A 56,058-nucleotide genomic window follows, 5' to 3' on the forward strand; every position below is an offset into this window, starting at 1 on the left:
ACCGACACCGACACCGACACCGACGCCAAGGAGGTCTCCACCGACAGCGCCCTCGAACTCACCGCCTGAACCATCAACAGTTCGAAGGAACCCGAGCTACACCACTACCTGGGGCTTGACCGCCGCGGAACGTGCGGCAATCAAAGAATCCCGAGCCGTGGATTCGGCCCGGGGTTCGCGAGAACAACTTATGGTGCCCCTGGAGGGAGTCGAACCCCCAACCCTTTCCTTAGGACGGAACTGCTCTTCCATTGAGCTACAGAGGCCGGCGCCACAAGTCTAGCGACGAGCACCCCGGCCGAGGCTCCGACGGACGCCGCCCGCGCACCGACGTCAGTACTTCGTGGGCCGGGGAAGCTTGAGTGCGAGCTGGTGGATCCCGTGCGTCGAGGTGGCCGTGAGCCACTTGCTCTTCTTGACCCAGGGGAACCCGGCGGTGCACGCATCCTGCTCGTACGTGTGCGCGTGCTGGCTGAAGAAGCACAGTGCCCACTTCCGGCTGCTGCTGACCGCGCCGTAATCGACCACGGTGTTCATCAGCAGCGGCCAGGCGAAGGTCTTCGTCTTCGTGCTCAGCGTCAGCTGTGTCAGTGGCCGCCAGGGGGTGGTGATGCTTTTCGCGCTCTTGCGCACGCTGTACACCTTGAGCGTTCCCGGGCCGATGCGCTTCGCCCCCGCCAACCTGCCCGAGATCGAGGTGAAGTGCTGGGCCGGCACGGCATAGTGCCCGGTCGCCGGCGAGACCTCGAAACGGAATCCGAAGTCTTCAGAGCTGCGAGAACGCTTGTGCGTGATCACGGCGGTGGTCTGGGAGGCAGCATCATCCTCGTCATCGCTGATCTGGGAGCCGGCGTGCGCGGGGGGCGTCGCTCCCTTGCTGGCCGCGAAGACCACCGCGAACGACTCCGCGTCGGACAGCGTCGGCGTGAAGGCATACCTCCCGGATCGGTCGACCTTCACCGGGTCTCCGACCGGATCGAGCAGCTCCCCGCCTTCGAGAAACGCCCAGTAGCTGTATCCGGGCAGTTGCGGGCCGACCAGACGCCCCGTGATGACGACCATGCCGCCCGCGTCGGCCGGATCGCCGTCCGCATCCGCCGGATCGTCGGCGTGTGCGGCGTCGACCGCCACGAGGCAGGTCAGCGCCAGCACGAGGGCCATCAGCCGGGCCGCACGTCTCATGGGGCGCACTCTAACAGCGAAGCCGACGCTCGAGAACACCGCCGTGCGACGGCCTCAGTAGTATCTCTTCGCCTTCGGCACCTTCAGCGCGAAATTCCTGATCCCGTGCGTCGACGTCGCCGTGAGCCACCTGCTCGTCTTCACCCACGGGACCCCCGCGGTGCACGTCTGCTGGTATTTGTGCAGGTGACGACTGTAGCTGTCGAAGCACAGCGCCCATTTTCGGCCTTTGCCGACCACGCCGGGGTGGCCGGAGTCGTCGTAGTACATCAGCAGGGGCCAGGCGAAGACGCTCGCCTTCTTGTTCAGCGTCAACCGGCGGAACCACCACTCGCCGATCCCTTTCGCCTTCGTGCTCACGTTGTACAACCTGATCTCCCCCGAGGCGAATCGCTTCGCACCGGTGAGTCGACCGGAGATCGAGCTGAACCGCTGAACGGGAACGACAAACTGCCCGCTCCGGGGCGAGACATCGATCGAGGTCTCGTAGTACGTGTATCCGCGCGAACGATGGTGACCGATCACGGCCGTCGTGCCCGGCCCCTCCTCGAGGTCGTTGTACTGGGCGCGGGCCCGCGGGTCGTCGCGCACGGGCGGCGTCGTGCCCGCACTCGCCGCGAACTCCACGGAGAAGGAGTCCCTGCTGTGCACCGTCACCGTGAACGCATACGCCCCGGACGCACTGACCTCGACCGGCTCGCCGATCTGGCCCCGGAGACCTTCGTCGTTGACCTGGGCGTCACCGTCGAGGAACGCCCAATAGGTGTACCCCGGCAGCTGCGGACCGACCAGACGCCCCCTGATGACGACCGGGCTGCCCACATCCGAGGAATCAGCGGCCACATCGGCGGAATCGCCTTCGACGTCGCCGGAACTGCCGTCGGCGTCGGCCGGATCGTCGGCGTGGGCGGCCCCGACGGCCGTCAGCGGCGCGAGCAGGAGAACGACAGCAACCAGCCAGGCCGCACGCTTCATGCGGAGCACCGTAGCACGCGCGAAAAGACCGGAAACGGCCACCGGGCGCAGGGGCGTCCGGCAGAGTGGCGTACGGCTCGGAAGCACAGAGGCTGGCGCGGCGACACTAGCGACGACCGGCCCCCGACCTGTGTCGCGCGAGCGTCAGTACCGCTTCGCCGCGGGAACCGCGAGCGAGAAGCCGTGGATCCCGTGCGTCGAGACGCCCGTGATCCACGTGCTCTTCTTCACCCACGGGAAGCCTGCGGTGCAGGTCTGCTGGTACTTGTGCGCGTGCTGACTGTAGAAGCACAGCGCCCACTTCCGATCGGTGCTGACCGCACCGTAGTCGACCGTGCTGTTCATCAGCAGGGGCCAGACGAAGGCGTTCGTCTTCTTGCTCAGCGTCAGCTGTGTCAACGGCGGCCGGTACCCGGCGATGGCTTTCGCACTCTTGCGCACGCTGTACACCGTGAGCGTCCCGGAGCCGATGCGCTTCGCCCTGGTCAACCTGCCGGAGATCGACGTGAAGTGCTGGGTCGGGACGACATACTGACCCGTCGTGGGCGAGACGGCGAAGCTGAACCCGAACTCCTCGGATTTGCCGGACCGCTTGTGACTGATCACGGCGACAGTATGGGAGGCCGCATCGTTCTCGTCGTGCTGAGCGGTGACCTTCGGGTCGTCGAGCACGGGCGGCGTGTCGCCCTTGCTCGCGGCGAACACCACCGAGAACGTCTCCTTGCCCCAGAGCGTCGGCGTAAACGAATAGGTGCCCGACCGACCGACCACGACCGGGTCCCGCACGTCGCCGCCCTCGAGAAACGCCCAGTAGGTATATCCGGCCAGCTGCGGGCCAGCCAGGCGCCCCGTGATCACGACCGTGCTGCCCGCAACGGCAGAGTCGCCGGTCGCGTCGGCCGGATCGCCGCCGGCGTCAGGGGGATCGTCGGCGTGGGCGGCGCCGACGGCCGCCAGCGGCGAGAGCAGGAGGACGACAGCAACCAGCCAGGCCGCACGCTTCATGCGGAGCACCGTAGCACGCGCGAAAAGACCGGAAACGGCCGCCGAGCGCGGGACAAGCTACTCGCCGGGCCGCGGCGGCGCGTACAGGTAGGCCGCCACATCCGTCGCGGGTATCGTGCGCGTGCCGTACAGGTGGTCGTTCTGGTAGTTGTATTCCTCGATGAGCACCGTGCCGTCGTCGTTCACCGCGGCGACGTAGCCGACGTGGCCGCCGAACCACGCGACCGAGCCCTTCTTCGGCGTCGTGGAGACCGTCCAGCCGTGCGCCTCCCAGTTGTACTTCCACTGGTAGGCGTTGCCGCCGAGCGGCGTGAGGTAGTGCCAGTCCATGAGGAACGGCGCCGTCGTCGAACCGGCGTCCTCGTTGAGCTTCCAGGCGACGAAGTCGACGCACTCCCGGTAGAAGTAGTTGAGCGGCGAGAGGCCGCCGCCCTGGTTCAGGGAGAGCTCGGAGAAGTAGGGGTAGTCGTCGCCGGCCTCGCGCGCGCCGGACTTCTGGTAGGCCTGCCAGTTCGCATCCCGCAGCCGGTTCGAGCGCTGGGCGGCGAGATCGGCGCGGGTGGTCGCGGTGAACGGGTCGCGGGTCGCGTCGATCGACGTCGCGTCCGCCGGCACCGAGAGCGCGGAGCCGACGGATGCCGACGCGGCCGCGCTGGAGGCCGGCGGCTGGGTGAACGCGTACGCCGGCAGCCCCGCCGAGACGACGAGGCCAGCGACGGCCGTCATGGTGAGGAGGGCGGTCACGGGCCTGCGGGTGGTGTGCGCGTGCGCGCGCGACGGCACCGACGCGCGCGCGTCCGCGTAGGCGGGTGCGGCCGGGGGCACGAAGGCGGACGGCGACGCGGCGGCCGTCGACGCGGCCGCGGCGCGCCGTACGCGCGGGGACTGCGGCACGGGCACGGCGCGGGGCGCACGCGCGGCCTGCGGCACGGGCGCGGCGCGCGGCTCGACGACGGGGCGCGGCGCCTGCGCGGCGCGACGCGACGGCTTCGACGAGCGGCGGCGCTCGGCCTCGCGCAGCTCGCGGCGCGTCGGGAACGGTGACGCCCCGTCCGAACCGGCGGGCACGGCCGGAGCTGCCGACGTGGCCGGAGCAGAGGGTGCAGGCTCGCCCGAGAGGATCGCAGCGAACACGCCGTCAGCGGTCGCGCGCGGATCGGTCACGGACGATCGACCCCCGGAGTTCCTACGAGCTGATGGTGAACGAGCGACGGGGCGCCCGCGCACCCGAGGCTACGTGAGCCCTCGAATTATCACAAATCGATTACGACTCAGGCGGCTCGTGCCAGGTACTCTTCCCAGTCCGGCACGCCGCGCTCGACGCCGCGCACGAGCCACGACGTCCCGTGCGGCGCCTTCGGCGTCACGAGCAGCGTCCAGTTCATCTCCTGCGGGGTGCGGTCGCTCTTGAGGTTGTTGCACCTGAGGCAGCACGCCACGAGGTTCTCCCACGAGTCCTTGCCGCCGCGGGAACGGGGCAGGATGTGGTCGATGGTCGACGCGGAGCCGCCGCAGTAGCCGCAGCGGTTGTCGTCGCGCCGCAGCACGCCGCGCCGCGACACGGGAACGCTGCGCCCGTTCGGGATGCGCACGTAGCGCCGCAGGATGATGACCGACGGCCGGTCCCACGACCCGCTCGCCGCCCACACCGGATGCGCCGGATCCGACGCGACGACGGTCGCCTTCTGATTCATGACGAGCACGATGGCTCGCTTGAAGGAGACGACGCCGAGCGGTTCGTAGCCGGCGTTGAGGACGAGTGTGCGCATCCGGGTTCCTTTCGAATCGGCCCGCACGGCTTGCGGGCTTTCGATGGCTCTCGGTGGCGTCGAACGAGGGGGGTAAAACAAAAGGCACCGTCTGGCGAACCAGACAGTGCCCTACCGACGACGCGCGGGTATGAGGTGCCCGCACGCAGTGCTGAGCCGTATGAGCACGACCGCGCGCCGACCCGTGGGTTGGGTGGTGTGCGGCGTGATCATTCGGCGTCCCTCGATCTCGATGTCTCCGAGGGCATCAGAGTAACCCATGCGCGTTTCGATTCCGTGTCGCCACGGAATCGACGCGAAACGGATGCGGTGGGCGCGCGCCGTCCCAGGCCATCCGGCCCACGCCCACCGAGTCCGTTACGCGGCCGCTGCGGCCGCCGCCTTCTGCTTGCGCGCCGCCTGGAGCGCGGCGGCCTTCGCCTTCGCGATCACGGCATCCGTCCGCTTCTCCGCGCGCGTCGCGGAGAACAGCCGCACGAAATAGTGATTGCGCGTGTAGATCGTGCGCACGTGCACCCGCTCGCCCGGCTTGGGGGCGTCGATGAAGCGGTTGCCGCCGACGTAGATGCCGACGTGCGCGCCGCCGCTCGTGATGACGAGGTCGCCCACGTCCGCGTGCTTGCGGCTCACGTGCTTGCCGAGCCGGCCCTGCGCGGCCGCCGAGTGCGGCAGCGCGATGCCGAACTGGGCGAACACGTAGCGCGTGAAGCCCGAGCAGTCGAAGCCCGCCGGGCTCGATCCGCCGTAGCGGTAGCGCGTTCCGGTGTAGCGCTTGGCGACCTTGATCACCTTCGCGTCGGTGTAGAGGTAGTGCGCGCGCGGGGTCGCCGCGTCGGCGGTGGACGTCGTGCCGATGGCCTGCGCGCCGAGGATCCCCGCGACGAGGGCGGGGACGACGAGGGCTCCGACGGCGAAGGCGCGTGGCCCCCGGCCGGTCGTGCCGGTCTTGCCGGTCTTGCCGGTCTTGCTGGTCGTGACCCGGCCGGTTCGGCCGGGGGTCGTGGGTCGGGTGGTTCGGGTTCCTACTGTTGCCAAGAGGGATGCTCCTGCGCCCCCACGGCCCTAGGTTGCCGTCCCATCCGTTTCGTATGACTCTGCGGTACTCGAGCAAGAGACGGGTGAAGGGGGCGTCTGACGTCGAGGTCTTCCGGCCGTCGGTTCGGCCGAGTGGACCCGGCGACTATACGCAGTCGTTACCGTTCCGTGATAATCCCTGACCCGAACTGGGGGTACGTCAGCGCTGAACGTAGATGTGGACGGCGACCTCGTTCGGCAGCTCGAGCCCGTCGCCGGAGCCCTCCGCGGTGACGAACACGTAGGAGTCCGCCGCGGACGCCGTGACCGTCGCTCCGGGCACGACCCCGGCCGCGCGCAGCTGCGCGAGCAGCTCCGGCTCGAACTGCACGGGCTCCCCGAGCCGACGGATGATGCCGGTCACCTCGCCCTGCGACCGCACCCGCTCGACGAGGTTCTCGACGCCGTCGAGGAACGGCGGCGCGGGCTCGGCGCCGAGCTCGGCGAGACCCGGGATCGGGTTGCCATAGGGCGACTCGCGGGGCGAATCGAGCAGTTCGAGCACACGACGCTCCACCTGCTCGCTCATCACGTGCTCCCACCGGCAGGCCTCGTCGTGCACGTAGGCCCAGTCGAGGCCGATGACGTCGGCGAGCAGGCGCTCCGCGAGGCGGTGCTTGCGCAGCACGTGCACGGCGCGACTGCGCCCCGACACGGTCAGCTCGAGGTGGCGATCGCCCTCGACGACGACGAGCCCGTCGCGCTCCATGCGGGCGATGGTCTGCGACACCGTCGGGCCCGAGTGCCCGAGACGCTCCGAGATGCGCGCGCGGAGAGGCACGATGTTCTCCTCCTCGAGGTCGAGGATCGTGCGCAGGTACATCTCGGTCGTATCGACGAGATCGGTCATCCCAGTCCTCCCGGAAGGTGTGCGCGATCAGCCTACCGAGCCGCGCCGACGGCCCGGGGCGCGGCGCACGGCCCGGCGCAAGGGCCCTTCGTCCCGCGTCCGCCTCCGGACGCCCGGGCTAGACTCGTGCGGTGCCTCTCGAGATCCCGATCGAGCTTCTGCCCGCCGACGGCCGCTTCGGATGCGGTCCCTCCAAGATCCGGCCGGAGCAGCTCGCGCACCTGACGGCCAACGCCGCGGTGCTCGGCACGTCGCACCGCCAGGCGCCCGTCAAGGAGCTCGTCGGCCGCGTGCGGGCCGGCATCGCTCGACTGTTCGACATCCCCGAGGGCTACGAGGTCGTGCTCGGCAACGGCGGGTCGACCGCGTTCTGGGATGCCGCGGCGTTCGGGCTCATCGAGAAGCGCAGCGAGCACCTGAGCTTCGGCGAGTTCGGGGCGAAGTTCGCGGCGGCCGCCGGAGCCCCGTGGCTCGAGACGCCCCGCGTGCTCACCGCGCCCGGCGGATCGCGCAGCAGCATCGAGCTCGTCGACGGCGTCGACCTCTACGCGTGGCCGCACAACGAGACGTCGACCGGCGTGATGGCTCCCGTCGAGCGCGTGGCCGCCGACGCGCTCACGGTCGTCGACGCGACGAGCGCGGCCGGTGGCATCCTCATCGATGCCGCGCAGGCCGACGTCTACTACTTCGCGCCGCAGAAGAACTTCGCATCCGACGGCGGCGTCTGGTTCGCGCTGTTCTCGCCCGCGGCGATCGAGCGCGTCGAGCGGATCGCGGCGTCGGGCCGGTACATCCCCGAGTTCCTCAGCCTGAAGAACGCGATCGACAACTCGCGCCTCGAGCAGACCCTCAACACACCGGCGATCGCGACGCTGCTGCTCATGGAGAGCCAGATCGACTGGATGCTCGCGAGCGGCGGACTGTCGTGGGCGGACGCCCGCACGCGCGAGTCGTCGTCGGTGCTGTACGACTGGGCGGCGTCGGTCGACTACGCCACGCCGTTCGTCGCGGACCCGGCGCACCGCTCGCAGGTCGTCGCGACGATCGACTTCGTCGACGCCGTCGACGCGGCGCGCGTCGCCAAGGAGCTGCGCGCGAACGGCGTCGTCGACACGGAGCCGTACCGCAAGCTCGGCCGCAATCAGCTGCGCGTCGCGACGTTCACGGCCATCGAGCCGGATGACGTGCGCCAGCTGGTGCGCAGCATCGAGTTCGTCGTCGACCAGCTCTGAGCCCGACCGACACTGACCCCGGCCGTCGGGGACGGAGCTACTCGCCCTCGCCCGGGTCGTCGTCGATGACCTCGTCGATGTCGACCCCGTCGAGGTCCCCGCCGTGCGTGCGCCGCGGCGACTCGTCGTCGGCGTCGTCCTCGTCGAAGTCGTCCGCGTCCAGCTCGTCGTCCCCGTCGGCATCCGCGTCGCCCTCGTCGAGCTCCTCGACGGGCTCGTCCTCCGCCGCGGCGAGCGCCGCCTCCTCCTGCGCGGCCTTCCACTCGGCGAGGCGTTCGCTCCACGGCACCCAGTCGGGAGCGAGCAGCGCGCCCTCGGCCGGCAGCAGCTCGGCCTCGAGCACGCTCGGCTCGAGACCCTCGAGCCGTGCGACGCTCACCGTCCAGCGCCACCCGGGGTAGCCCGGCAGGAGGCAGTCGAACTGCAGCGACAGCACGTTCTCGCCCTCGTCGATCGTGTCGACGAGGTCTCCGACGGATGCCGCGGGCGCGATCTCGAGCGCCGCCGAGCGGGCCAGCTCGGCGAGCGCCGCATCCGCTCCGGTCGAGTCAGGCATCCAGGTCGTCCGCGACCTTGCGCAGCACCTGGGCGATCTTCGAGCCGTGCGCGCGGTCGGGGTAGCGCCCGCGGCGCAGTCCCGCGCCGATGCCGTCGAGCAGCTTCACGAGGTCCTCGATGACGATCGCCATGTCGTCGGCCGAGCGGCGGTTGAGCTTGGAGAGGGTCACGGGCGCGTCGAGCACGCGCACCGAGAGCGCCTGCGCTCCGCGCTTGCCGTCGGCGATGCCGAACTCGAGCCGCGTGCCGGCCTTGATGCCCGTGGTGCCCGCCGGCAGCGCGGAGGCGTGCAGGAAGACCTCCTGGCCATCGTCCGTCGCGATGAAACCGAAGCCCTTGACGTCGTCATAGAACTTGACCTTGCCGGTAGGCATGATGAATCGACTCCCTCGTGAACGGCCCACCCAAGCATAGGCGACGGGTCGGGGCCGTATGGTTGAGCGCGTGGCAGTGAACACCCCGTCGGGCATGGACCGCGGCGAGCGCGTTCTCGCCTTCATGATCGCCGCGGTCGTCGGCCTCTCGATCATCGCGATCATCGTCTCGATGATCGTGCGCGCCGCCGGCGGCGAGGTGTGGCCGGTCGTCGTCGCCCTGCCCCTCGTCGGCCTCCCGATCGCCTTCGTGCTCATCATCGTTCGGCTGGTCGTGACGGCCGTTCGTCGCGCTCGCGAGTCGAGGGATGCCTAGCGGCGGCTCCGCGCTCGCCCTGGCGTCCAGCCTGCGAGCGCTCGACGACGAGCGACTGGCGACCCTCATCCGCACCCGCGAGGTGCGCGAGCACGGGGTCGGCGACTGGTTCGATCTCGCCGAGCGGCTGCTCGAGCGCTCGAGCGTGCAGCACGCGGTCGCCCGGCTCGACCGACGCGCGCTCCTCGCCCTCGTCGGGCTGTGCACGCTCGTGACGCCGGGCACCGCCCTTCCGCTCGCGGAGGTCGAGCGCTACGTAGACGAGCGCACCGCCGAGACCGACGACGGCTTCCCTCTCACCGTCGAGGCGCGCGTCGACCGGCTCGTCGGCCTCGGCTTCGCCGCGCGCACGGATGCCGGCGACGTGCTGACGTTCGACGCGGTCTGCGAGGTCGTCACCGATCCGAAGGGCCTCGGCCTCCGTGACGCGGACACCCTCGGCGCTCCCCCGCCGCCCCAGCTCGACGCGGGCGGGCGCCCGTCGCAGCAGCGGGTGGATGCCGCGGCGGCCGAGCAGGCGTTCGCGATCGCGACGACGGTCGTCGAGCTGTTCGACGAGCTCGCGGGCGATCCCCCGCGCGAGCTCGCGCGGGGCGGCGTGGGCGCGCCCGACCTGAGGAGGATCGCCGTCGCCACGGGCACGCCGGTCGACCAGGTCCCGACCCTCCTCGGCATCGTGCGACGAGCCGGCTTCATCGAGCTGTCCGGCGGGCGCTGGCGGCCGACGGATGCCGCATCCGCCTGGGTGCTCCGCCCGGTGGCCGAGCGCTGGGTCGCGCTCGCGACCGCGTGGGCGGCGCAGATCTCGGAGGACGCCCGGTTCTTCCTGGGCGATCGCATCCCGGAGAGCTGGGGTCCTCATCTCATCGAGTACCTGCGCTGGTTCTATCCGGCGGCCGACGAACGATTCCGCGACGAGATCGACGGCTACGTGCGGTCGGCCGAGCTGCTCGCCCTGCTCGCGCTGCACACCCCGACGACACCGGGGATCGCCGCGATCGCCCGGCGCCCCGACGACGCGCTCGCGTCGATCAGCGCGCTGCTGCCGGCGGAGGTCGACCGGGTCTACCTGCAGAACGACCTCACGGTGATCGCCGCGGGTCCGCTCGAGACCGCCGTGCACGAGCGCCTGCGCGGGATCGCGCGCCTCGAGACGCGCGGCATCGCGTCGACGTACCGCATCAGCGACGACTCGCTCACCGCGGCGCTCGACCACGGCGAGACGGCCGAGTCGATCCTCGCGTTCCTCGAGACGATCTCGCTCACCGGTGTGCCGCAGCCCGCTCGGTTCCTGCTCGCGGAGGCCGCCGGCCGCTACGGGCTCGTGCGCACCGGCGCCGTGGTCACCGCGCCGTCCGCCACGCGGGTCGGCTACGTGCGCTCGACGGAGCCGGTGACGCTCGAGACGATCCTCGTCGACCGCCGGCTCACGGCCCTCGGGCTGCGCCGCGACGGCGACGGCGCGGTGAGCCGTTTCGATCGCGACGTGCTGTACACGGCGCTGCGCGACGCGCGCTACCCCGTCGCGGTCGAGAACGCGGACGGCGAGGTGCAGCCGCCGCCGCGTCGTCCGACCGCGCGCGTGCTCGCCCCCCAGACGATCCCCGCCGACGTCGACCACGCGAGCACCCTCGTCGCGCGGCTGCGCGCCGCAGGAACGCCGGCCGACGACGCGACCGCGTGGCTCGAGCGGCAGCTCGAGCTCGCGGTCAAGAGCCGGCTGCGCGTGGCGGTCACCCTGCGCACGCCGGAGGGCGGCATCGAGGAGCACGTGCTCGAGCCGACCGCCGTCGCGCGGGGCCGCCTGCGCGCGCTCGATCGGCGCGCGGGCATCGAGCGCACGCTCCCGGTGTCGCGCATCGTCGGCCTCCGCGAGGTCGACGGCCGCTGAGGCGGCCCGGCGCGCCCGTCGCGGCTCGGCGGGCTAGCCTGGACGGATGTCCGCGCAGCCCGGCCCGCTCATCGTGCAGAGCGATCGCACCGTCCTCCTCGAGATCGGGCACCCGGTGGCCGCCGAGGCGCGCCGCCGGCTGCAGGCGTTCGCGGAGCTCGAGCGCGCGCCGGAGTTCGTGCACACCTACCGCATCACCCGGCTCGGGCTGTGGAACGCCCGCGCCGCCGGCCACACGGCCGCGGAGGTGCTCGCGACCCTCGACCGGTTCGGCAAGTTCCCCACCCCGCAGAGCGTGCGCGTCGACATCGAGGAGACGATGGCGCGCTACGGCCGCCTCACGATCCGGCGCGATCCCGAGGGCACGCTGCTGCTCACGGCGACGGATGCCGCGGTGCTCGCCGAGATCCGGCGCGCCAAGAAGGTCGCCGCCCTGCTGTTCGAGAACCGCGACCCGCTGACGATCGTCGTGCAGGCCTGGGCGCGCGGCGAGCTCAAGCAGGAGCTGCTGAAGCTCGGCTGGCCGGCGGAGGACCGCGCCGGGTACACGCCCGGCACGCCGCATCCGATCGCTCTCGTCGAGCGGGACTGGCACCTGCGTCCGTACCAGCGCGAGGCCGTCGACGCCTTCGTCGAGGCCGGCTCGGGCGTCGTCGTGCTGCCGCCCGGGGCGGGCAAGACCATGGTGGGGGCCGGCGCGATGGCCGAGATCGGCGCGACCACGCTCATCCTGGTCACCAATGCCGTGAGCGCGCGGCAGTGGCGCAGCGAGCTGCTGCGCCGCACGGGCCTCACCGAGGAGGAGATCGGCGAGTACTCCGGCCAGGTCAAGGAGATCCGGCCGGTCACGATCGCGACCTACCAGATCCTCACCGCGCGTCGCGGCGGCGCGTACACGCACCTCTCGCTGCTCGACGCGCTCGACTGGGGCCTCGTCGTCTACGACGAGGTGCACCTGCTGCCCGCCCCGGTGTTCAAGCTCACCGCCGAGCTGCAGGCCCGCCGCCGGCTCGGCCTGACCGCGACCCTGATCCGCGAGGACGGCCGCGAGGGCGACGTGTTCAGCCTCATCGGCCCGAAGCGCTACGACGCCCCGTGGAAGGAGATCGAGGCGCAGGGCTACATCGCGCCGGCGACGTGCGTCGAGGTGCGCATCGACCTCACCCCCGCCGACCGGCTCGCCTACGCGGCCGCCGGGGACGACGAGCGCTACCGGCTCGCGGCGAGCGCCCCCGCCAAGATCGACGTCGTGCGCCGCCTGCTCGAGCGGCACGCGGGCGAGTCGACACTCGTCATCGGGCAGTACCTCGACCAGCTGCACGAGGTGGCGGATGCCATCGGCGCGCCCACCCTCACCGGCGAGACGCCCGTCGACGAGCGCGAGCGCCTGTTCCAGGCGTTCCGCGAGGGCGACATCCGCGTGCTCGTCGTGTCGAAGGTCGCGAACTTCTCGGTCGACCTGCCGGAGGCGACCGTCGCCATCCAGATCTCGGGCTCCTACGGCTCCCGGCAGGAGGAGGCCCAGCGGCTGGGCCGGCTGCTGCGCCCGAAGGCGAGCGGCATCCCGGCGACGTTCTACGCCCTCGTCGTACGCGACACGGTCGACGCCGACTTCGCGCTCAACCGCCAGCGCTTCCTCGCCGAGCAGGGCTACGCGTACACGATCGTCGACGCCTCCGAGCTCGTGGCGTCCGCGGCCTGAGGCTCGCCCGCCCTCAGTCCTCGGAGTGGGTGAGCAGCGCCACCTGGAGGCGCTTCTCGGCGAGCCAGTCCATGAACGCGAAGCCGACGCCCGACAGCAGGAACACGATGTGCAGCACGATCCGCCAGGTCAGCCGGCTCTCGTCGAAGTCCGCGTCCGCGAGCCCGATGAAGTCGGCGAGCAGGCCGATCGCGGAGATCGCGACGATCGACCCGATGAGCTTCATCTTCAGGCCGGAGAAGTCGACGTGGCCCATCCAGGTCGGGCGGTCCTCGGAGTTGTGCGCGCTCGCGATCTTCGAGACGAAGTTCTCGTAGCCCGCGAAGATGACGATGAGCACGAGGTTGGCGAGCAGGCCGAGGTCGATGAGCGCGAGCACGTCCAGGATGCCCGCCTGGGCGGCCACACGGCTCGCGATCACCGCGCCCATCGCCTGTGCTGTGGACACGTTCAGAGAGCGTCCAGTCAACGCGCAGAGAATGAAGCCCATGAGTGACGGACCGAAGATTCTCATCGTCGACGACGAGCCCAACATCCGCGACCTGCTCATGACGAGCCTGCGCTTCGCCGGTTTCGCCGTGCGCAGTGTCGGCAACGGCGCCGCAGCCATCAGCGCGGTGCTCGAGGAGGAGCCCGACCTCATCATCCTCGACGTCATGCTGCCCGACATCAACGGCTTCGGCGTCACCAAGCGCCTGCGCGCCTCCGGCTACACCGCCCCCATCCTGTTCCTCACCGCGAAGGACGACACGGAGGACAAGATCACCGGTCTCACGGTCGGCGGCGACGACTACGTGACGAAGCCGTTCTCGCTCGACGAGATCGTGGCGCGCATCAAGGCCATCCTGCGCCGCACGATGTCCGACGAGAGCGACGCCATCATCCGGGTCGGCGAGCTCACGATGGACCAGGACACCCACGAGGTGAGCGTCGGCGACGAGCCCATCGAGCTCTCCCCGACCGAGTTCAAGCTGCTGCGCTACCTCATGCTCAACCCGAACCGGGTGCTGTCGAAGGCGCAGATCCTCGACCACGTCTGGGAGTACGACTTCAACGGCGACGCCGGCATCGTCGAGAGCTACATCTCGTACCTGCGCCGCAAGCTCGACCCGTTCAGCGCCGAGCCCGCGATCCAGACCAAGCGCGGTTTCGGCTACATGCTCAAGACCGCACGCGCCTGATCCGACGCGGCCTCCCAGCCGCCCGGCGCTAGCCTGACCCGGACATGCACACGAAGCTCCTCGAGCGCTGGAACGCGATCTCGCTGCGCACCAAGGTGACGGGCGTGAGCGTGCTGCTGCTGACGGTCGGGCTGCTCGTCGCCGGGCTCGGCTCGACCGCCGTGCTGCGGGGATACCTGCTCAACAACGTCGACCAGCGCGTCGCGACGGCGCTGCAGAGCCTCAACCCCGACGGCTTCCACTTCGAGCCGACCCTCGACGGATACATCTGCTCGTACGACTCCGACACGCAGGTGCCGAGCGACTACGCCGTGAGCTTCTACGACGCCGACGGCGACTACATGTGCTCGAACAAGCCGACGAGCGCGCGGCCCGCCATCGCGTCCATGCCGCTCGCCTACGCCGCGTCGCACTCGGCCCCGTTCACGCTGTCGACGCAGGCCGGCCTCGAGCAGTGGCGCATCGCCGCGCACCGCTTCACGCTCAGCGTCGACGGCGACCAGTACCCGGTCTCGGCGATCGTCGCGCTGAGCCTCGACGACACGAACAAGGTCGTCGCGAGCTTCGCCGCCATCTTCCTGTTCTTCGGCCTGACCGTCGTCATCGTCGGCGCCGCGCTGACCCGACTGCTCGTGACCACGACGTTCTGGCCGCTGCGCGACGTCGAGGCGACCGCGGCACGCTTCGCGGCTGGCGACTTCACCCAGCGCCTCGGCGGCGCCACCCCGAACACCGAGGTCGGCCGGCTCAACCGCAGCCTCAACGCGATGCTCAACCGCATCGACCAGGCCTTCGCCGATCGCGCCCGCACGATCGATCAGATGCGCCGATTCGTCGGCGACGCGAGCCACGAGCTGCGCACGCCGCTCGTCTCCGTGCGCGGCTACGCGGAGCTCTACCGGATGGGCGCGCTGCCGACGGATGAGGCGGTCGCCCAGGCGATGGAGCGCATCGAGAAGGAGGCCGTGCGCATGGGCGGCCTCGTCGAGGACCTCCTGGAGCTCGCCCGGCTCGACGAGGCGAAGCCGCTCGAGCTCGCCGACGTCGACCTCGTGGCCATCGCGCGCGACGCCGCCCTCGACGCCATGGCCGGCTCCCCCGGCCGCCTCGTCTCCGTGGTCGTCGCCGACCCGCCGACCGCGGAGACCGACGACGCCGAGGCGACGGACGAGGCGGATGCGGCCGCGGCATCCGTCGATCCGCCGTCCGACGCCGACTCGCCGCTGACGACCGGCCGTGTCGTGCTCGGCGCCGCACTGGCCCGCTGGCGGGCGCGGCGCGGACGCGGCTCGACGACGGGCGAGAACCCGGTCATCCGCCAGCTGCCGCCCCAGCCGACGAGCCGGGTCGTGGTGCCGGCCGAGGAGCGCAAGCTGCGCCAGGTGGTCACGAACCTGATGGGCAACGCGCTGCGCTACACCCCCGACGGCTCGCCGATCGAGATCGCGGTCGCGAGCGACCCGCTCGCCCGCACCGCCTCGATCGCCGTCGTCGACCACGGCGAGGGCATCGCGCCCCAGATCCGCGAGAAGATCTTCCAGCGTTTCTGGCGGGCCGACACGTCGCGCAACCGCGACACGGGCGGCAGCGGCCTCGGGCTCGCGATCGTCGCCTCGATCGTGCAGTCCCATCGCGGCCGCATCGATGTGCTCGAGACCGAGGGCGGCGGGGCCACGTTCCGCGTCACGCTTCCTCTCCTCCCGAGCCCGATCGCGGCGCCGTCGTCCACCGAGGGGTGACGGGCGACCCGCGCGGATGCGCGTGGCCGCCTACTGTGCCGCGGCATGAGCACATTCCAGGTAGACAGTGAAGCGGTCGCGACCGCGGTGGGAGCCGTGCAGGGCTCCATCGCGCGGCTCGAGGCCGAGGTGATCGCGTTGCACGGTCAGCTCACGGGCCTTCAGGGCTCGTGGACCGGCAGCGCCTCGGTGGCGTTCCAATCGGCGGTGACCGACTGGAAGACCGTCGAGCAACGGGTGCACGAGAGCCTCAGCGGGCTCACCACGGCACTCGGGCAGGCCGGTCGGCAGTACTCCGACGTCGAGACGGCCAACGCCCGCCTGTTCGCGCACTGAACCGGCTTCGCAGGTGACGGTGCAGCCGCGGGGCGCGCGGCGAAGCCGATCAAGGTGAACCACCGGCAATCCGCGCGTGCCCGTCGCCTTTCGGCTATTCGACGGCTCCGTCACACACAGTCGTACCGCCGTGACCACCGCGGGCACTCCGGACGGAGAGCGCGTCGTGCGCGAGTTGGTCACCGAACTCGGCCGGCTGCAAGCCGCGCAGCAAGTCCTTGCCGGCGAGCTTCGCGTACTCCGTTCATGGTGCCTTTCGTGGGTGGGGATTACGGGGCGGGCTCTCGGCGCTTCGGCAGGTGCAGCACTGCGCGGAGACACCGGTCGTACTCGTCGAAGTCGACGGGCGTGAACAGGCGAGCGATCGCGATCATGACTGTCACGAGTGCGACGAGCACGAAGTAGAGGGTCATCACGGTGGTCACCCCGCCGGCGAGTGAGTTCGCTGTCGCGTCATGAGTCAGACGGATGCGGTTCAGGTAGTCGGGGTCGGTGGCCCGTGCGCTGAACACGCATGCCGTCGAAGATTCCGAGTCCGGCCCGCGGAATCCACGGCGGGATGAACAGGCCGACGCGCACGTGGGCGAACGCGCGAACGCCGAAGGGCGGCCCCTCCGAGAGGAGGGACCGCCCTTCGCGCTTTCGTGGTCGGGTCTCGAGACGCGAGCGACGCTTCGCGCCGCGCGGTCCTCGACCTTGACCTTCCGGGTGAACCCGCTTCGCGGCTTCACCCCTCAGGTCAAAAGTCCATGCCGCCGGTCGGGTCGCCGACCGGCGCCGGGTTCTTCTCCGGCTTGTCGGCCACGACGGCCTCGGTGGTGAGGAACAGGCCGGCGATCGAGGCCGCGTTGAGCAGCGCCGAGCGGGTGACCTTCACCGGGTCGTTGATGCCCGCGGCGAGCATGTCGACGTACTCACCCGTCGCCGCGTTGAGGCCCTGGCCGGCGGGGAGGTTGCGCACGCGGTCGACCACGACGCCGGGCTCGAGGCCCGCGTTGAGGGCGATCTGCTTGAGCGGGGCGTCGATCGCGACCTTGACGATGTTCGCGCCGGTCGCCTCGTCTCCGACGAGCGACTCGAGAGCCGAGCCCTCGAACGCGACCTTGCCGGCCTGGATGAGGGCGACGCCACCACCGGCGACGATGCCCTCCTCGACGGCGGCCTTCGCGTTGCGGACGGCGTCCTCGATGCGGTGCTTGCGCTCCTTGAGCTCGACCTCGGTCGCAGCACCGGCCTTGATGACCGCCACCCCGCCGGCGAGCTTCGCGAGGCGCTCCTGGAGCTTCTCGCGGTCGTAGTCGCTGTCGGTGTTCTCGATCTCCTGGCGGATCTGCTTCACGCGGCCCGCGATGGCGTCGGCGTCGCCGACACCCTCGACGATCGTGGTCTCGTCCTTCGTGACGACGACCTTGCGCGCGCGGCCGAGCAGGTCGAGGGTGGCGTTCTCGAGCTTGAGACCGACCTCCTCGCTGATGACCTGACCGCCGGTGAGGATCGCGATGTCCTGCAGCTGCGCCTTGCGACGGTCGCCGAAGCCGGGGGCCTTGACGGCGACCGACTTGAAGATGCCGCGGATCTTGTTCACGACCAGGGTCGCGAGCGCCTCGCCGTCGACGTCCTCGGCGATGATGAGCAGCTGCTTGCCCGCCTGGATCACCTTGTCGACGACCGGGAGCAGGTCCTTGATGTTCGAGATCTTCGAGTTGACGATGAGGATGTACGGGTCCTCGAAGACCGCCTCCTGGCGCTCCGGGTCGGTGACGAAGTACGCCGACAGGTAGCCCTTGTCGAAGCGCATGCCCTCGGTCAGCTCGAGCTCGGTGCCGAAGGTGTTCGACTCCTCGACGGTGACGACGCCCTCCTTGCCCACCTTGTCGATGGCCTCGGCGATGAGCGCGCCGATCTCGGGGTCGGCCGCGGAGATGCTCGCGGTCGCGGCGATCTCCTCCTTGGTCTCGATCGGCTTGGCCTGCTCGACGAGCGCGTCGGTCACGGCCGCGACGGCCTTCTCGATGCCGCGCTTGAGGCTGATCGGGTCGGCGCCGGCCGCGACGTTGCGCAGGCCCTCGCGCACGAGCGCCTGGGCGAGCACGACGGAGGTCGTGGTGCCGTCGCCGGCGACGTCATCCGTCTTCTTGGCGACCTCCTTGACGAGCTCCGCGCCGATCTTCTCGTACGGGTCATCGAGCTCGATCTCCTTGGCGATGGAGACGCCGTCGTTCGTGATCGTAGGCGCGCCCCACTTCTTCTCGAGAACGACGTTGCGGCCGCGCGGGCCGAGGGTCACCTTGACGGCGTCGGCGAGCGTGTTCAGTCCACGCTCGAGGCCGCGGCGCGCCTCTTCGTTGAAGGAAATGATCTTTGCCATGTCAGTCTCTCGTCCCTCCCGGACGTACAACGGAGTTCCCTAGCACTCGCATGAGCGGAGTGCCAGGGAAGAAACTAGCACTCGCCCTAGGTGAGTGCAAGAAAGACGGCGGCCGCCGGCACGCTCCCCGCGAACGGATGGAGCACTGCCGACGGCCGCCGGATGACGCGGTCGCGCCCTACTTGTAGCTCACGTCGCCGCCCGTGGCGACGAGCTCGATCCAGGTGTTGCCCGGGGCGAGCAGGATCGGGCTGCCCGCCGCATCCGTGAGCGTGATCGGGTCGGTGAGCGAGTCCTTCGTGTAGGTCGCGTCGATCGTGTGGCCGTTCGTCGAGACGGTCGCCTTGTTCGAGCCGATGAGCTGGCTCACGGGCGTGTGGCTGATCGTCTTGAGCTTGACCTTGAGCGTGACGACGTTGACGGCGCGCAACTGCTTGCCCGCGTCGTCCACGTCCTTGGCGCCGTTCGACTGGAAGCGCACCCAGAGGCCGAGGTCGGTGTTCCACTCCCACGTCGGGTGCGAGACGGGGCTGAAGGTCGGGGAGATGCTGGTCGTCGGCGTGCCCGCGGTCGAGGCCGTCGACGTCGCCGGATCGGCCGCGTACTGGAACTGGGGGCTCGGCGCCGCGACACCGTCGCCGAATCGCTTCACGATGTTCTGGCCGCTCGCGAGCAGGTTGTGCGGCGCCCGCTTCGCGCTCGTGCGGTGGAACAGGCTCTTGTCGCCGCCGTACTGGTCGTCGGAGACGTTGACGACCTTGGTGTCCTTGATGCCCTTGACGAAGATCGGCTGGCCGCCCGAATACGTGATCAGGCCGCCGAGGGGCGAGACGATCGCGGGGTCCATTCCGCGGATCGAGCGCACCGGGCCGTAGGTCTCCGGGATGTGCGACTGCCAGACGGCTATGTACCGGGTGAGGCCGCCCTCGACGAGCTCCTCGAAGACCAGATCGGTGTCCTGCAGGCCGATCTGCGGGCGCGCATCCTGAAGGTTGTCGATCTTCGACGCGATCGACGGGTTCGTGATCGGAGCGTCGACCGGCAGGCCCGTGAGCGGCGCCGTGTAGGTCTGCACGGGCTCGGGCGTCGACGGCTCGCTCGGAGCGGCACTCGTCGGTGCGGGGCTCGTGGCGGCCGGCGAGGGCGAGGAGCACGCGCCGAGAACGAGGGCGGATGCGGCGAGCAGGGCGAACGTGCCGACGGCGGGTCCGAGGCGGCGCGGCGTCGAGGTCGGTGAAGTCACGACGCTCACCCTAACGCCGAGCCGGGCGTCGGACGGCGCGGGGCCGGGCGTGCCCCCGATCTGCTCCCGTCGGTCGCGCCGGCTCGGTCGCGACGGTTCAGGCCAGGCGCACCGACTCGGCCTGCGGGCCCTTGTTGCCGGTGCCGACCTCGAACGTGACCTGCTGGCCCTCCTCGAGCACCTTGTAGCCGCTCATGTCGATGGCCGAGTAGTGCACGAAGACGTCCTGGCCGCCCCCGTCGACGGTGATGAAGCCGTAGCCCTTCTCCGCGTTGAACCACTTGACGGTTCCGTTCGCCATTGGTGTAACTCCCTGCTGTGTTCTGACGACCCCCGCCGATCGAACGGGAACCGGGTCAGCGGGTCATACGGGCGTCGGGACGCGGTGAGCGAATCCACTCAGGGAACCGGATGGAGCGACCGATCCCGATCGTACTGCTCGGGGAATGCTCGATAAGGGCCGGATGCCTGAAAAGACGCGGGTATTACGGGATGGGTACATGGATTAAACATGGGCGTAACACCCGTGCCGCCCGGCGGTCAGCCGGCGTCGTGCTCCGCCGCGTAGTCGGCCCCGAGCACGACGGTGATCGGCGCCCCCAGCTGCTCGGTCGTGGACCGCACGGAGTCGATGCCGAGGGCCTGTCCGACGCCCAGCGCGACGGCCTCGTCGTCGGCATCCGTGTAGTAGACCGTGCTCGTCGGGGTGTCGCGGTCCTCGGCATCGGTCGACGCCCCGACCGGCCAGCCGGCCTCCTTCAGCTGGTCGTAGGCGACCTGGTCGAGGTCGGTCGTCGAGGTGCCGTTGAGCACCGTGATGCTGATGTGCGCACCGGGGTCGATCTGGCCGGGCTCCGTGATCGGCTCGACGGTCGCCGCGGTCGACGGCGTCGTCGCGGTCGTCGGGCCGTCGGTCGCGGCGAACCCGCCGTTGAGCGCGAGGATCGCGATCGTGCCGGCGCCGACGAGCACGCCCGTGGCGAGCGCCGCCCAGCCGAACGCGAACCACCCGGAGCGGCGCACGACCGGGGCGCGGTGCGCGCCGACGCGGTGGAGCTCCTCGGGGACGTCGTCGAACAGATCGTGGGGGTGGCTGGCCATGGCGCTCGTTCAGAGGGTCGGGCCGTCGACGGACGACGGCGGGGCGAGGCGGCGGGAGGCGCGGCGCGCGAGACGGGCGTCGCGCGCGCGCAGCAGCCGGCCGACGAGGATCGGGTCGTAGCGCAGCGCGGCGGGGGTGTCGATGGTCGCGTCGAGCAACTGGTGGTAGCGGGTCGACGAGACGCCGAACGTGTCGGCGATCGCGCCCTCCTTCGCCCCGGCGTGCCGCCAGGTGCGGCGCTCGAACTCGAGGATGCGGCGCTCGCGCTCCGGAAGCTCGGCGGCCGACGGGATCCTCGGCGACGTCGCACGCGGCTCGGGGCTCGCCGGCATGCATCCTCCCTGGATCCTGGGCTGCGGGGGGGAGGCGGGCTCCCTCGGGTCGCGGGTCAGTCTAGGTGCGCGCGGCCGAGCAACCGCCGAGCGCCCGCGGCACGTCGCGAGCGGTCGCCCGATCGGCCGGGCGGGAGAGGTTAGGGTTGCCTAACGTGACCCGCCCCATCCGCTCCCGTCCGGCCCCGCGGGCCGCGCTCGCCGCTCTCGTCGCGATCGCGCTGCTGGCCGGATGCTCGACGGCCGCCCCGCACTCGACGACGACGGGGTCGGCCGCGGTCTCGCTCACCGACGCGACGCCCGTCGCCGATCCGCGCGCGGTCGAGGGCCCGTCGACCGCGGTGCTCGCCGACGACACGATCGAGCCGGTCGTGACGGATGCCGCGCAATCGCTTCCCGCGACCGTCACCTCGCACGATCCGGCGGGCGACACGCCGGTCACCGTGACCTCGACCCGACGGGTCATCGGTCTCGACCTCGCGGGATCGATCGCCGCGACGATCGCGGGCCTCGGCTTCGCCGACCGGCTCGTCGGGCGCGACGTCTCGACGACGTTCCCGGGCGCCGAGAGCCTGCCGCTCGTGACGACGGACGGCCACGCCGTCAACAGCGAGTCGATCATCGGACTGCGTCCCGACCTCGTCATCACCGACGGCACCATCGGGCCGCTCGACGTCGTGCTGCAGCTGCGCGACGCCGGCATCCCGGTCGTGTTCGTGTCGACCGAGCCGACCCTGCGCGGCGCGCAGGAGCTCGCGCACCAGGTGGCCGCGGCGCTCGGAGCGGATGCCGCGGGCGACACCCTCGCCGCGGACCTCGCGAGCCGCACGAGGTCCGTCGTCGACCGGATCGCCGCGATCGCTCCGACGACGCAGGACGCGAGGGTGCGCATCGCGTTCCTCTACCTGCGCGGCGGCTCCGGCGTCTACTACCTGTTCGGCGAAGGATCGGGCGCCGACGAGCTCATTCGCGACCTCGGCGGCGTCGACGTCGCGAAGGAGATCGGCTGGGCGGGCATGAGGCCGATGACCGACGAGGCGCTCATCGCCGCCGACCCCGACCTCATCCTCCTGATGACGGGCGGGCTCGCGAGCGTCGGCGGCATCGACGGGCTGCTCGCCGCGAAGCCCGCCGTCGGTCTCACCGCGGCCGGGAAGCATCGCCGCTTCGTGGACATGGCCGACGGCGACATCCTGAGCTTCGGCCCGCGCCTGCCCGAGGTGCTCGAGGCGCTCGCGGTCGCGGTCTACGCCCCGGAGGACGCCCCAGCGCACGGCTGACACGTTCGCCCCGGGCGGCGGACCACCCGGTCAGGGTCGCGCGCCCCAGTCGAGCGACTGGCCGTGCGCGCCCGCGGCGCCGACGAGCTCGCCGTCCACCACGACCGCGAACCGGGTGGAGGCGCGTGCGGCGTCCGGGAACAGCCAGGTGAACGCCGGCGGGCCCTCGGCGGCGACCCAGTGCGCTCCCCGCTCGGCCATGAGCGCGCGCACCCGGGCGAAGAAGCGCTCGCGCTCCGCCCGGACGACATAGGGCATGACCGCCGTGTGCAGGATGACGAGCGTTGCGTCGCCCGGCGCCGACGCCGCGACCTCGTCGAGGCGTTCGTTGAGGTCGCCCGCGACGAGCAGCGGCGGGTCGGCGCGCGCGATCTCGATCGCCGCGCGGATGCGATCGCGGCGTTCGTGCTGCTCCGGCCAGACGAGCGTCTCCAGCCAGCGAACGGCGTCGTCGTCGCCCACGTCGAGCGGGTTGACGTCGATCCCGGCGCGCCAGACGACCTCGGGCAGCCGGGCGGGGATGGGCGGCGCTCCCGTCGTCGCGCACTCGAGCACGACGGGCGAGTCGCCGAGCACGGCGCCGCCGTCGTACCGGTACGCGTAACGGTCGGGGTACAGGCACAGCCCGGCGGATGCGCCCACCTCGAGCAGGGCGAGCGGCCCCGGGATCGCGGCGAGCGCCGGCAGCGCCGTCGCGAGCCGCCGCGGCTCGTTCGTCTGGGTGCGCCGCACGAGCGCCTGCGCGGCGATCTCGTCCCAGTGCGCGAGCGTCCACGCGCGCCACTCGGCGTACGCCGCCTCGGGAGCGCCGAGCAGCCGGGAGCACGCGAACACCAGGTTGGGCTGGCGCTTCTGCTCCGGCAGCTCGCGGATGCGGCGCAGCATCCGCTCGTCGGCGGCGACGCCGCGCGCCCAGTCCGCGTAGATCGCCGACTCCCCCGGCGCCTCGACGTCGGCGAACAGCCGGTACCAGGCCGCGGTGCGGTCGTCGTCGCTCACGGCATCCGCTCCCCGCCCGGGCGGAACATCAGGATGTGCGGCAGGCCCGCCTCGACGTAGGGCTCGCCGTGGGCCACGAAGCCGTAGCGCGCGTAGAGCGGCTGCACGTATTCCTGCGCGTGCAGCACCATCGGCTCGTCGCCGAACCGCGCCAGCACCTCGTCGATGAGGCGCTGCGCGAGGCCCTCGCCGCGCCGGTCGGCGCGTACGGCGACGCGCCCGAACGAGCGCCGCGCCCGCGGCGGGCCCGGGACCCGGGGCTCGGCCGCGGCCTCGGCTCCGGTCGCGGCCGCGAGGGTCGTGCGCAGGTACGCGGCGACGCCCGCGGCATCCGCGATCCAGAGGTGCAGCGTCGACGGCGCGCGATCGGCGGCGTCGAACTCCTGCTCGTCGATGCGCTGCTCGACGTAGAACACCTCGGCCCGCAGCACCGCGATCGCGAAGAACTCGTCGGTCGTGAGCTCGCCCCACGCCTTCACCTGCGGAGACCGGTCGGGCACGATCGCGAGTTTAATCGCACCGTGACCGACGACATCGACAAGAGCCGCGAGCCCGCCCTCCACCTCGACCCGGCCGCCTCGTGACGGCGCTCGAGGCGGCGTTGCGCCGCCGGTCGCAGTCGAAGGTGACGGATGCCGCCCCCGACCACGCCGAGCTCGCGCGCTATGTGGCGGCAGCGGCATCCGTCGCCGACCACAGCGGACTGCGTCCGTGGCGCCTCATCGAGCTGCGCGGGGACGCGCGGCGCCGACTGGGCGACGCGTTCGTCGCGGCGAGCGGGCTCGAGGGTCCGCACGCGGAGAAGCTGGCCGCGAAGCCGCTGCGCGCGTCGCTGCTCGTCGCCGTGGTCGCGACGATCCAGCCGAGCTTCAAGGTGCCGGACTGGGAGCAGGAGGCGGTGGCATCCGGCGTCGCGCACCTGCTCAGCCTCGTGCTCGACGAGGCCGGCTGGGGCGTGATGTGGCGCACGGGCGGCCACACCCGCGCGCCCGAGGTCGCCGTGATGCACGGGCTGCGCGAGAACGAGCGGCTGCTCGGCTGGCTCTACGTCGGCGGCGTGCCCGAGCGGGAGCGCTCGGACCGGGTGCGCCGGTTCGACGCGGATGCCGTGCTCACGGTGCTCGAGTAGCCCGCGGCCGCGCGCGCCCGAGTCGTCCCCGTTGGGACGTCTCGCGGGCCGAGCCGGAGCCCCCTGTCGGATTCGAACCGACGACCCTCGCTTTACAAGAGCGATGCTCTGGCCGACTGAGCTAAGGGGGCGTGACGGCGACGATCCTAGCGGCGCGTCGGGCTCAGCCGGCCGGGGTGTCGGTCGCGGTCGGCGTCGGCGATTCCGAGGGCGTATCGGCCGGGGCCGGCGCGCTGCCGGTGTCGGTGGGCGCCGGCGTCTCCGTGGAGGACTCCGTGAAGGTCGCGCCCGCGGCCTGCACGACGAACTGCTGGAACGCGTTCGGGTCGTCGTAGGGCCCCGTGAACGGGAGGCCGTTGACGAGGATCAGCGGCGGCTCTGTCAGGGTCGCGACATCCGTTCCGGGCAGCGGGCCGGCGAGCGCGCGGTCGGTGGCGTCGCCGACCCACGCGGTGAACCGGGAGTCGTCGATGCACGACTTGATGGCGGAGGCGGAGGTGACACCGGCGTTCTCGGCGGTGATCGCGAGCTCGTCGGCGCCCGGTCCGCCGGTGCCGGCGTCGGGCTGGTCGGCGAACAGCGCCTCGTTGAACGCGAAGAAGCGGTCCGGGTCGTAGTTGGCGACGCATGCCGCTGCGGCCGCGGCGCGCGTCGAATAGCCCTGCGACTTGCTGTCGAGCGTCGCGACCGGATGCACCTCGAGCGTCGCGGCGCCACTCGTCACCCACGTGGTCAGCAGATCGGAGTTCGCGCGGAAGAACTCGCCGCAGTGCGCGCACGAGTAGTCGACGTAGACCCGGAGCGCGACGACGTCCGGGCTCGTCGCGGGCGCTGCGGCGAGCGGCACCTGATCCGGCTGGAGCGCGGTCGTCGGCACGGCCGCGAGCCCCGACCCGATCTGGATGCCGTCGCTGAGCATGTTGAGCGGCCCCGGCCGGTCCGGGCGGATGGCGCCGGCGATCGACACCGTCACGATCGCGACGATCGCGACGAGCACCACGCCGATGCCGATGCCGACGAACCAGCGCCGCCGGCGCTCGGCGCGCCGGTGCTGCTGCCGGATCTGCGCCGCCTTCTCGCGGGCGAGCTCCCGCGGCACGGAGGTGCTCTGCGGCTCCAGATTGTCGGTCACGGATCCCTCGGGTTAAGCGGCGGTGCCCGGGAAGGCACCCTGCATCATAGGAGTGCCCCCGGGTGGGGGGCGAACCGGGGTAAATCTCAGCGCGACTCCGGTGGCATACTGAGCAGCGGGCGGTGGCACAACTGTCCATTCCATTCACTACGGATCGTCCGGCACGTACCTGCCGGTGAAGGAGAAGAAGTCATGGCATCCGTGACGTTCGACAAGGCAACCCGCCTCTACCCGGGCTCGACCAAGCCCGCGGTCGATGGCATCGACATCGAGGTCGCCGACGGCGAGTTCCTCGTGCTCGTCGGTCCCTCCGGCTGCGGCAAGTCGACCACCCTGCGCATGCTCGCCGGCCTCGAAGAGGTCAACGAGGGCCGCATCCTCATCGGTGACCGCGACGTCACCGACGTGCCGCCGAAGGACCGCGACATCGCGATGGTCTTCCAGAACTACGCGCTCTACCCGCACATGACCGTCGCCGAGAACATGGGCTTCGCGCTCAAGATCGCGGGCGTCGGCAAGGACGAGCGCGCGACCCGCGTGCTCGAGGCCGCCAAGCTGCTCGACCTGGAGCCGTACCTCGGCCGCAAGCCGAAGGCCCTCTCCGGCGGCCAGCGTCAGCGCGTCGCCATGGGCCGCGCGATCGTGCGCCAGCCGCAGGTGTTCCTCATGGACGAGCCGCTCTCGAACCTCGACGCGAAGCTCCGCGTGCAGACCCGCACGCAGATCGCGTCGCTGCAGCGCCGCCTCGGCGTCACCACGGTCTACGTCACGCACGACCAGACCGAGGCGCTCACCATGGGCGACCGCATCGCCGTGCTCAAGGACGGCGTGCTGCAGCAGGTCGGCACCCCGCGCGACCTCTACGGCGCCCCGAAGAACGTCTTCGTCGCGGGCTTCATCGGCTCGCCCGCGATGAACCTGTTCGAGGTCGACCTCGTCGAGGGCGGGCTCAAGTTCGGCACGGCCACCGCGGCCGTCGACCGCGACACCCTCGCCTCGACGAGCGCCGCTCGGGCCACCATCGGCGTGCGCCCCGAGGACCTCGTCGTGTCGACCACCGGCAACGGCCTCCCGGTCGACGTCGACGTCGTCGAGGAGCTCGGCGCGGACGGCTACCTCTACGGTCACGCCGAGATCAACGGATCGCGCGTCGACATCGTCGCCCGCGTCGACGGTCGCAGCCATCCGAGCGCCGGCGACAAGATCGTCGTCACGCCCCAGCCCGACCACATCCACGTGTTCGACTCCGAGTCGGGCGAGCGCCTGACGAAGAAGGAGATCGTCGCGGCCTGAGGCCCGGCGGGCCGCTTCGCGCGGCTAGCCTGAACGGGCGACGGATGCCGGCATCCGTCGCCCGTTCTGCAGTTCTGCTCGACCGGCACCGCGGAGAGGACCCCGATGGCGAAGGCCTCGCTCAACATCACGGCGGCGACCGTCGACCCCGGGCTGCTCGACCTGCCCTGGGAGCTGCCGCTCGACCTGTGGCCCGACGAGACCATCGCCGCGCTGCCCAAGGGCATCTCGCGGCACCTCGTGCGCTTCGTGCACCTGTCGGGGTACATCGTCGCGATCAAGGAGACGAGCGCGGAGCTCGCGAAGAGCGAGTACGACATGCTGCGCACGCTGCAGCGGCTCGACATCCCGTGCGTCGACCCCGTCGCGGTCATCACGAACCGAACGGATGCCGCGGGCGAGCCGCTGCTGCCCGTGCTCGTCACGCGGCACCTCAAGTTCTCGCTGCCGTACCGCGCGCTGTACTCCCAGTCGCTGCGTCCGGACACCGCGAAGCGGCTCGTCGACGCGCTCGCCGTGCTGCTCGTGCGCCTGCACATCATCGGCTTCTTCTGGGGCGACGTGTCGCTCTCGAACACGCTGTTCCGCCGCGACGCGGGCGCGTTCGCCGCCTACCTCGTCGACGCCGAGACCGGTCAGCTGTTCGACGGCGGGCTCTCGAACGGGCAGCGGGAGAACGACCTCGAGATCGCCCGCGTGAACATCGCGGGCGAGCTGCTCGACCTCGAGGCGGGCGGCCGGCTGCAGGAGGACACCGACCCGGTCGACCTCTCCAGCGGCATCGTGGCGAAGTACCGCGAGCTGTGGAGCGAGCTGACCGGCACGGAGGAGTTCGACGCGAGCGAGCGCTGGCGCATCAACGAGCGCGTGGAACGCCTCAACGAGCTCGGCTTCGACATCGAGGAGCTCGCCATCCGCTCGGATGCGACCGGCGCGCACCTGCGCATCCAGCCGAAGGTCGTCGACGCGGGCCACCACCAGCGCCGCCTGCTGCGGCTCACCGGCCTCGACGCGCAGGAGAACCAGGCCCGGCGGCTGCTCAACGACCTCGACGCGTACGTCGCCACCAACCGGGTCGAGGGCGACGGCGACGAGGAGGAGCTCGCGCATGAGTGGACGGTGCGCGTGTTCGAGCCGGTCATCCGCTCGATCCCGCGCGACCTGCGCGGCAAGCTCGAGCCGGCCGAGGTGTTCCACCAGCTGCTCGATCACCGCTGGTACCTCTCCGAGCAGGAGAAGCGCGACGTGCCGCTCGCGGAGGCGCTCACGAGCTACATCGACACGATCCTGCGGCACCGCCGCGACGAGGCCGCGATGTTCAACCCGCCGACGGGAACGATCACGATGCCGCTCGACGTGATCGACGACGAGGAGGACTGGCGCAAGCTCGTCTGAGCGGCGCCCGCTTGCTCAGCACTTCTCGCCGTCCGGCCGCGCCAGTTCCATTTGCCGTTATCGAAACGATGACTCGCCTTTAGGGACCACCGGCGTCGGAAGACTCTAGAACCCCGACATGGAGCTTCCCTTCGGTCCTCCGCCGGGACACTGCGGAGGGCGGTGACGGCGTCGAGGCCGTCTACGCGCATCTCGTGCACGACACTCTGACGCCAGCCAACATTTCGGTCACTAAGGGCGACAAGGTGGGCGACACCAGCAATACCGGCACGTGCGGTGATGCTGTTGGCAACGCCGTCTATTGGCATCTCAGCATGGTGCGGAACTGGGACAAACTGGAATGGCGCCGCCACCTCCTACTTCAATCCCTGCCCTTTCCGGGAGCAGAGGAGACGAGCCTGCCCAGCTCGGCGGAGTCCAGTCCCGCCCCGACTCCGAGTCCATCGTCCAGCCGCGACGCCGAGGCCACCGCCTACTGGAATTCCTGCGCCGAGCTGCTCGACGCGGACACGGTGGCCGAGTTCCGGGAGCAGGGTCTGGTGCCCGCGAGCGCGGACTATCCGGCCAAAGTCGCTGAGGAGTCGTACCCGATCGGCTATTTCGTGAAATATGGCGGGCTGGCTTGCGGGTTCAAGCCGGAGGGCGGCGACCTGGCCGTTGCCCATGCTTATGGCCCGATCAGCGACGCCGACGCCGACGACTGGCGGAATAAGCTGCTCAGGCGCGGGTCGGAACTCGTCGAAGACTCGCCCTACGAGCGGTACACCGACTACGACGGATACGGCGGCGGGTTCGCCTTCGGCGACGGATACTGGGCTTACACGCTCGACAACGGCGGCGGCGACGTGCTCGACGAGGTCGTGGCGAACGCGCCGGAGTTCTGAACCGGATCAGAACTACTGGGTCGCACGGGCCGTCGCGATCTGGTACAGGGCGACGGATGCCGCGATGCCCGCGTTGAGCGACTCGGCATTTCCCGTGATCGGGATCGAGACGACCGCGTCGCACTGCTCGGTGACGAGCCGCGACAGGCCCTTGCCCTCGCTGCCGACGACGACGAGGAGCGGCTCGTTCGCGAGCTCGAGTCCCGGCAGCGAGACGTCGCCGTCGCCGTCGAGACCGACGACGAACACGCCGCGGCCCTTGAGCTCCTTGATCGTCGAGGTCAGGTTCGACGCCATCGCGACCGGGATGCGCGCCGCCGCCCCCGCGCTCGTCTTCCACGCCGCGCTCGTCACGCCGACGCTGCGCCGCTGGGGCACGATGACGCCCTGGCCGCCGAACGCCGCGACCGAGCGGATGATCGCCCCGAGGTTGCGCGGGTCGGTGATGCCGTCGAGGGCGACCAGGAGCGGCTTCTGCCCGCGGGAGATCGCGCGGTCGAGCAGGTCGACCGGGTGCGCGTACTGGTACGGGGGCACGGCGAGGCCGACGCCCTGGTGCACGGAGTCGGGGCCGGCGAGGCGGTCGAGCTCCGGCCGCATCACCTCGAGCACGGCGACGCCGCGCCCGGTGGCGATCGACAGGATCTCCTTGACCCGGTCGTCGAACTCGATCCGGCTCGCGATGTAGAGCGTCGTCGCGGGCACGCGCGTGCGGAGCGCCTCGAGCACCGAGTTGCGCCCCGTGACGAACTCCGAGTCGCGGTCCTTGCGCTGCGGCGACTTCGTCGGCCGGCCGCCGCCGGTCGCGCCGGGCCTGCCGCCCGAGCGCTTCACGGCCGCGTCGAAACGCTCCTGCGCGGCCTTGCGCTTGCCCGCCGGGTGATACGGCCGGTCCTCCGCCTTCGGCGTCGGCTTGCGGCCCTCGAGGGCCTGCCGCCCCTGGCCGCCCGAGCCGACCTGCGCACCCTTGCTCTTCTTGCGCACCGCGCCCGCACGGGGCTTTCCGGCACCCTTCATGATCCGATCCTCCAGGTCGTTCCGTCGGCCCCGTCCTCGAGGGCGATGCCCGCGAGCACGAGCTCGTCGCGGATGCGGTCCGCTGTGCCGTAGTCCTTCGCGGCGCGCGCCGCGGTGCGATCGTCGAGCAGACGCGCGACGAGCGAGGCGAGCGCGATCGACGCGGCCCCGGCATCCGCTCGCGGCGCCAGGTCGAGCCCGAGCACGCCGGTCATCGCGAGCACCTGGCCGAGGGCGACGGATGCCGCGCGCGCGTCGTCCGCGTCGATCGCAGCGTTGCCGGCGCGCACGGTCTCGTGCAGCACGCCGAGCGCCGCCGGCACGCCGAGGTCGTCGTCCATCGCGGCGCCGAACGCGTCCGGCACCACCTCGACGATCGCGCCGCGCTCGGCGATCCGTTCGGCGCGCTCGAGGAACGAGCGGATGCGGCCGACCGCGGCCGCCGCCTCCTCGAGCGCGCCGTCGTGGTAGTCGATCGTCGAGCGGTAGTGCGCGCTCGCGAGGTAGTAGCGCACGACGACCGGCTCGGCGAGCGCGAGGAAGTCGGCGGCGAAGATCGAGTTGCCGAGCGACTTCGACATCTTCTGGCCGTCGACCGTGACGAGGCCGTTGTGCACCCAGTGCGTCGCGAAGGCCAGGCCGGCCGCGGCGGACTGGGCGAGCTCGTTCTCGTGGTGCGGGAAGCGCAGGTCGAGGCCGCCGCCGTGGATGTCGAACGCGTCGCCGAGGTAGCGCCGGCTCATCGCCGAGCACTCGATGTGCCAGCCCGGCCGGCCCTCGCCCCACGGCGAGGCCCACGCGGCATCCGCGTTCTCCTCGGGCTTGCGGCCCTTCCACAGCGCGAAGTCGCGGGAATCGCGCTTGCCGCGCGGGTCGGCATCCGCGGCCGCCTCCATCGCGTCGACGCTCTGGTGGGTGAGCGAGCCGTAGTCGGGCCAGGACAGCACGTCGAAGTACACGTCGCCCGAGCCGTCGGGGGCCGGGTAGGCATGACCGCCGGCGATGAGCCGCCCGATGAGCTCGATCATCTGCGGGATGGATGCGGTGGCGCGCGGCTCGTAGCTCGGCGGAAGCACGCCGATCGCCGAGTACGCGGCGGTGAACTCGAGCTCGACGCGGTAGGCGAGCGCCCAGTACGGCTCACTCGTGGCGTTCAGGAGGATCTTGTCGTCGATGTCGGTGACGTTGCGCACGAGCGTGACGTCGAGGCCGCGGTAGCCGAACCAGCGGCGCCACAGGTCGTAGACGAGGGCGGAGCGCACGTGCCCGACGTGCGGCGACGACTGCACCGTGGGTCCGCACACGTACATGCCGACCCGTCCCGGAACGCGCGGGGAGAAGTCGACCACCCGCTGCTCGCGGCTGTCGTACAGGCGGATCGTCACCGGCTCATGGTAGCGGCGCACTCACGCCCGCTACTCAGGACGCACGAACGGATGCGGTGGCGATCGCCGTGAGCCCCTCGCCGCGTCCCGCGAAGCCGAGCCCGTCGCTCGTCGTCGCCGACACGCTCACGGGCGCGCCGACGAGCTCGGTCAGCCGGGCCTCCAGCTCGAGCCGGCGCGCAGCGACCTTCGGCCGGTTGGCGATGACCTGCACGGCGACGTTGACGATCTCGAACCCGGCCCCGTCGACGAGCGCGACGGTCTCGGCGATGAAGACGTCGGCGTGCGCGCCCGCGAACCGCGGGTCGCTCGTGCCGAACCGGCTGCCGAGGTCGCCGAGCCCCGCGGCGGACAGCAGCGCGTCGCACACCGCGTGCGAGAGCGCGTCGCCGTCGCTGTGCCCCGACAGGCCCGGCTCGTCGGGCCAGTACAGGCCGCCGAGCCAGAGCGGCGACGCGTCGTCGTAGGCGTGCACGTCGACGCCGATCCCGGTGCGCACGATCATTCCGCTCCTCCCGAGCAGCTCCGCGCGCCCGAGGTCCTCGGGCGTCGTGATCTTGTGGGCGAGCGGGTCGCCCTCGACCGTGACGACGCGGTGGCCCGCGGCGGCGAACAGCGCCGCGTCATCCGTGTAGTCGAGGCCGTCGGTCGCGTAGGCCGCGACGAGCTCGGCGCGCGGGAAGCCCTGCGGCGTCTGCACGGCGACGAGGCTCGCGCGGTCGAGGGTCTGCTCGACCGCGCCGGTCCAGTCCACCCGTTTCACCGTGTCCGTGACGGGCTGCGCGGGCACGACCCCGGCGCGCTCGGCGCGGACGGCGGCGATCACGCGCGCGAACTGCTCCGTCGGCGTGAACGCCCGCGCCGCGTCGTGCACGAGGACGACCTCGATCTCGGGCGCGAGGCGTGCGATGCCCGCCGCGACGGACGCCGTGCGGGTGTCGCCGCCGGGCACGACGTCGACGCGCGCGATCGCGGCGCCGTGCTCCCGCACGATGCCGGCCGCCTCGTCGAGCCGGGCCGCGGGCGCCACCACGACGAGCTGCACGGGTTCCGCGAGCGCCGCGATCGGCTCGACCGCGTGTGCCAGCAGCGGGATGCCGCGCACCGGCACGAACGCCTTGGGCACCGGCTGCCGCAGCCGCACGCCCGAGCCCGCGCCGACGAGCACGACCGCGACGCGCGGGACGGATCCGGCGCGCTCGGTCGCCACGGCATCCGCGGCGCTCAGGATGCCAGCACCTCGTCGAGCAGGGTCGCCGCGTGCTGCTCGTCGGTCTGCTCCGCGAGGGCGAGCTCGGACGTGAGCACCTGCCGCGCCTTCGCGAGCATGCTCTTCTCGCCCGCCGACAGCCCGCGGTCCTGGTCGCGGCGCCACAGGTCGCGCACCACCTCGGAGACCTTGATGACGTCGCCGGAGCCGAGCTTCTCGAGGTTCGCCTTGTAGCGGCGGCTCCAGTTCGTGGGCTCCTCGACGAGCGGGGCGCGGAGCACCTCGAACACGCGCTCGAGCCCGTCGTGCCCGATCACGTCGCGCACGCCGACGAGATCGACGTTCTCGGCGGGCACCTCGATGACGAGGTCGCCCTGCGCGACGTCCAGCTTGAGATAGGTCTTCTCGACGCCCTTGATGACGCGGCTCTTGACCTCGATGATCGTCGCCGCACCGTGGTGCGGGTAGACGACGGTCTCGCCGACCTCGAACAGCATGGGACCACCCTTTCACCGACCGCTCATTCTACCGAAAGGCAGCGCGCTCGCCCATGGGTACGGGCGCGGCGGACGCAGGGCGCGACCGAGAGTCAGCCGACTCTCTGATCGAGCCCGGCCGTCTTCTTGCCGGCTCCGACCGTCACCGTTGGGGAGTTGGCCCGCGTGCTCGCGTGGCCGTACCAGAACGCGGTGCCGCTCTTCGGCGCGAAGCGCAGCTTGTAGTCGCCGGCGGGCACCGTGAGGTGGAAATGGCCCGAGCCTGTCGTCACAACCGAGTGGTAGGTCTCGCCCGTTTCGGCGTCATATGCCTTCACGGTGACCTGGTCGACCGCGTCTCCGTCGGAGTCGACCACAGTCCCGGCGAGCATCGCGGATCGTTCCAGAGTTCGGTCGACACGGTGCGTGGACCCGGCAGAGGCCGCGAATGGACCCTTAGCCACACCGAAGTAGCGATCCCTGGGGTCCTCGAAGGACATGGTCAGTTTCGAGCCTGCCGCGATGTGCAGCTCATAGCGACCGTTCGCGTCGGTCTTGACCTCACGGTATTTCGACGAAGGAGCCCCGTCGTAGGGCACGCCTGCGCCCACGACGATTCCCGCGGTCCCCGCGCCGTCGCTCGTGCGTACGTGACCCTTCAGTGTCACCAGTCCTGCGGGACTCGCCGACATAGCCGTGGCGAGTGCACCTCCTGTGGCGAGCGCGAGCGCGACGATGACCGCAGCAAACTTCTTCATGGTGCTTTCCTCAGAATCTTGGAGCATTGGAGACGATCTGATCGAGGACGTCACCGAAGCCGTTGTCGAGCGCATAGGCCCAGTAGCCGTTTCCGAAGGCGTACCCGCCTGGGTAGCCGTCCGGGTGCGTATACCGGACGTAGTTGCTTCCTTCGACAACGACGGAACCGAGCCTTACGAGCTCGGTTTGCTTCGCCGCCGCCGCTTCCGCGGTGATGGGTCCGTAACCGTAGAGAAGGCCTGCCTCGTAACCGTCTCCCCAGGCGCAAGCGACGCCGCCCGTGTTGACGAACTCCCCGAGGAAGCTGCCTTGTTCCGCTGCGACCTTCTTCTGGTACTCCGCCCCGCCTTCGACTTCTTTCGCGTCGCGGAGCTTCTGCACGGTGGCTTCGTCAAGCAATGCCGAGCAGATCACCGGCTCAGCGCTTGACGCGGCGGCGGGGACGAAGTCGCTGGATCCTGCTCTTCCCGCGCATCCCGCCAGCAATAGAACCGCGACACCACTGACGGCGACGCTCACACGGATTGCGGACTTGTTCACGGGGAGCCGTCTCCTCTCGCCGCTCACAGCGACGCTCCGTGGGCAGTCAGAAATGCGTAGGGGTCAAACAGAGTCGTAGAGGTCGAGTTCCACGGGTCCGACGCCGGGGTGTCCCAGTTGCGCGCCGTGCTGATGTGCATGTGATACCCCATCGCGCAGTCTCCGGTGTTCCCGGTGGTGGCCTCGATATCGCCCTGAAGAACAGACTGGTTGACGGTGTAATTGAGCGTGTCCAAGTGCGCCTCCGCATCCTCCACGCCATCCGTGTGGGTCACGACCAGGTACTTTCCGTGGCATGAGGATTCGGTGCCTCGATCTACGACAGTGCCTGCCTTGATGGCGACCACGTTGAAGTGGTCATAGCCGGGTTTAGCAAAGTCGAGCCCGGAATGCGGACGCGTGCAACTGAAGTCCTGGGTCTCGTTCGCACTGCCCACGAACGGATTGACGTAGGTCAGGGTGCTGCCGGGGACGGTCGTGCATGCCCACGCATTTGCCGCGATGGGCATGCCTAGGGTGAGTCCGCCCACGAGCGTCGCGAACGCAACGCCGAAAGCGAGAGCACGTCGCCGTCGGAGCGGGCGTTGCGTCGACGCGCGGAATTTTGACCTGACAATCTCTCCGAAACCCATGTGTCGAACCTAAACCCGCCATAGAGAATGCAACCCGTGTGGTCCAGCGGAGTCGGCATGTGCTCAGGATCTATCGCTTCGGGCGCTCAGCGCTGCAAAATAGTGAAGTTGTGCCTTCACAGTGCGGGGGCCTCGATGGTGGGCTACGCGAATATCCCTCGGGTATCACTTAGGTGGCGAGCGAGCTCCTCGACCGACTGGCCGGACTCGGCCTCGGTCACCCCGACCGCATCATCAGCGACCATCGCGCCCTTCTTCCAGGCGCGTTGCCCGTCGCCGCCCCACATCGTCCACACCGCTGCGGGGCGCGGCACAGGGCGGGATCCACACCCGGTGCCACATGTTGGATCGTCAGGTTCTCAACGAACGCAGGGTCGCGACTCGTGCCAGTCGCCTGTGCGGCCAGCCGCTAGGCTGGAACGGCTCCATGCCCGGTCGCGGGCATGGTCTCGAAACTCCTGGAGGGTCACGTGATCGCTCGCGCCGCGGCATCCGTCGTCGTCGCCACCGCTCTGGTGCTGGGCACCGCGGGGTGCGGGTTCTTCGCCCCGCAGGCCACCGAGATCCACTACCAGCCGTCGGACGGCGTCGCGGCCACCGTCGGTGACATCGAGCTGCGCAACGTCATCGCGCTGTCGAGCGACGGCACGACCGCCTCCGTCACGTTCGGCGCGATCAACACCGGCTCCGACCGCATCGCGGTCACCTTCTCGGTCGACGACTCCTCCGGCGATGACGTGAAGCAGACGCTCGTGCTGCCCGCGGGCCTCAGCACGGTCGGCGGCGGCGGAGCGGATGCCTCGCTCGTGTTCTCGGGCCTCGACGCCACCGTGGGCGGTCTGCTGCCGGTCTTCGTGCAGTACGGCAGCGAGCCGGGCAAGCAGCTGCAGGTGCCGGTGCTCGACGGCGCGCAGGAGCAGTTCGCCACCCTCGTGCCGACGAGCGCGCCCGAGTAGCCCGACGCGCCCGCGCGGCGCGACGGACCCGGGCAGCCCGACGGACCCGGGCAGCGCGGCCTACGCCTCGAAGCGGTAGCCCAGTCCGCGCACCGTGACGAGCATCGTCGGGTTCGACGGCTCCTTCTCGATGCGCGAGCGGATGCGCTTGATGTGCACGTCGAGCGTCTTCGTGTCGCCGAAGTAGTCCGACCCCCACACCCGGTCGATGAGCTGGCCGCGCGTGAGCACGCGACCGGCGTTGCGCAGCAGGTACTCGAGCAGCTCGAACTCCTTGAGCGGCAGCGCCACGTCGGCGCCGCCGACCTGCACGGTGTGGCGCTCGACGTCCATCCGCACCTCGCCCGCGGCGAGCACCGACTCGTCGTCGGGCGCATCCGTGTGCCGCCGGAGCACGGCACGGATGCGCGCGAGCAGCTCGCGGGTCTTGTAGGGCTTGGTCACGTAGTCGTCGGCGCCCAGCTCGAGCCCGACCACGACATCCACTTCGGCGTCCTTCGCGGTGAGCATGATGATCGGCACGCTCGAGCGGGAACGGATGTCGCGGCACACCTCGGTTCCGGACAGTCCCGGCAGCATGAGGTCGAGCAGCACGAGGTCGGGGTCGACACGGGCGAACTCGGCGACGGCGGTGCGACCGTCCTCGACGACCTCGGTGTCGTAGCCCTCCTTCTCGAGCAGGTAGCTGAGCGGCTCGCTGAGCGAGGCTTCGTCTTCAACGATGAGGATGCGGGTCATATCAGGCTCCGAGACTCGCGGCCGCCGAGGCGGTCGCCTCGGGCAGCCGGATGGTGAACGTGGATCCGCGGCCCGGCTGGGACCACAGACGCACGTCGCCGCCGTGGTTCTGGGCGACGTGTTTGACGATGGCGAGCCCGAGGCCCGTGCCGCCGGTGTTGCGGCTGCGCGCGGGGTCCACGCGGTAGAAGCGCTCGAACACGCGCTCGCGCTCCTCCTCGGGGATGCCGACGCCCTGGTCCGTGACGGCGATCTCGACGGCGTCGTCGACGCGGCGCACGCCCACGCCGACCCGCGATCCGTCGGGCGAGTACTGGACCGCGTTCGCGATGAGGTTGTGCACGGCGACGACGAGCAGCGCGCTGTCGCCGAGCACCTCGAGGCCCTTCTGGCCGCCGCCGACGATCGTGATGCGCCGGCCATCGGCACCGACCTGGTTCTCGTCGATCGCGAGGCCGACGACGTCGTCGACGCGCACGACGTCGGGGTCGGCGAGCGCCTCGGCGGCCTGCAGGCGCGAGAGCTCGATGATCGCCTTCGTGATGCGGGCCAGGCGGTCGGCCTCCACGCTCATCCGCCTCGCGAAGCGCGCGACGGCCACCGGGTCGTCCACCGACTCGCTGAGGGCCTCGGCGAGCAGGCCGATCGCGCCGATCGGCGTCTTGAGCTCGTGGCTGATGTTCGCGATGAAGTCGCGCCGCACATCCTCGAGGCGGAACGCCTCGGTGCGGTCCTCGGCGAGCACGAGCACGTGCCGCACCCCGAGCAGCGCCACGCGCACCTTCAGGTGCAGCGACGGGTCGGAGAACGGCGATCGCGCGAGCAGCAGGTCGTCGGTGAGCGTGTCGCCGGAACGGCGCACGGCATCCACGAGGTCGACGATCTCCGTGTGCACGAGGTGGTCGCCCGCCACGATGCCGAGCGCGTACGCCCCGCGGCTCGCGGAGACCACGTTGTTCGACGGGTCGAGCACGACGCCCGCCGAGTCGAGCACGTCGACGACCGCCTCGACGCCCTCGGGCACGCCGTAGCCGGCGACATCCGCCGCCTGCTGACCGCGGCGGGCGGCCATCACGGTCACCACGACGAGCGATGCGCCCAGGAGAGCACCGACGGCCAAGGCCAGAGGCACCAGCCAGGCGGACTGCATAGCCGATAGATTAGTGACCAACGGGGAACGCTCGGGTGGCGGGGAAGCGTCATCCCGGAACCGAGGGCGAGATGTTCACCGATCCGTCGGCATCCGTTCACCGTGACCTTGCAGGGTGGCGGGCACTGTGCGGAAAGACTGGTCGCCCGCATCAGGAAAGAAGGACGAGCGTGCGCGAGTTATTCCAGCAGGAGCTTCGTGAGGTGCAGGAGCGCCTCGTCGAGATCGCCGGCTTCGTGTCCGTCTCGATCGACAGCGCCACCCGCGCCTTCAACGACTCCGACGTGTCGCTCGCCGAGACCGTGATCGCCAACGACGAGCGCATCGACTACGCGGCCCGCGAGCTCGACGAGCTCGCCATCAACATCCTCGCCCGCCAGGCGCCCGTCGCGCGCGACCTGCGCATCGTGGTGAGCGCGCTCCGGATCAGCGCGTCGCTGGAGCGGATGGGCGACATGGCCGAGCACATCGCCCAGCTCGCGCGCTACCGCTTCCCCGACAAGGTCGTGCCGAAGCCGCTGCGCCACACGTTCGCGGAGATGGGGGCGCTCGACGTCGCCATCGCGAAGAAGCTCGTGACGCTGCTGGAGACCGAGGACGTCGAGGTCGCCGAGGAGATCCGCGGCGACGACGACCGCATCGACGCGCTGCACCTGAGCGTGTTCGACAAGGTGCTCAGCGAGACCTGGAAGGGCGCGGCCGTCGACACCGTGGATGCGACCCTCGCCTCGCGCTACCACGAGCGCTTCGCCGACCACGCGGTCTCGATCGCCAAGAAGGTGCAGTATCTCGCGACGGGCGACTGGGTGGCCGCGAGCGCCTGAGCGTTCGGCAGACACGACGACGACCCCCGAGCGCGCGCTCGGGGGCCGTCGTGTTCGTCGCTACTTCTTGCCCTGGGCGGCGACCGCGGCGGCGCCGGCCGCGGCGGCCGCGGGGTCGAGGTAGTAGGACGGCGCGACGGGCCTCAGGTCGTCACCGAGCTCGTAGACGAGCGGGATGCCGGTCGGGATGTTGAGCTCGGCGATGTCCGCGTCGCTGATGCCGTCGAGGTGCTTGACGAGCGCGCGCAGCGAGTTGCCGTGGGCGGTGACGAGCACGGTCCTGCCGGCGGTCAGGTCGACGGAGATGTCCGACTCCCAGTAGGGCAGCATCCGGTCGATGACGAGCTTGAGGCTCTCGGTGCGCGGCAGCTCCGCATCCGGGATGCCGTCGTAGCGCTCGTCGCCGACCTGGCTGAACGCGGAGTCGTCGGGCAGCGGCGGCGGCGGCACGTCGAAGCTGCGGCGCCAGGTCTGGAACTGCTCCGGCCCGTACTTCTCGAGCGTCTCGGCCTTGTCGAGGCCCTGGAGCGCGCCGTAGTGGCGCTCGTTGAGCCGCCAGCTGCGCTTGACCGGGATCCACGCGCGATCGGCCCGCTCGAGGGCGAGGTTCGCGGTCTGGATGGCGCGGGTGAGCACGCTCGTGTAGAGGATCTCGGGCTTGAGGCCCGACTCGGCGAGGAGGTCGCCGGCGCGCTTCGCCTCGGTCTCGCCCACGTCGCTGAGCCGCACGTCGACCCAGCCCGTGAAGAGGTTCTTCTGGTTCCATTCCGAGTTGCCGTGGCGCAGCAGGATGAGCGTGTACGTCATGGTTTCAGCCTAGCGATCGGCCGCTACCCGAAAAACGAAGGCCTGCCCCGTGCCGAGGCCGGCGGCCCGCGCCGACGCCGGTGCCCCGTGCTGTGCCCGAAAACGAAGGAGCACGGCGCCCGATCGCTCGGGACCGGGCGATTCTCGGGCCCGGATGCCGCACCCTCCTTCGTTTTCGGCACGGGGTCGCGCGTCCCTGCCGCCGGGCCCGGCGCGGGAGAATGGGAGGGTGGCCCGGGGCGCAGAGGGGCGGATCACCCGCGGCACGACGGGCACGAACCGCCTGCGCCGTGTCGACCGCTGGGTCGCGCGCCTGCCCGCGCTGCGCCGCACGCCGCATCCGCTCGTCGTCGACCTCGGCTTCGGCGGAAGCGCCGCGACGCCGCTCGAGCTGCACCGCCGGCTCGCCGCGGTGAACCCGCGCGTCGAGGTCGTCGGCGTCGAGATCGACCCCGGGCGGGTGCGGATCGCGTCGGCATCCGCGGTGCCCGGCGTGAGCTTCCGCGTCGGCGGTTTCGAGGTGCCGACGGAGCGGCGGCCGACGATCATCCGCGCCTTCAACGTGCTGCGGCAGTACGACGAGCACGAGGTGCCGGACGCGTGGCGGCGGATGACGTCCCGCCTCACCGAGGACGGCACGCTCGTCGAGGGCACCTGCGACGAGATCGGCCGGGTGTGCTCGTGGGTGGCGCTCGGGCCCGCGGGGCCGCGCACCCTGACGATCAGCCTGCGGCTCTCGGGACTCGAGCTGCCGTCGATCGTCGCGGAGCGGCTGCCGAAGGCGCTCATCCACCGCAACGTGCCCGGCGAGCGCGTGCACGAGCTCATGCTCGCGCTCGACCGGGCCTGGCGCACGAATGCGCCGCTCGGCGTCTACTCCCCCGCGCAGCGCTGGATCGCGACCGCTCGCACCCTCGCGGCGGCGGGCTGGCCCGTGCGCGACGGTGTCGCGCGCTGGCGTCTCGGCGAGCTCACCCTCGACTGGGACGCGGTCGCGCCCGCCCGTCTCTAACCCCGGGTGAGGACGTTCTGCGCGTGTGAGGACGTCCTGGGGCGTCCTCACACGCGCAGAACGTCCTCACACGGGGTTAGAGCCGGGTTAGAGCGGCGGGAGGAGTGCCCGGGCCGCGGCGACGTCCGCGCCGGAGCCCTCGAGCAGATCGACGACGAGGGGGCGCACGAGCAGCACGACGGCGGCATCCGGGATCGGGGCGGTCGGCACGATCGTCCGCGGCGACAGCCTCGGCGCGAGCTCGCGCAGCAGGGCACCGGATGCCTCCACCCGTCCGGCGTCAGGGAGCGACTCCCCGAGCAGGCGCACCGCCGTGCGCACCTCGGACAGCAGCGCCGCGAGCTCGGGGCGCGGCGCGCGGTCGGCGACGAGGAACTCCACGCGCCGGGCGAGCACGCGCAGGTGCCGGGCCGCGAGGTCGGCGGCCCGCAGGCCGCGCTCCTGCCGGCGCAGCTCGGGCAGGTGCCCGCGCAGGAACGGCGAGAGCCGCGAGACCGCGATCGCGGTGTCGAGCGAGTCCGTCCAGTCGTCGACGAGCGACTGCGTGCGCCGCAGCCGCTCGAGCGCGAGCGCGCCCGGCGCCGACTGCCCGAGCGCGAGCCCGTCGATGAGCGCCCCGATCGCCTCGTCGATCGCGCCGAACATCACCCGCGCGTCGCGCCGGGCCGCCCCGCGCGGGTCGCGCGGCACGAGCACGGTGACGAGCAGCGCGATGGCGCCGCCGATGAGCGCGTCGACCGTGCGCCCCAGCTCGCCCTCGTTCGGCACCGGCAGCAGCAGCACGATCGCCGAGGGCACCGCCGCGGCGATCGCGAACGCCGGCTTCGCCGAGACGAGGCGTCCGACGACGAGCACGACCGCGAGCACGATGAGCAGCTGCCACAGGCCCTTGCCCCAGGTGAGCCCCGCGACGTCGGCGAGCGCGACCCCGATGACGATGCCCGCGACGCTCTCGGCGACCCGGAGCGGTCGGGCGTCGCGCGCGAGCCCCAGCGCGTTCAGCGTGACCGTGACGGCGAGCAGCGGGGTCGCGTGTCCCAGCCCGTAGTGCGCGATCGCGTACGCGCCGCCCGCGGCCACGAGCAGCTGTCCGATCGCCGGCAGCGAGGCGCCGACGCGGCGGTACGCCGAGCGCGCCGCCACCCGGAGGCGCACCTGGTGCTCGAGCCTGCGGAGGGCGTCCGCGTCGCCGGGCACGCGATCAGCGGGCGCCGAGGCGCTTGAGGCGCGGCACGTCGGCCGTCGCACCCGCGTCCGGGGGCACGACGATCTCCTGCGCGGCGGCGACCAGGGCGCCGTCGGACGTGGCGACGACGAGGTCGGCCGCGGCATCCGTCGAGCGCTTGACGACAGCGAGCGCGATCGGGCCGAGCTCGTGGTGCCGCGCGGCTGCCGTGACGCGCCCGACGACCGTGTCGCCGAGGCGCACCTCGTCGCCCGGTGCGGGGAGCACGCCCTGCGAGCCGTCGAGGTGCAGCTGCACGAGGCGGCGCGGCGGATGCCCGAGGTTGTGCACCTTCGCCACCGTCTCCTGACCGCGGTAGCAGCCCTTCGCGAGGTGCACGGCGCTGCGCAGCCAGTCGGTCTCGTGCGGGATCGACGTCGCGTCGACCTCCGTCGCGAGCCGCGGACGCCACGCGGCGATCCGCAGCGCCTCGAGCGCGAGCGTGCCGGCTACGGGCAGCGCGGCGAACGCGTCGAGCCGATCGCGCTCGACGAGCAGCTCCCGGTAGGACCAGTCGGATGCCGGGTGCTCCGCCCGCGCGTACGACCAGCCCCCGGGCTGCACGGCCGCCCACGGGTCGACCCAGACGAGCGGCACGCCGTTCGGCGCGGCGGCTGCGACGCCGTCCCCGGACAGGTCGGCCGGGTCGCCGAACGCCCCGACGGTCGCGAACTCGGCCGAGCGGTCGGCGACCTCCACGCGGAGCATGAACCGCATCCGGTTCAGCCACGCCGCGAGCGGCTCGGCCTGGCCCGGGTCGACGAGCAGCCAGGTCGTGACGCCGTCGTCGACGACGCGCAGGGCGAACTCGATGCGTCCGCTCGGGTCGAGCTGCAGCGTCTCGGCGGAGACGCCCGACGCGAGCTTCGCGACGGCCTGCGAGGTGAGCGAGTCGAGCCAGCTGAGCCGGTCCGGCCCGGTGACGGTCACCACGCCCCGGTCGGAGAGGTCGACGACGGCGCGCCCGGCGGCGAGGCGGCGCTGCTCCGGCACGGGCTCGCCGTAGTGCTCGGGCGGCGCACCGACGGCGCCGGGCAGCCGCGCGAACGGGGACGTCGCGGCGGCGCTCATTCGAGGCGCTCCAGGGTTCCGGACGCGTGCGACGCGAGCCCCTGGCCGAGCGCGGCGATGTCCCACGCCCACAGCAGTCGGCCCTCGACGAGCCCGAGCAGGCGCGTGGCCGCGGTGTAGTCCTTGGCGTGCGCTGTGCGCACCACGGCATCCGTCGCGAGGTCGATGCGGGGCCCGGCGACCTGGCCGAGGTAGAGCTCGCCGATGCCGTCGGGATGCACGATCTGCGCCTCGACGCCGAACGCGCCGTTCGGCAGCCGCAGCCGCTCGACGTCGTCCGCGGTCACCGCGACCGGCGGAGCGGTGGGCGGCAGCAGCCCCGGACCCGGCTCGTCGGCACGGATGTCGCGGGCGAGCCGCCAGTAGCCGAGCTCCGACGCGAACGGCGTCCGCCGCGCGCCCCCGTCCGCGAGCGCGCCCCGCTCGTCCAGCGCGTCGCCAGCGTCGCCCGAGGCGCCCGACGGCTCCAGCAGCCACGTCGTCGACGAGTAGTTGAGGTACGGCAGGCCGTCGTGGCTGAAGGACACGCGGTGGCCGACCTCGAGCGACAGCGTCTCGTCGCCGACGCCGTAGTGCACGACGGCGGTGCCCTCCCAGAGCCCGACGAGCCAGGAGAGCGGAACGAGCTCCGGGGGGAGGGTGCCGTCGATCTCGATCACGAGATCAGCGCTGACCCCGGAACAGGTTGTAGAGCACGAGCGCGGACACGCCCGCGATCGTGAGCGTCGCGAGCACGAGGAGGCCGACGAAGAACAGCTCCAGCGCGAGGTACATGCCGTCAGCCTACGCGACCGCGAAGGCGACCGCCGTGGCCGCGCCGAGCACCACGACGGCGCCCGTCACGCTGACCATGACGCGGGTCACGAAGCCCTCGCGACGACGGATGCCGAGCTGCACCAGGAACGCCGCGATCGTCGCGAGCGCGAGCACGATCGGGAACCAGGTGAGCACGCCCTCAACCGGCCGCAGCACGAGCACGAGAGCCGCGCCGAGGGCCGCGAGCGCCCAGATCGGCGCGATGCTCGCCCATTGCCACGTCACTGGCCCATCGTAAGGGGCTACATATACTGTCGCGTAGGCACTTTGGAGGACATCGCGTGGCCCAGCTGTTGATCCTGACCGGTGCGGCGGACATCGACGTCCTGCCCGCACTGGGGCTTCTCAGCCACAAGGTCCGGACGATCCCGGCCGAACCGGCGTCGCTCGTCAACGCCCCGAGCGCGGACCTCATCCTCGTCGACGCGCGCCACGACCTCGCGAGCGCGAAGAGCCTGTGCAAGATCCTCGGCACAACGGGCACGACCGTGCCAATCATCCTGATCCTCACCGAGGGCGGCCTCACGGCGGTCTCGGTGGACTGGGGCGTCGACGACGTCATCCTCGAGGGCTCCGGTCCCGCGGAGGCGGATGCCCGCATCCGTCTCGCCCTCGGGCGCCACGCGGCGCAGCAGTCGAGCTCGAAGATCCAGGCGTCGGGCGTCGTCATCGACGAGGCGTCGTACTCGGCGAAGGTGCACGGCCGGCCGCTCGACCTCACGTTCAAGGAGTTCGAGCTGCTGCGCTTCCTCGCGACGCACCCCTCTCGGGTCTTCACCCGCGAGCAGCTGCTCAGCGAGGTCTGGGGCTACGACTACTTCGGCGGCACGCGCACGGTCGACGTGCACGTGCGGCGCCTGCGCGCGAAGCTCGGCGACCTCGAGTCGCTCATCGGCACGGTGCGCAACGTCGGCTACCGCTTCAACGTCTACGAGGACGAAGGCGAGCGGTTCCCTGCCGTCCTCTCCTCCTGATCCCTTCGACCGGCTCGGCTGGCTGCCCGAGCTGATCGGGGCGGCCCGCGCGGCCGACGGCCATCCGCCGTTCAGCGACCGGGCACTCGTCGACCTGCGCACGGGCGCGAAGCAGCTCGTGACGATCGACGACGTCGCCGCGGCGATCGTGAGCGACACCGAGGCCGAGCTCGTGGTGCACCCGGACGCGCGGCGCCGCGGATACGGCACCGAGCTCGTCGAGACGGTGCTGACGGATGCCGCCCCCGGCCTGCTGGCGTGGGCGCACGGCGACGGCGCAGCGGCACGCGCGCTCGCCGAGCGGTTCGGGTTCGAGCCCGTGCGGCGGCTGCTGTTGCTCACGGCGCAGGTGCCGGATGCCTCTCCCGCGCCCCGCGGCGCGGCGCCCGCGGGCGTCACGATCCGGGCGTTCCGTCCCGAGCGCGACGCGGACGCCTGGGTCGCGCTCAACGCCCGCGCGTTCGCCGCGCACCCCGAGCAGGGCCGCGTGACGCGCGCCGACCTCGCCGAGCTCGAGGCGGAGCCGTGGTTCGACGCGAGCGCGTTCCTGCTCGCCTGGCGCGGCCGGACGCTCGTCGGCTACTGCTGGCTGAAACTCGGCGACGACGACGGCGAGATCTACGTGCTCGGCGTCGCACCCGAGGAGCAGGGCGCGGGTCTCGGCCGCGCCCTGCTCGCGGCGGGGCTCGACGAGCTCGCGCGCCGCGGCATCCGCTCCTCGTCGCTCTACGTCGAGGCCGACAACGCGGTCGCGCTCGCGCTCTACGAGCGGGCCGGTTTCCGCGAGACGTCCGCGGACGTGCAGTACCGGTGGCGTCCGGGCGCGAGGATCGGCGCATGAGGATCCTCGTCACCGGCGCCAGCGGCAAGCTCGGCGCCGTCGTCTCGTCCGAGCTCGCCGCCGAGGGGCACGAGGTGGTGCGCGCGGATGTCGCGGGCGCCCGCGCAGAGGACTTCGTGCGCGTCGACCTCACCGACTACGGCCAGGTCGCCGACGTGCTCGCGGGCCTCGACGACCGGTACGCGCGGCTCGACGCCGTCGTGCACCTCGGAGCGATCTCCGCGCCGGGCCTCGCCCCCGACGCCGCCACGTTCCACAACAACCTCACCGCGACGTTCAACGTGTTCCAGGGGGCGCGGCGGGCCGGCATCCGTCGCATCGTCTACGCGTCGAGCGAGACCGTGCTCGGCCTGCCCTTCGAGACGCCGCCGCCCTACGTGCCCGTCGACGAGCGCTACCCGACGCGTCCCGAGTCCACCTACTCGCTCGTCAAGCACCTCGAGGAGGAGCTCGCGGGCAAGCTCTCACGCTGGGACGCGAGCCTGAGCATCACCGCGCTGCGCTTCTCGAACGTCATGGTGCCCGCCGACTACGCCGAGTTCGAGAGCTGGCAGCACGAGCCCGCGCGCCGGGCGTGGAACCTGTGGGGCTACATCGACGCGCGCGACGGCGCCCACGCGGTGAGCCGGGCGCTCCAGGTCGCCGCGCCCGGGTTCGACCGGTTCGTCATCGCCGCGGCGGACACCGTGATGCGCCGGCCGAGCGCCGAGCTGCTCGACGAGTTCTTCCCGGATGTCGCGCGCACCCGCGCGATCGAGGGTCGCGAGACGCTGCTCGGCATCGATCACGCCCGCGAGGTGCTCGGCTACGCGCCGCAGCACTCCTGGCTGGACTCGCGATTCGAGTAGCGAAGCGCGCCCGCGGCTCGAGCGCTTGCTTTCCATCAACTATTCCGCACACTCCGGCGTCTGAAGAGAATCCTTGACACACGCTGACCGTCGGTCGCATGATTCTTGACAACCCGAGACTTGATGAACCAGGGAGGGTGTCATGCGCCGGAGTGCCATCGCGACGGCCATATTATCTCTGTCGATCACAGCGATTGCCGCGAGCGGCCCTACGCAAGCATCTTCGAACCCACCGTTCGCGACCTCGTCCGACGTCCGAGCTCAGGACTTGGAAGCCCAGTCATACGCGCGCGACCTCGCCATCACCGTCGATGCGGCAAAAACTCGCCTCGCGTTCCAAGGGGAACTGGCGCAGGTGATGGGCAAGTTACGCGAGGCCGCAGGATCGCGTCTCATTGGCGCGACTCTACAGGAAGCAGATACCCCAAGAATTGCGCTGAAAATCACCGAAGGCGACATTCCCAAGGCGATCGAAGACGCAATGGAACCAGTCTCGCAGTATGTCGATATCAGCGTGCTGGACCAACCCTCGTTCGCCTCCGAGCAATCCGTCATCGACACGCACCTGAAGGACTGGGTGATCAAGCACCCGCAAATTATGGGCGTCTACATCGAAGAGACTAGCGGCACAGTCGTTTTTAACACGACTCCGAACACCGATGCTGCTTCGCTGGTTCGGGACCTTCAAGGCGATGGGCTTGATGGAATACCCGTGCGGATATACGTAAGCGAGGTAGCGATTGCCGAAGACGGCGTCAATGGCGGTGTCGATATGCAAGACAATACCGCGGGCGGAACGTGCACGGCGGGATTTTCAGTGCGCGACACCAGCCAGTCGACCCTTGTCACCGGTCTGCTCACGGCTCAGCATTGCTGGAATGCTTCTGGCTCGTGGAGTTGGCGAAGCATGGCCGGGGCACTTTCCTCGGTGAGCTACCGAGGCGGCTATCTGGGGGCAAATGAAGACGTGGCGTGGGAGCACGCTTCCACAACGGCCACCTCAAGTTTCTACAATTCCACATCCACGACGCTCACACTGGGCGATCGCGAGGTACGCGCGAACATGCCCGGGCGCTACGTGTGTCACATGGGGGCGGTCACCGACGATAGTTGCGGCTGGGTGACTTCCGCCAGCTATGCACCCACCTACTCGGGCGCTTGCGGCCCGGTTACGTGCGCGTCGACGTGGGGTTACATGCTCGGGGGAATGCATGGCGCATCCTCGTTGAAGTGTTACAACGGCGACAGCGGCGGCCCGTTTTACTCGACCAGCTATAACAGCGGAATCCCTACCGCCTACGGACTTTACAAGGGGCAGAGTACGTACGGCGTCAATCCGGCAGATTGCGATTGGCTCACGTTCATGCCGATTGGCTATTACAATCAGCATCTCACTATCGACCTTCGGTTCAACTGACGATTGAGCTCCCAGGAAATCATGCATTCTGCGTTCTCCACACCCGCCTTCAAGAGTCAGGTCCGCATCGTGGCTACACAGCCGTTGAAATTGAGTTCTGCCGCCGCCAGCATCCTGATCGCTGCGATCATCGTTCTTGGATGTATTGCCGTTGGGCAATTGAGCCGTGCGATGGCGGCGCCCACTCCTCTCTCCGCGACCATTCCTTCAAATCAGCCATTACAAACAGTCGTCGACTCGCACATAAGCATGTGGGTAAGAGATCAACCCAGCATTGTCGGCGTGTACGTCGATGAGCAGGCGGGTGTAATTCACATTAATCTCAGCAAGAATCACATGATCGCAGAAGTTCGAAATTATCTTCGAGATTCCGTGTCGCCATTGAGCCTACGATTCGTGCTGACCAACTCGGATGCTCCAGTCGGCGACTAAGTGGATATATAGTCCTGGGCGGTAATTCTCGTCCGCCTTCGGCCGACGTAGGCGTTGGCATGGAGACAGCCGCGCCCGAGCCGAGTCGCTGCTCGGCATCGACCACGCCCGCGAGGTGCTCGGCTACGAGCCGCAGCACTCCTGGCTGGACGCCATTGCTGGCTGAGAAGGCGCGCCGGCGCGGTCTCGAAGCCGGGGTCGCACAGACGGCTGTCACACCCCGTTAACCACGCCGGTGGCATAGTGGCCCAATGGACAGCGACATCGCCACGGAGGCCGCCGTCGAGGGCAGCGGCGCGCTCGACGAGTACGAGGGCGAGGAATCGACGGCGAGCGCCGACGCCGACCTGCCCACGGACCGGTTCCTCGACCGGGAGCTCAGCTGGCTCGCCTTCAACCAGCGCGTGCTCGAGCTCGCCGAGGACCCGCGCACGCCACTGCTCGAGCGCGCCAACTTCCTCGCGATCTTCGCCTCGAACCTCGACGAGTTCTTCATGGTGCGGGTCGCGGGCCTCAAGCGCCGCATCGAGACCGGGCTCGCCGTGCCGACGAACATCGGCACCCCGCCCGAGGAGGTGCTCGCCGCGGTCAACGCGAAGGCGCACGAGCTGCAGATGCGCCACGCGCTCGCGTTCCGAGACCTCGTCAAGCCCGCGCTCGACGAGCAGGGCATCCACATCGAGACCTGGGCCGACCTCGACGAGACCGACCGCGCGCGCGTCGACGACGTGTTCGCGGGCCAGATCTTCCCGGTGCTGATGCCGCTCGCGGTGGACCCGGCGCATCCGTTCCCCTACATCTCCGGTCTCTCGCTCAACCTCAGCGTGCGCGTGCGCAACCCGAAGACCGAGAAGGTCGAGTTCGCGCGCCTCAAGGTGCCGACGAACCTGCCGCGCTTCGTGCAGCTGCCGGATGACGGCTCGGGCCGCCTGCGCTACATCCCGCTCGAAGACCTCATCTCCAACCACCTGCAGGACCTCTTCCCGGGGATGCAGGTGCTCGAGCACCACGAGTTCCGGGTGACCCGCAACGAGGACGTCGAGATCGAGGAGGACGAGACCGAGAGCCTCATCCAGGCGCTCGAGAAGCAGCTGCTCAACCGCCGCTTCGGCCCGCCCATCCGGCTCGAGATCACCGACGACATGGACGACCTGACCCTCGGGCTGCTCGTGCGCGAGCTCGGCGTCACCGACCAGGAGGTCTACCGGCTGCCGGCGCCGCTCGACCAGTCCGGCCTGTTCCAGCTCACCCGGCTCGAGCGTCCGGGCCTCAAGTACGCGAAGCACGTGCCGACGACCGCGGTGCAGCTGCTGCCGAGCGAGCCGAACGCCAAGCCCGACGTGTTCGCGTCGGTCGCGCGCGGCGACATCCTGCTGCACCATCCGTACGAGTCGTTCTCGACGAGCGTGCAGACCTTCCTCGAGCAGGCCGCGGCCGACCCCAACGTGCTCGCCATCAAGCAGACGCTGTACCGCACGTCGGGCGACAGCCCCATCGTCGAGGCGCTCATCGACGCCGCCGAGGCGGGCAAGCAGGTGCTCGCGCTCGTCGAGATCAAGGCGCGCTTCGACGAGCAGAACAACATCGACTGGGCCCGCAAGCTCGAGAAGGCCGGCGTGCACGTCGTCTACGGCCTGGTCGGGCTCAAGACGCACTGCAAGCTCGCGCTCGTCGTGCGGCAGGAGGGGCACAAGCTCACCCACTACAGCCACATCGGCACGGGCAACTACAACCCCAAGACGAGCCGCATCTACGAGGACCTCGGTCTGCTCACCGCCGACGACCAGGTCGGCAAGGACCTCACCCGGCTGTTCAACGAGCTCAGCGGCTACGCGATCGAGAAGAAGTTCAAGCGCCTGCTCGTCGCCCCGCGCTACCTGCGCCGCGGGCTGCTCAAGGCCATCGACACGGAGATCGCGAACGCGCGCGCCGGGCGCGACAGCGGAATCCGCATCAAGGTCAACTCGATCGTCGACGAGGCCATCATCGACGGCCTCTACCGGGCGAGCCAGGCGGGCGTGCCGGTCGACATCGTGGTGCGCGGCATCTGCGGCATCCGTCCCGGCGTGCCGGGGCTGAGCGAGAACATCCGCGTGCGCTCGATCCTCGGCCGCTACCTCGAGCACAGCCGCATCTTCGCGTTCACGAACGACGGCGACCCGCAGGTGTGGATCGGCTCGAGCGACATGATGCACCGCAACCTGGACCGCCGCGTCGAGGCGCTCGTGCGCCTCACCTCGCCCGCGCACCTCGCCGAGGTCGACGACATCTTCGCGAAGGCGCTCTCGCCCGGCACCGCCTCGTGGTGGCTCGACGCCGACGGCTCGTGGGAACGTCACGTGGACGGCACCGACGGCACTAGCCTCGAGGACATGCAGGATGCGCTCATGAAGCAGATCTCGCAGCGGAAGCGCGCCCTGCGGTGAGCTCCGCGGCCACCCCGCCCGTGCTCGCCGCGGGAGCCGTCTGCTGGCGTCTCGTCGACGGCAAGCCCCGCGTGCTGCTCGTGCACCGCGCCGCGCGCGCCGACGTGTCCCTGCCGAAGGGCAAGGTCGACCCGGGCGAGACCCTGCCGCAGACCGCGAAGCGCGAGGTCGCGGAGGAGACCGGACTGCGCGTCGACCTCGGCGCACCGCTCGGCGACATCCGTTACAAGCTCGCGAACGGCCGCGACAAGGTCGTCTACTACTGGGCGGCGGAGGTCGCCGAGCACGCGCTCGAGCTCGCGTCGTTCGTTCCGAACGACGAGATCGCGAGCCTCGAGTGGGTGCCGCTCGCCAAGGCGCGCAAGAAGCTCAGCTACCCGTACGACGCGGATGTGCTCGACCGGTTCGCCGACCGGTTCGACCGCGGCGTCGCGCGCACCTTCGCGATCGTCGTGCTGCGGCACGGCAAGGCCGTCCCGGCCGACGCGTGGGACGGCGCGGATGCCACCCGCCCGCTGCTGCAGCGCGGCAACGACCAGGCGGTGAACGTCGCACCCGGCATCGCGGCGTTCGCGCCCGCGAAGCTCATCAGCTCGACGGCGGTGCGCTGCCGGTCGACCATCGCGCCCCTCGCCGGCTACCTCGGCGAGCCCGTCAAGGAGACCGCGGCGATCAGCCAGGACTCGTTCGAGTACGGCCAGGCGGATGTCGCGGGCGTCGTCGCGAAGCGCCTCGCGAAGTGCCGCACCACCGTGCTGTGCAGCCACGGGCCGGTCATCCCGGAGATCCTCGGCGAGATCGCGCGGCAGTCGCACAGCCCGCGGAGCGCGGCGCTCGGCCGCGCCTCGTCGCTCGGCACGGGCGAGTTCGCGGTCGTGCACCTCTCGATCGCCGATCCCGCCGCGGGCATCGTGGCGGTCGAGACGCACGGCCCCGCGCTCGCCTGAACCCGCCGGCCGCACCCGGATGTTGGTCCCGCGTTAACCGTCCGTTCACCATTCCGGGAGTGGATGGTCACCGCGTTCGGCTTCCGTGAAGCCTGCGGGTCAGCACCGGCCCGCCGATGCATTTCGACTCCCGAAGGGAAACCCGTTGAACACGGTTCTCACCGCCAAGCGCTTCGGTGCGCTGGCTGCGCTCGCTGTCGCGAGCACGTTCGTCCTCTCCGCATGTGCCGCCAACGAGGAGGCCCCGGCCGACAACGGCGGCGCCTCGAACAGCGCCTCGGCTCTCTCCGGCGACTTCGCGGGCTCCGGCTCGTCCGCCCAGAAGGCCGCGCAGGAGGCCTGGATCGCGAGCTTCCAGACCGCCAACCCCGACGTGACCATCACGTACGACCCGGCCGGCTCGGGCGCGGGCCGCGCCAACTTCATCTCGGGCGCCGTGCAGTTCGCGGGCTCCGACTCGTACCTCTCCGACAAGGAGCTCCAGGGCACGTTCGCCGCGTGCACGCCCGACACCGACGTGTTCGAGGTGCCGGACTACATCTCCCCGATCGCCGTGGTCTTCAACGTCGACGGCGTCGACGACCTGAACCTCGACGCGGCCACGATCGCGGGCATCTTCAAGGGCACGATCACCAAGTGGAACGACAAGGCGATCGCCGCGCTCAACCCGGACGCCGACCTGCCGGATGCCACGATCACCTCCGTGCACCGCTCGGACGACTCGGGCACCACGAAGAACTTCACGGACTACCTGCACCAGACCGCTCCCGACGTGTGGGACGCGGATGCGGCGGACACGTTCCCCTACGACGCCGGTGACGGTGCGCAGGGCACCGCGGGCGTCATCGACGCGGTGACCAACGGCACCAACACGATCGGCTACGCCGACTTCTCGGCCGCCGGCGACCTCAGCATCGCGAGCGTCAAGGTCGGCGACGAGTTCGTCGCGCCGAGCGCCGACGGCGCGGCCGCGGTCGTCGAGGAGTCGGACCCGGTCGCCGGCCGCACCGACAGCGACCTCGCGATCGCGATCAACCGCACCACGACCGACCCGTCGCACTACCCGCTCGTGCTCGTCTCCTACCTGATCGGCTGCGACTCGTACGCGGACGCGAAGGCGGGCGCGTTCGTGAAGGCGTACGCGCAGTACATCACGAGCGCCGACGGCCAGTCGACGGCGGCCTCGGCCGCGGGTTCCGCGCCGCTCTCGGACGTCCTGGCCGGCAAGGTCGCGACCGTCCTCGACGGCATCAAGTAACACCGCTGCACCCCTGACGGGTCGTCCCGCGGCGTGCGATTGCACGCGGCGGGGCGGCCCGTCAGACTGGGGGATGACCGGCGGAGCCGCGCCATCGCCACCCCGATCTCGCACGAGCCGAACGGGCACAGGAAGAACCGAATGACCACCACTGCCGGCCCGCGTCCGCGTGCAAAGGTCCGCCTCGCGGACGTGCTCTTCTCGGGCACAGCCCGAGTCGCGGGCATCCTCATCCTCGTCGCCCTCGCCGCCGTCGCGATCTTCCTGCTCGCTCAGGCGCTCCCGGCGCTCGTCGCCGACCCGGCCGACTACGGCAGCCACGCCGCGAACTTCCTCGGCTATGTGCTGCCGCTCGTGTTCGGCACGATCTGGGCCGCGTTCCTCGCCGTGCTCATCGCCTTCCCGATCTCGATGGGCATCGCCCTCTTCATCTCGCACTACGCCCCGCGGCGCCTCGCCCAGGGGCTCGGCTACATCATCGACCTGCTCGCGGCCGTACCGTCCGTCGTGTTCGGCCTGTGGGGCGTCCAGGTGCTCGCCCCCGCGGTGAAGCCGCTCTACGCGTGGCTCGCCGACCACCTCGGCTGGATCTTCCTGTTCGCGCCGCCGGCATCCGGAACCGGTCGCACCGTGCTCACGGTCGCGGTCGTGCTCGCCGTCATGATCATCCCGATCATCACCTCGATCTCGCGCGAGATCTTCCTGCAGACCCCCGTGCTGCACCAGGAGGCGGCGCTCGCCCTGGGTGCGACGCGCTGGGAGATGATCCGGATGGCGGTGCTGCCGTTCGGGCGGTCCGGCATCGTCTCGGCCACGATGCTCGGTCTCGGCCGGGCCCTCGGCGAGACGCTCGTCGTCGCGATGGTGCTCAGTCCGAAGGACTTCATCAGCTTCGTGCTGACGAGCTCGAACAACACGGCGACCATCGCGGGCAACATCGCCCTCAACTTCCCCGAGGCCTCCGGCATCGGCGTGAACGCGCTCATCGCCACCGGCCTCGTGCTCTTCGTCATCACGCTCGCGATCAACTCGGTCGCGCGCTACGTCGTCAACCGCCGCAAGGCGTTCTCGGGAGCGAACTGATGGCCACCGTCACCGCGGGCTCCGCGATACCGAACGCCCTGGCGAGCGGGCGACTGCCGAAGTGGGCGCCGTGGGCGCTCCTCGGCGCGTCCTGGGTGGCCGCGATCATCGTGTTCGCGCTCCTCACGGCCGGCGCGCACTCGGACTTCAACATCGTGGGCGCGATCCTCGTCGGCACCATCGCCTTCGACGTGCTGCTGGTGGTGCTGTCGCGCCTCGTCGAGGGCGCCCGCCAGGCCACGAACCGGCTCGTGACCTCGCTCGTCTCGACGGCCTTCATCGTCGCGCTGCTGCCGCTCGTCTCGCTGCTCTACACGGTCATCGCGAAGGGACTCGCGCGATTCGACATCGAGTTCTTCACCTACTCGATGCGCAACGTCGTGGGCGCGGGCGGCGGTGCGCTGCACGCCATCGTCGGCACACTGCTCATCACGCTCGGCGCGACGATCATCTCGGTGCCGGTCGGACTGCTCACGTCGATCTACCTCGTCGAATACGGCCGCGGCAGCCTCGCACGGGCCATCACGTTCTTCGTCGACGTCATGACCGGCATCCCGTCGATCGTGGCCGGCCTGTTCGCGGTCGCGTTCTTCAGCCTCATCCTGGGTGACCCCGGCATCCGTTTCGGCTTCGGCGGTTCCGTGGCGCTCTCGCTGCTCATGATCCCGACGGTCGTGCGCTCGAGCGAGGAGATGCTGCGCATCGTGCCGAACGAGCTGCGCGAGGCCGCGTACGCGCTCGGCGTGCCCAAGTGGCTCACGATCCTCAAGGTGGTGCTGCCGACCTCCGTCGCGGGCATCGCGACCGGTGTCACGCTCGCGATCAGCCGAGTGATCGGCGAGACGGCCCCGCTGCTGCTGATCTGCGGCTACGCCACGAGCATGAACACCAACCTGTTCGCGAACCGGATGATGACCCTCCCGGTCTTCGTCTACAGCCAGTACGCGCAGCCCGGCACCCCGCAGCAGCCCTACTTCGACCGCGCCTGGACCGCCGCGCTCACTCTCATCCTCATCGTCATGGCGCTCAACCTCATCGCGCGCCTCATCGCCAGAATCTTCTCGCCCAAGCTCGGGCGATAACCCGGGAGACCCATCCATGTCGAAGCGCATCGAGGTCAACGACCTCAACGTCTACTACGGCAAGTTCCACGCCGTCGAGGACGTCTCGCTCACCATCGAGCCCCGCACCGTCACGGCCTTCATCGGTCCGTCCGGATGCGGCAAGTCCACCTTCCTGCGCACGCTCAACCGCATGCACGAGGTCATCCCGGGCGCCTACGTCGAGGGCGAGGTGCTCATCGACGGCAACAACCTCTACGGCCCGGGCGTCGACCCGGTGCTCGTGCGCCGGCAGGTGGGCATGGTGTTCCAGCGCCCGAACCCGTTCCCGACCATGAGCATCCGCGACAACGTGCTCGCGGGCGTCAAGCTCAACAACAAGCGGATGGCGCGCAGCGACGCCGACGGACTCGTCGAGAAGTCGCTCAAGGGCGCCAACCTCTGGAACGAGGTCAAGGACCGCCTCGACAAGCCCGGCTCGGGTCTCTCCGGCGGTCAGCAGCAGCGTCTGTGCATCGCGCGCGCGATCGCCGTCTCCCCCGAGGTCATCCTCATGGACGAGCCCTGCTCGGCCCTCGACCCGATCTCGACGCTCGCCATCGAGGATCTCATCGAGGAGCTCAAGACCGAGTACACGATCGTCATCGTGACCCACAACATGCAGCAGGCGAGCCGGGTCAGCGACAAGACGGCGTTCTTCAACATCGCCGGCACGGGCAAGCCCGGCAAGCTCATCGAGTACGACGACACCACGACGATCTTCTCGAACCCGAGCGTGCAGGCCACCGAGGACTACGTCTCGGGCAAGTTCG

Annotated in this window: 59 protein-coding genes and 2 tRNA genes (1 of these 61 only partly in view); 26 read left to right on the forward strand and 35 right to left on the reverse strand. The window is 70.5% G+C overall.

Annotated features, from left to right (window positions below; all coding sequences use genetic code 11):
* Positions 1-191: 191 nt before the first annotated feature.
* The 8 genes from QT381_RS11955 to QT381_RS11990 all read right to left on the reverse strand — a co-directional run bounded on the left by QT381_RS11955 (position 192) and on the right by QT381_RS11990 (position 6,855).
* Positions 192-266: transfer RNA gene (locus tag QT381_RS11955), tRNA-Arg, on the reverse strand.
* A gap of 67 nt (positions 267-333) precedes the next feature.
* On the reverse strand, positions 334-1,182 hold the full coding sequence (locus QT381_RS11960; protein WP_289249208.1) for a hypothetical protein: 849 nt from the start codon (positions 1,180-1,182) through the stop codon (positions 334-336).
* Between the two features lie 54 nt (positions 1,183-1,236).
* Positions 1,237-2,199: a hypothetical protein gene (locus QT381_RS11965; protein ID WP_289249210.1), complete on the reverse strand. Its 963-nt coding sequence runs from the start codon at positions 2,197-2,199 to the stop codon at positions 1,237-1,239.
* A 102-nt stretch (positions 2,200-2,301) separates the two neighbouring features.
* Positions 2,302-3,162 carry a hypothetical protein gene (locus QT381_RS11970; protein WP_289249211.1) on the reverse strand — a complete coding sequence of 287 codons (861 nt, stop codon included), beginning with the start codon at positions 3,160-3,162 and terminating at the stop codon, positions 2,302-2,304.
* A 57-nt stretch (positions 3,163-3,219) separates the two neighbouring features.
* Positions 3,220-4,326, reverse strand: a complete 1,107-nt coding sequence (locus QT381_RS11975) for a CHAP domain-containing protein (protein WP_289249212.1) — start codon at positions 4,324-4,326, stop codon at positions 3,220-3,222.
* A gap of 107 nt (positions 4,327-4,433) precedes the next feature.
* Positions 4,434-4,931, reverse strand: a complete 498-nt coding sequence (locus QT381_RS11980) for an HNH endonuclease (protein WP_289249213.1) — start codon at positions 4,929-4,931, stop codon at positions 4,434-4,436.
* A 357-nt stretch (positions 4,932-5,288) separates the two neighbouring features.
* Positions 5,289-5,966, reverse strand: a complete 678-nt coding sequence (locus tag QT381_RS11985) for a C40 family peptidase (RefSeq protein ID WP_289249214.1) — start codon at positions 5,964-5,966, stop codon at positions 5,289-5,291.
* A 199-nt stretch (positions 5,967-6,165) separates the two neighbouring features.
* Entirely contained in the window at positions 6,166-6,855 is a 690-nt protein-coding gene (locus QT381_RS11990) for an iron-dependent transcriptional repressor DtxR (protein ID WP_289249215.1), read from the reverse strand.
* Between the two features lie 131 nt (positions 6,856-6,986).
* On the opposite strand from QT381_RS11990, the gene serC reads away from it, so the two are divergent.
* Complete coding sequence (gene serC, locus QT381_RS11995; protein WP_289249218.1) at positions 6,987-8,087, forward strand: phosphoserine transaminase; 1,101 nt, start codon at positions 6,987-6,989, stop codon at positions 8,085-8,087.
* Positions 8,088-8,124: 37 nt separating this feature from the next.
* Here the strand turns inward: serC and QT381_RS12000 are convergent, their stop codons facing one another.
* Complete coding sequence (locus QT381_RS12000; RefSeq protein ID WP_289249223.1) at positions 8,125-8,643, reverse strand: DUF3027 domain-containing protein; 519 nt, start codon at positions 8,641-8,643, stop codon at positions 8,125-8,127.
* On the reverse strand, positions 8,636-9,019 hold the full coding sequence (locus QT381_RS12005) for a cold-shock protein (protein ID WP_289249225.1): 384 nt from the start codon (positions 9,017-9,019) through the stop codon (positions 8,636-8,638). Before QT381_RS12005 ends, QT381_RS12000 begins: the two co-directional genes overlap by 8 nt.
* A gap of 70 nt (positions 9,020-9,089) precedes the next feature.
* On the opposite strand from QT381_RS12005, the gene QT381_RS12010 reads away from it, so the two are divergent.
* The 3 genes from QT381_RS12010 to QT381_RS12020 are packed head-to-tail and all read left to right on the forward strand — an operon-like array spanning position 9,090 to position 12,928.
* Positions 9,090-9,335 (forward strand): hypothetical protein, encoded by a 246-nt coding sequence (locus QT381_RS12010; protein WP_289249226.1) that lies wholly within the window; start codon positions 9,090-9,092, stop codon positions 9,333-9,335.
* On the forward strand, positions 9,328-11,226 hold the full coding sequence (locus QT381_RS12015) for a helicase-associated domain-containing protein (protein WP_289249228.1): 1,899 nt from the start codon (positions 9,328-9,330) through the stop codon (positions 11,224-11,226). The genes QT381_RS12010 and QT381_RS12015 overlap by 8 nt, the downstream gene beginning before the upstream one ends.
* Before the next feature lie 46 nt (positions 11,227-11,272).
* Positions 11,273-12,928 (forward strand): DNA repair helicase XPB, encoded by a 1,656-nt coding sequence (locus QT381_RS12020; RefSeq protein WP_289249229.1) that lies wholly within the window; start codon positions 11,273-11,275, stop codon positions 12,926-12,928.
* Positions 12,929-12,941: 13 nt separating this feature from the next.
* Here QT381_RS12020 and QT381_RS12025 read toward each other — a convergent pair whose 3' ends face one another.
* Positions 12,942-13,376, reverse strand: a complete 435-nt coding sequence (locus tag QT381_RS12025; RefSeq protein ID WP_289249230.1) for a YqhA family protein — start codon at positions 13,374-13,376, stop codon at positions 12,942-12,944.
* A 40-nt stretch (positions 13,377-13,416) separates the two neighbouring features.
* On the opposite strand from QT381_RS12025, the gene QT381_RS12030 reads away from it, so the two are divergent.
* The 3 genes from QT381_RS12030 to QT381_RS12040 are packed head-to-tail and all read left to right on the forward strand — an operon-like array spanning position 13,417 to position 16,184.
* On the forward strand, positions 13,417-14,109 hold the full coding sequence (locus QT381_RS12030) for a response regulator transcription factor (RefSeq protein ID WP_289249232.1): 693 nt from the start codon (positions 13,417-13,419) through the stop codon (positions 14,107-14,109).
* A gap of 44 nt (positions 14,110-14,153) precedes the next feature.
* Positions 14,154-15,848 carry a sensor histidine kinase gene (locus QT381_RS12035; protein WP_289249233.1) on the forward strand — a complete coding sequence of 565 codons (1,695 nt, stop codon included), beginning with the start codon at positions 14,154-14,156 and terminating at the stop codon, positions 15,846-15,848.
* A gap of 45 nt (positions 15,849-15,893) precedes the next feature.
* Positions 15,894-16,184 carry a WXG100 family type VII secretion target gene (locus tag QT381_RS12040; protein WP_289249237.1) on the forward strand — a complete coding sequence of 97 codons (291 nt, stop codon included), beginning with the start codon at positions 15,894-15,896 and terminating at the stop codon, positions 16,182-16,184.
* A 269-nt stretch (positions 16,185-16,453) separates the two neighbouring features.
* On the opposite strand, the gene QT381_RS12045 is transcribed toward QT381_RS12040, so the two are convergent.
* The 6 genes from QT381_RS12045 to QT381_RS12070 all read right to left on the reverse strand — a co-directional run bounded on the left by QT381_RS12045 (position 16,454) and on the right by QT381_RS12070 (position 21,229).
* Positions 16,454-16,696 carry a hypothetical protein gene (locus QT381_RS12045; RefSeq protein ID WP_289249238.1) on the reverse strand — a complete coding sequence of 81 codons (243 nt, stop codon included), beginning with the start codon at positions 16,694-16,696 and terminating at the stop codon, positions 16,454-16,456.
* 227 nt (positions 16,697-16,923) lie between these two features.
* Entirely contained in the window at positions 16,924-18,552 is a 1,629-nt protein-coding gene (gene groL / locus QT381_RS12050; protein WP_289249239.1) for a chaperonin GroEL, read from the reverse strand.
* A 178-nt stretch (positions 18,553-18,730) separates the two neighbouring features.
* A complete protein-coding gene (locus tag QT381_RS12055) occupies positions 18,731-19,795 on the reverse strand; it encodes a DUF3048 domain-containing protein (protein WP_289249241.1) in 1,065 nt (354 codons plus the stop codon).
* Between the two features lie 97 nt (positions 19,796-19,892).
* Positions 19,893-20,096 (reverse strand): cold-shock protein, encoded by a 204-nt coding sequence (locus QT381_RS12060; RefSeq protein ID WP_289249243.1) that lies wholly within the window; start codon positions 20,094-20,096, stop codon positions 19,893-19,895.
* Positions 20,097-20,335: 239 nt separating this feature from the next.
* Positions 20,336-20,896: a LytR C-terminal domain-containing protein gene (locus QT381_RS12065; protein WP_289249246.1), complete on the reverse strand. Its 561-nt coding sequence runs from the start codon at positions 20,894-20,896 to the stop codon at positions 20,336-20,338.
* Positions 20,897-20,905: 9 nt separating this feature from the next.
* On the reverse strand, positions 20,906-21,229 hold the full coding sequence (locus QT381_RS12070; RefSeq protein WP_289249247.1) for a DUF3263 domain-containing protein: 324 nt from the start codon (positions 21,227-21,229) through the stop codon (positions 20,906-20,908).
* A 155-nt stretch (positions 21,230-21,384) separates the two neighbouring features.
* Between QT381_RS12070 and QT381_RS12075 the strand changes: the two genes are divergently transcribed.
* Complete coding sequence (locus tag QT381_RS12075; protein ID WP_289249248.1) at positions 21,385-22,509, forward strand: heme/hemin ABC transporter substrate-binding protein; 1,125 nt, start codon at positions 21,385-21,387, stop codon at positions 22,507-22,509.
* A gap of 30 nt (positions 22,510-22,539) precedes the next feature.
* Here QT381_RS12075 and QT381_RS12080 read toward each other — a convergent pair whose 3' ends face one another.
* Together QT381_RS12080 and QT381_RS12085 are read right to left on the reverse strand one after the other, a co-directional pair.
* On the reverse strand, positions 22,540-23,508 hold the full coding sequence (locus QT381_RS12080) for a DUF2332 domain-containing protein (protein WP_289249249.1): 969 nt from the start codon (positions 23,506-23,508) through the stop codon (positions 22,540-22,542).
* Positions 23,505-24,008 (reverse strand): GNAT family N-acetyltransferase, encoded by a 504-nt coding sequence (locus QT381_RS12085; RefSeq protein WP_289249252.1) that lies wholly within the window; start codon positions 24,006-24,008, stop codon positions 23,505-23,507. Before QT381_RS12085 ends, QT381_RS12080 begins: the two co-directional genes overlap by 4 nt.
* Before the next feature lie 80 nt (positions 24,009-24,088).
* Between QT381_RS12085 and QT381_RS12090 the strand changes: the two genes are divergently transcribed.
* Positions 24,089-24,637 (forward strand): nitroreductase family protein, encoded by a 549-nt coding sequence (locus QT381_RS12090; protein ID WP_289249254.1) that lies wholly within the window; start codon positions 24,089-24,091, stop codon positions 24,635-24,637.
* Positions 24,638-24,694: 57 nt separating this feature from the next.
* Here QT381_RS12090 and QT381_RS12095 read toward each other — a convergent pair.
* Positions 24,695-24,768, reverse strand: a tRNA-Thr gene (locus QT381_RS12095).
* 32 nt (positions 24,769-24,800) lie between these two features.
* Positions 24,801-25,769, reverse strand: coding sequence for a DsbA family protein (locus QT381_RS12100; protein WP_289249256.1), 969 nt, complete (start codon positions 25,767-25,769; stop codon positions 24,801-24,803).
* 192 nt (positions 25,770-25,961) lie between these two features.
* On the opposite strand from QT381_RS12100, the gene QT381_RS12105 reads away from it, so the two are divergent.
* The 3 genes from QT381_RS12105 to QT381_RS12115 all read left to right on the forward strand — a co-directional run bounded on the left by QT381_RS12105 (position 25,962) and on the right by QT381_RS12115 (position 29,341).
* A complete protein-coding gene (locus QT381_RS12105) occupies positions 25,962-27,062 on the forward strand; it encodes an ABC transporter ATP-binding protein (protein WP_289249257.1) in 1,101 nt (366 codons plus the stop codon).
* 105 nt (positions 27,063-27,167) lie between these two features.
* Complete coding sequence (locus tag QT381_RS12110) at positions 27,168-28,457, forward strand: DUF4032 domain-containing protein (RefSeq protein ID WP_289249265.1); 1,290 nt, start codon at positions 27,168-27,170, stop codon at positions 28,455-28,457.
* A 194-nt stretch (positions 28,458-28,651) separates the two neighbouring features.
* On the forward strand, positions 28,652-29,341 hold the full coding sequence (locus QT381_RS12115) for a hypothetical protein (RefSeq protein ID WP_289249266.1): 690 nt from the start codon (positions 28,652-28,654) through the stop codon (positions 29,339-29,341).
* Between the two features lie 12 nt (positions 29,342-29,353).
* Here QT381_RS12115 and rlmB read toward each other — a convergent pair whose 3' ends face one another.
* The 7 genes from rlmB to QT381_RS12150 form a co-directional block, all read right to left on the reverse strand.
* Entirely contained in the window at positions 29,354-30,358 is a 1,005-nt protein-coding gene (rlmB, locus tag QT381_RS12120; RefSeq protein WP_289249267.1) for a 23S rRNA (guanosine(2251)-2'-O)-methyltransferase RlmB, read from the reverse strand.
* Complete coding sequence (cysS, locus tag QT381_RS12125; RefSeq protein ID WP_289249268.1) at positions 30,355-31,743, reverse strand: cysteine--tRNA ligase; 1,389 nt, start codon at positions 31,741-31,743, stop codon at positions 30,355-30,357. Before cysS ends, rlmB begins: the two co-directional genes overlap by 4 nt.
* A gap of 34 nt (positions 31,744-31,777) precedes the next feature.
* A complete protein-coding gene (gene ispD / locus QT381_RS12130) occupies positions 31,778-32,974 on the reverse strand; it encodes a 2-C-methyl-D-erythritol 4-phosphate cytidylyltransferase (protein WP_502877511.1) in 1,197 nt (398 codons plus the stop codon).
* On the reverse strand, positions 32,968-33,450 hold the full coding sequence (locus tag QT381_RS12135) for a CarD family transcriptional regulator (protein ID WP_289249270.1): 483 nt from the start codon (positions 33,448-33,450) through the stop codon (positions 32,968-32,970). The genes ispD and QT381_RS12135 overlap by 7 nt, the downstream gene beginning before the upstream one ends.
* 92 nt (positions 33,451-33,542) lie before the next feature.
* Entirely contained in the window at positions 33,543-34,187 is a 645-nt protein-coding gene (locus tag QT381_RS12140; RefSeq protein ID WP_289249271.1) for a carboxypeptidase-like regulatory domain-containing protein, read from the reverse strand.
* Positions 34,188-34,197: 10 nt separating this feature from the next.
* Positions 34,198-34,728 carry a hypothetical protein gene (locus QT381_RS12145; RefSeq protein WP_289249272.1) on the reverse strand — a complete coding sequence of 177 codons (531 nt, stop codon included), beginning with the start codon at positions 34,726-34,728 and terminating at the stop codon, positions 34,198-34,200.
* Between the two features lie 23 nt (positions 34,729-34,751).
* Complete coding sequence (locus tag QT381_RS12150; protein WP_289249273.1) at positions 34,752-35,360, reverse strand: M23 family metallopeptidase; 609 nt, start codon at positions 35,358-35,360, stop codon at positions 34,752-34,754.
* Between the two features lie 470 nt (positions 35,361-35,830).
* Here QT381_RS12150 and QT381_RS12155 point away from each other — a divergent pair, with 470 nt between their 5' ends.
* Complete coding sequence (locus QT381_RS12155; protein ID WP_289249274.1) at positions 35,831-36,316, forward strand: hypothetical protein; 486 nt, start codon at positions 35,831-35,833, stop codon at positions 36,314-36,316.
* A 60-nt stretch (positions 36,317-36,376) separates the two neighbouring features.
* Here QT381_RS12155 and QT381_RS12160 read toward each other — a convergent pair whose 3' ends face one another.
* Positions 36,377-37,054: a response regulator gene (locus tag QT381_RS12160; protein ID WP_289249275.1), complete on the reverse strand. Its 678-nt coding sequence runs from the start codon at positions 37,052-37,054 to the stop codon at positions 36,377-36,379.
* 1 nt (position 37,055) lies between these two features.
* Positions 37,056-38,186 (reverse strand): sensor histidine kinase, encoded by a 1,131-nt coding sequence (locus QT381_RS12165; protein WP_353889776.1) that lies wholly within the window; start codon positions 38,184-38,186, stop codon positions 37,056-37,058.
* Positions 38,187-38,374: 188 nt separating this feature from the next.
* Here QT381_RS12165 and phoU point away from each other — a divergent pair, with 188 nt between their 5' ends.
* Positions 38,375-39,028, forward strand: a complete 654-nt coding sequence (gene phoU, locus QT381_RS12170) for a phosphate signaling complex protein PhoU (protein WP_289249277.1) — start codon at positions 38,375-38,377, stop codon at positions 39,026-39,028.
* Between the two features lie 60 nt (positions 39,029-39,088).
* On the opposite strand, the gene QT381_RS12175 is transcribed toward phoU, so the two are convergent.
* A complete protein-coding gene (locus QT381_RS12175) occupies positions 39,089-39,835 on the reverse strand; it encodes a phosphoglyceromutase (protein WP_289249278.1) in 747 nt (248 codons plus the stop codon).
* A gap of 229 nt (positions 39,836-40,064) precedes the next feature.
* Here QT381_RS12175 and QT381_RS12180 point away from each other — a divergent pair, with 229 nt between their 5' ends.
* Positions 40,065-40,847, forward strand: coding sequence for a class I SAM-dependent methyltransferase (locus tag QT381_RS12180; protein WP_289249279.1), 783 nt, complete (start codon positions 40,065-40,067; stop codon positions 40,845-40,847).
* A gap of 87 nt (positions 40,848-40,934) precedes the next feature.
* Here QT381_RS12180 and QT381_RS12185 read toward each other — a convergent pair whose 3' ends face one another.
* The 4 genes from QT381_RS12185 to QT381_RS12200 form a co-directional block, all read right to left on the reverse strand.
* Positions 40,935-42,044 (reverse strand): FUSC family protein, encoded by a 1,110-nt coding sequence (locus QT381_RS12185; protein WP_289249280.1) that lies wholly within the window; start codon positions 42,042-42,044, stop codon positions 40,935-40,937.
* A 4-nt stretch (positions 42,045-42,048) separates the two neighbouring features.
* Positions 42,049-43,143: a CAF17-like 4Fe-4S cluster assembly/insertion protein YgfZ gene (gene ygfZ, locus QT381_RS12190; RefSeq protein ID WP_289249282.1), complete on the reverse strand. Its 1,095-nt coding sequence runs from the start codon at positions 43,141-43,143 to the stop codon at positions 42,049-42,051.
* Positions 43,140-43,802, reverse strand: coding sequence for a heme-binding beta-barrel domain-containing protein (locus QT381_RS12195; RefSeq protein ID WP_289249284.1), 663 nt, complete (start codon positions 43,800-43,802; stop codon positions 43,140-43,142). Before QT381_RS12195 ends, ygfZ begins: the two co-directional genes overlap by 4 nt.
* A 124-nt stretch (positions 43,803-43,926) precedes the next feature.
* Entirely contained in the window at positions 43,927-44,184 is a 258-nt protein-coding gene (locus tag QT381_RS12200; protein ID WP_289249285.1) for a hypothetical protein, read from the reverse strand.
* A gap of 56 nt (positions 44,185-44,240) precedes the next feature.
* Here QT381_RS12200 and QT381_RS12205 point away from each other — a divergent pair, with 56 nt between their 5' ends.
* The 11 genes from QT381_RS12205 to pstB all read left to right on the forward strand — a co-directional run.
* Entirely contained in the window at positions 44,241-44,933 is a 693-nt protein-coding gene (locus QT381_RS12205; protein WP_289249287.1) for a winged helix-turn-helix domain-containing protein, read from the forward strand.
* 22 nt (positions 44,934-44,955) lie between these two features.
* Complete coding sequence (gene mshD, locus QT381_RS12210) at positions 44,956-45,774, forward strand: mycothiol synthase (RefSeq protein WP_289249331.1); 819 nt, start codon at positions 44,956-44,958, stop codon at positions 45,772-45,774.
* A complete protein-coding gene (locus QT381_RS12215; RefSeq protein WP_289249289.1) occupies positions 45,771-46,622 on the forward strand; it encodes an NAD-dependent epimerase/dehydratase family protein in 852 nt (283 codons plus the stop codon). Before mshD ends, QT381_RS12215 begins: the two co-directional genes overlap by 4 nt.
* Positions 46,623-46,890: 268 nt before the next feature.
* A complete protein-coding gene (locus QT381_RS12220) occupies positions 46,891-48,039 on the forward strand; it encodes a chymotrypsin family serine protease (protein ID WP_289249290.1) in 1,149 nt (382 codons plus the stop codon).
* 21 nt (positions 48,040-48,060) lie between these two features.
* Positions 48,061-48,471 carry a hypothetical protein gene (locus QT381_RS12225; protein WP_289249291.1) on the forward strand — a complete coding sequence of 137 codons (411 nt, stop codon included), beginning with the start codon at positions 48,061-48,063 and terminating at the stop codon, positions 48,469-48,471.
* Positions 48,472-48,722: 251 nt separating this feature from the next.
* Positions 48,723-50,897: an RNA degradosome polyphosphate kinase gene (locus QT381_RS12230; RefSeq protein ID WP_289249292.1), complete on the forward strand. Its 2,175-nt coding sequence runs from the start codon at positions 48,723-48,725 to the stop codon at positions 50,895-50,897.
* Positions 50,894-51,844, forward strand: a complete 951-nt coding sequence (locus QT381_RS12235) for an NUDIX hydrolase (protein WP_289249293.1) — start codon at positions 50,894-50,896, stop codon at positions 51,842-51,844. Before QT381_RS12230 ends, QT381_RS12235 begins: the two co-directional genes overlap by 4 nt.
* Positions 51,845-51,989: 145 nt before the next feature.
* Positions 51,990-53,102 (forward strand): phosphate ABC transporter substrate-binding protein PstS, encoded by a 1,113-nt coding sequence (gene pstS, locus QT381_RS12240; protein WP_289249294.1) that lies wholly within the window; start codon positions 51,990-51,992, stop codon positions 53,100-53,102.
* Between the two features lie 141 nt (positions 53,103-53,243).
* Positions 53,244-54,185: a phosphate ABC transporter permease subunit PstC gene (gene pstC / locus QT381_RS12245; protein WP_289249298.1), complete on the forward strand. Its 942-nt coding sequence runs from the start codon at positions 53,244-53,246 to the stop codon at positions 54,183-54,185.
* The gene (pstA, locus tag QT381_RS12250) at positions 54,185-55,267 is read left to right on the forward strand and encodes a phosphate ABC transporter permease PstA (protein WP_289249303.1); all 1,083 of its coding nucleotides are present in this window, start codon (positions 54,185-54,187) and stop codon (positions 55,265-55,267) included. The genes pstC and pstA overlap by 1 nt, the downstream gene beginning before the upstream one ends.
* A 16-nt stretch (positions 55,268-55,283) precedes the next feature.
* Positions 55,284-56,058: the 5' portion of a phosphate ABC transporter ATP-binding protein PstB gene (pstB, locus tag QT381_RS12255; RefSeq protein ID WP_289249304.1), read on the forward strand. It continues 5 nt past the right edge of the window; the window shows 775 of its 780 coding nt (coding positions 1-775); it begins with the start codon at positions 55,284-55,286; the stop codon falls past the right edge of the window.

It is taken from the genome of Galbitalea sp. SE-J8 (genome assembly GCF_030345695.1).
Lineage (GTDB): Bacteria > Actinomycetota > Actinomycetes > Actinomycetales > Microbacteriaceae > JAUASV01.

Excerpts from the sequence above, each read along its gene's own strand:
- QT381_RS11960 (WP_289249208.1), bottom strand. The coding sequence starts at position 1,182 with ATGAGACGTGCGGCCCGGCTGATGGCCCTCGTGCTGGCGCTGACCTGC.
- QT381_RS11970 (WP_289249211.1), bottom strand. The coding sequence starts at position 3,162 with ATGAAGCGTGCGGCCTGGCTGGTTGCTGTCGTCCTCCTGCTCTCGCCG.
- QT381_RS11980 (WP_289249213.1), bottom strand. The coding sequence starts at position 4,931 with ATGCGCACACTCGTCCTCAACGCCGGCTACGAACCGCTCGGCGTCGTC.
- QT381_RS11990 (WP_289249215.1), bottom strand. The coding sequence starts at position 6,855 with ATGACCGATCTCGTCGATACGACCGAGATGTACCTGCGCACGATCCTC.
- QT381_RS12000 (WP_289249223.1), bottom strand. The coding sequence starts at position 8,643 with ATGCCTGACTCGACCGGAGCGGATGCGGCGCTCGCCGAGCTGGCCCGC.
- QT381_RS12005 (WP_289249225.1), bottom strand. The coding sequence starts at position 9,019 with ATGCCTACCGGCAAGGTCAAGTTCTATGACGACGTCAAGGGCTTCGGT.
- QT381_RS12015 (WP_289249228.1), top strand. The coding sequence starts at position 9,328 with ATGCCTAGCGGCGGCTCCGCGCTCGCCCTGGCGTCCAGCCTGCGAGCG.
- QT381_RS12020 (WP_289249229.1), top strand. The coding sequence starts at position 11,273 with ATGTCCGCGCAGCCCGGCCCGCTCATCGTGCAGAGCGATCGCACCGTC.
- QT381_RS12030 (WP_289249232.1), top strand. The coding sequence starts at position 13,417 with ATGAGTGACGGACCGAAGATTCTCATCGTCGACGACGAGCCCAACATC.
- QT381_RS12035 (WP_289249233.1), top strand. The coding sequence starts at position 14,154 with ATGCACACGAAGCTCCTCGAGCGCTGGAACGCGATCTCGCTGCGCACC.
- QT381_RS12040 (WP_289249237.1), top strand. The coding sequence starts at position 15,894 with ATGAGCACATTCCAGGTAGACAGTGAAGCGGTCGCGACCGCGGTGGGA.
- groL (WP_289249239.1), bottom strand. The coding sequence starts at position 18,552 with ATGGCAAAGATCATTTCCTTCAACGAAGAGGCGCGCCGCGGCCTCGAG.
- QT381_RS12060 (WP_289249243.1), bottom strand. The coding sequence starts at position 20,096 with ATGGCGAACGGAACCGTCAAGTGGTTCAACGCGGAGAAGGGCTACGGC.
- QT381_RS12065 (WP_289249246.1), bottom strand. The coding sequence starts at position 20,896 with ATGGCCAGCCACCCCCACGATCTGTTCGACGACGTCCCCGAGGAGCTC.
- QT381_RS12070 (WP_289249247.1), bottom strand. The coding sequence starts at position 21,229 with ATGCCGGCGAGCCCCGAGCCGCGTGCGACGTCGCCGAGGATCCCGTCG.
- QT381_RS12105 (WP_289249257.1), top strand. The coding sequence starts at position 25,962 with ATGGCATCCGTGACGTTCGACAAGGCAACCCGCCTCTACCCGGGCTCG.
- QT381_RS12110 (WP_289249265.1), top strand. The coding sequence starts at position 27,168 with ATGGCGAAGGCCTCGCTCAACATCACGGCGGCGACCGTCGACCCCGGG.
- rlmB (WP_289249267.1), bottom strand. The coding sequence starts at position 30,358 with ATGAAGGGTGCCGGAAAGCCCCGTGCGGGCGCGGTGCGCAAGAAGAGC.
- QT381_RS12135 (WP_289249270.1), bottom strand. The coding sequence starts at position 33,450 with ATGCTGTTCGAGGTCGGCGAGACCGTCGTCTACCCGCACCACGGTGCG.
- QT381_RS12140 (WP_289249271.1), bottom strand. The coding sequence starts at position 34,187 with ATGAAGAAGTTTGCTGCGGTCATCGTCGCGCTCGCGCTCGCCACAGGA.
- QT381_RS12150 (WP_289249273.1), bottom strand. The coding sequence starts at position 35,360 with ATGGGTTTCGGAGAGATTGTCAGGTCAAAATTCCGCGCGTCGACGCAA.
- QT381_RS12160 (WP_289249275.1), bottom strand. The coding sequence starts at position 37,054 with ATGACCCGCATCCTCATCGTTGAAGACGAAGCCTCGCTCAGCGAGCCG.
- QT381_RS12175 (WP_289249278.1), bottom strand. The coding sequence starts at position 39,835 with ATGACGTACACGCTCATCCTGCTGCGCCACGGCAACTCGGAATGGAAC.
- ygfZ (WP_289249282.1), bottom strand. The coding sequence starts at position 43,143 with ATGAGCGCCGCCGCGACGTCCCCGTTCGCGCGGCTGCCCGGCGCCGTC.
- QT381_RS12215 (WP_289249289.1), top strand. The coding sequence starts at position 45,771 with ATGAGGATCCTCGTCACCGGCGCCAGCGGCAAGCTCGGCGCCGTCGTC.
- QT381_RS12225 (WP_289249291.1), top strand. The coding sequence starts at position 48,061 with ATGCATTCTGCGTTCTCCACACCCGCCTTCAAGAGTCAGGTCCGCATC.
- QT381_RS12230 (WP_289249292.1), top strand. The coding sequence starts at position 48,723 with ATGGACAGCGACATCGCCACGGAGGCCGCCGTCGAGGGCAGCGGCGCG.
- pstC (WP_289249298.1), top strand. The coding sequence starts at position 53,244 with ATGACCACCACTGCCGGCCCGCGTCCGCGTGCAAAGGTCCGCCTCGCG.
- pstA (WP_289249303.1), top strand. The coding sequence starts at position 54,185 with ATGGCCACCGTCACCGCGGGCTCCGCGATACCGAACGCCCTGGCGAGC.